At 70.9% G+C, this 56,510-nt stretch carries 50 protein-coding genes (1 of these 50 running past the window's edge); 19 read left to right on the forward strand and 31 right to left on the reverse strand.

Features of this window, described 5'->3' with window-relative positions:
* Positions 1–376: 376 nt before the first annotated feature.
* From ACIGHB_RS29580 to ACIGHB_RS29605, 6 genes are all read right to left on the reverse strand, one after another.
* Positions 377–808: a hypothetical protein gene (locus tag ACIGHB_RS29580; RefSeq protein WP_399917229.1), complete on the reverse strand. Its 432-nt coding sequence runs from the start codon at positions 806–808 to the stop codon at positions 377–379.
* Between the two features lie 126 nt (positions 809–934).
* Positions 935–1,342 carry a DUF3846 domain-containing protein gene (locus ACIGHB_RS29585; protein WP_399917231.1) on the reverse strand — a complete coding sequence of 136 codons (408 nt, stop codon included), beginning with the start codon at positions 1,340–1,342 and terminating at the stop codon, positions 935–937.
* Between the two features lie 906 nt (positions 1,343–2,248).
* Positions 2,249–3,508, reverse strand: a complete 1,260-nt coding sequence (locus ACIGHB_RS29590; protein ID WP_399917233.1) for a hypothetical protein — start codon at positions 3,506–3,508, stop codon at positions 2,249–2,251.
* A 95-nt stretch (positions 3,509–3,603) separates the two neighbouring features.
* Positions 3,604–3,858, reverse strand: coding sequence for a hypothetical protein (locus ACIGHB_RS29595; protein WP_399917235.1), 255 nt, complete (start codon positions 3,856–3,858; stop codon positions 3,604–3,606).
* A 373-nt stretch (positions 3,859–4,231) separates the two neighbouring features.
* Positions 4,232–4,501, reverse strand: a complete 270-nt coding sequence (locus tag ACIGHB_RS29600; protein ID WP_399917237.1) for a hypothetical protein — start codon at positions 4,499–4,501, stop codon at positions 4,232–4,234.
* A gap of 61 nt (positions 4,502–4,562) precedes the next feature.
* Positions 4,563–4,934 carry a DUF3846 domain-containing protein gene (locus ACIGHB_RS29605; protein ID WP_399917239.1) on the reverse strand — a complete coding sequence of 124 codons (372 nt, stop codon included), beginning with the start codon at positions 4,932–4,934 and terminating at the stop codon, positions 4,563–4,565.
* A gap of 453 nt (positions 4,935–5,387) precedes the next feature.
* Between ACIGHB_RS29605 and ACIGHB_RS29610 the strand changes: the two genes are divergently transcribed.
* The 5 genes from ACIGHB_RS29610 to ACIGHB_RS29630 all read left to right on the forward strand — a co-directional run bounded on the left by ACIGHB_RS29610 (position 5,388) and on the right by ACIGHB_RS29630 (position 12,079).
* Positions 5,388–5,780 (forward strand): WYL domain-containing protein, encoded by a 393-nt coding sequence (locus ACIGHB_RS29610; RefSeq protein WP_399917241.1) that lies wholly within the window; start codon positions 5,388–5,390, stop codon positions 5,778–5,780.
* A gap of 140 nt (positions 5,781–5,920) precedes the next feature.
* Positions 5,921–6,472, forward strand: a complete 552-nt coding sequence (locus ACIGHB_RS29615) for a hypothetical protein (protein ID WP_399917243.1) — start codon at positions 5,921–5,923, stop codon at positions 6,470–6,472.
* 307 nt (positions 6,473–6,779) lie between these two features.
* Complete coding sequence (locus tag ACIGHB_RS29620; protein ID WP_399917245.1) at positions 6,780–8,663, forward strand: DUF3560 domain-containing protein; 1,884 nt, start codon at positions 6,780–6,782, stop codon at positions 8,661–8,663.
* Positions 8,664–9,142: 479 nt separating this feature from the next.
* Positions 9,143–10,384 (forward strand): phosphoadenosine phosphosulfate reductase family protein, encoded by a 1,242-nt coding sequence (locus ACIGHB_RS29625; RefSeq protein WP_399917247.1) that lies wholly within the window; start codon positions 9,143–9,145, stop codon positions 10,382–10,384.
* 237 nt (positions 10,385–10,621) lie between these two features.
* Positions 10,622–12,079, forward strand: a complete 1,458-nt coding sequence (locus ACIGHB_RS29630; RefSeq protein WP_399917248.1) for a hypothetical protein — start codon at positions 10,622–10,624, stop codon at positions 12,077–12,079.
* A 358-nt stretch (positions 12,080–12,437) separates the two neighbouring features.
* Here the strand turns inward: ACIGHB_RS29630 and ACIGHB_RS29635 are convergent, their stop codons facing one another.
* A complete protein-coding gene (locus ACIGHB_RS29635) occupies positions 12,438–13,130 on the reverse strand; it encodes an ABATE domain-containing protein (protein WP_399917250.1) in 693 nt (230 codons plus the stop codon).
* Positions 13,131–13,180: 50 nt separating this feature from the next.
* On the opposite strand from ACIGHB_RS29635, the gene ACIGHB_RS29640 reads away from it, so the two are divergent.
* A complete protein-coding gene (locus ACIGHB_RS29640; RefSeq protein ID WP_399917252.1) occupies positions 13,181–13,372 on the forward strand; it encodes a hypothetical protein in 192 nt (63 codons plus the stop codon).
* 144 nt (positions 13,373–13,516) lie between these two features.
* Here ACIGHB_RS29640 and ACIGHB_RS29645 read toward each other — a convergent pair whose 3' ends face one another.
* Complete coding sequence (locus ACIGHB_RS29645; protein ID WP_399917254.1) at positions 13,517–17,110, reverse strand: hypothetical protein; 3,594 nt, start codon at positions 17,108–17,110, stop codon at positions 13,517–13,519.
* A gap of 72 nt (positions 17,111–17,182) precedes the next feature.
* Positions 17,183–17,923 (reverse strand): AbiV family abortive infection protein, encoded by a 741-nt coding sequence (locus ACIGHB_RS29650; RefSeq protein WP_399917256.1) that lies wholly within the window; start codon positions 17,921–17,923, stop codon positions 17,183–17,185.
* 338 nt (positions 17,924–18,261) lie between these two features.
* On the opposite strand from ACIGHB_RS29650, the gene ACIGHB_RS29655 reads away from it, so the two are divergent.
* On the forward strand, positions 18,262–18,465 hold the full coding sequence (locus ACIGHB_RS29655) for a hypothetical protein (RefSeq protein ID WP_399917258.1): 204 nt from the start codon (positions 18,262–18,264) through the stop codon (positions 18,463–18,465).
* A gap of 307 nt (positions 18,466–18,772) precedes the next feature.
* On the opposite strand, the gene ACIGHB_RS29660 is transcribed toward ACIGHB_RS29655, so the two are convergent.
* The 5 genes from ACIGHB_RS29660 to tap all read right to left on the reverse strand — a co-directional run bounded on the left by ACIGHB_RS29660 (position 18,773) and on the right by tap (position 24,124).
* Positions 18,773–19,849, reverse strand: a complete 1,077-nt coding sequence (locus tag ACIGHB_RS29660; RefSeq protein ID WP_399917260.1) for a DUF6292 family protein — start codon at positions 19,847–19,849, stop codon at positions 18,773–18,775.
* 59 nt (positions 19,850–19,908) lie between these two features.
* On the reverse strand, positions 19,909–20,328 hold the full coding sequence (locus tag ACIGHB_RS29665) for a hypothetical protein (protein ID WP_399917262.1): 420 nt from the start codon (positions 20,326–20,328) through the stop codon (positions 19,909–19,911).
* 307 nt (positions 20,329–20,635) lie between these two features.
* Positions 20,636–21,181 carry a hypothetical protein gene (locus ACIGHB_RS29670; RefSeq protein WP_399917263.1) on the reverse strand — a complete coding sequence of 182 codons (546 nt, stop codon included), beginning with the start codon at positions 21,179–21,181 and terminating at the stop codon, positions 20,636–20,638.
* A 219-nt stretch (positions 21,182–21,400) separates the two neighbouring features.
* Positions 21,401–21,955 (reverse strand): telomere-protecting terminal protein Tpg, encoded by a 555-nt coding sequence (gene tpg / locus ACIGHB_RS29675; RefSeq protein WP_399917265.1) that lies wholly within the window; start codon positions 21,953–21,955, stop codon positions 21,401–21,403.
* Positions 21,956–21,958: 3 nt separating this feature from the next.
* Positions 21,959–24,124, reverse strand: a complete 2,166-nt coding sequence (gene tap / locus ACIGHB_RS29680; protein ID WP_399917267.1) for a telomere-associated protein Tap — start codon at positions 24,122–24,124, stop codon at positions 21,959–21,961.
* Positions 24,125–25,138: 1,014 nt separating this feature from the next.
* On the opposite strand from tap, the gene ACIGHB_RS29685 reads away from it, so the two are divergent.
* Together ACIGHB_RS29685 and ACIGHB_RS29690 are read left to right on the forward strand one after the other, a co-directional pair.
* Entirely contained in the window at positions 25,139–25,660 is a 522-nt protein-coding gene (locus ACIGHB_RS29685; protein WP_399917269.1) for a hypothetical protein, read from the forward strand.
* Positions 25,661–25,995: 335 nt separating this feature from the next.
* Positions 25,996–26,130, forward strand: coding sequence for a hypothetical protein (locus ACIGHB_RS29690; protein ID WP_399917271.1), 135 nt, complete (start codon positions 25,996–25,998; stop codon positions 26,128–26,130).
* 69 nt (positions 26,131–26,199) lie between these two features.
* Here ACIGHB_RS29690 and ACIGHB_RS29695 read toward each other — a convergent pair whose 3' ends face one another.
* The 6 genes from ACIGHB_RS29695 to ACIGHB_RS29720 form a co-directional block, all read right to left on the reverse strand.
* Complete coding sequence (locus ACIGHB_RS29695; protein WP_399917272.1) at positions 26,200–27,753, reverse strand: hypothetical protein; 1,554 nt, start codon at positions 27,751–27,753, stop codon at positions 26,200–26,202.
* 233 nt (positions 27,754–27,986) lie between these two features.
* Positions 27,987–28,385 (reverse strand): hypothetical protein, encoded by a 399-nt coding sequence (locus ACIGHB_RS29700; RefSeq protein ID WP_399917274.1) that lies wholly within the window; start codon positions 28,383–28,385, stop codon positions 27,987–27,989.
* 576 nt (positions 28,386–28,961) lie between these two features.
* Positions 28,962–30,191 (reverse strand): DUF6884 domain-containing protein, encoded by a 1,230-nt coding sequence (locus ACIGHB_RS29705; RefSeq protein ID WP_399917275.1) that lies wholly within the window; start codon positions 30,189–30,191, stop codon positions 28,962–28,964.
* Positions 30,192–31,061: 870 nt separating this feature from the next.
* Positions 31,062–31,442: a hypothetical protein gene (locus ACIGHB_RS29710; RefSeq protein ID WP_399917277.1), complete on the reverse strand. Its 381-nt coding sequence runs from the start codon at positions 31,440–31,442 to the stop codon at positions 31,062–31,064.
* Between the two features lie 110 nt (positions 31,443–31,552).
* A complete protein-coding gene (locus tag ACIGHB_RS29715; protein ID WP_399917279.1) occupies positions 31,553–31,963 on the reverse strand; it encodes an ATP-binding protein in 411 nt (136 codons plus the stop codon).
* Positions 31,872–32,159, reverse strand: a complete 288-nt coding sequence (locus tag ACIGHB_RS29720; protein ID WP_399917281.1) for an ATP-binding protein — start codon at positions 32,157–32,159, stop codon at positions 31,872–31,874. Before ACIGHB_RS29720 ends, ACIGHB_RS29715 begins: the two co-directional genes overlap by 92 nt.
* Positions 32,160–33,285: 1,126 nt before the next feature.
* Between ACIGHB_RS29720 and ACIGHB_RS29725 the strand changes: the two genes are divergently transcribed.
* From ACIGHB_RS29725 to ACIGHB_RS29735, 3 genes are all read left to right on the forward strand, one after another.
* Entirely contained in the window at positions 33,286–34,593 is a 1,308-nt protein-coding gene (locus ACIGHB_RS29725; RefSeq protein ID WP_399917283.1) for a helix-turn-helix domain-containing protein, read from the forward strand.
* Positions 34,594–34,747: 154 nt separating this feature from the next.
* On the forward strand, positions 34,748–36,610 hold the full coding sequence (locus ACIGHB_RS29730) for a hypothetical protein (protein ID WP_399917284.1): 1,863 nt from the start codon (positions 34,748–34,750) through the stop codon (positions 36,608–36,610).
* Positions 36,611–36,840: 230 nt separating this feature from the next.
* The gene (locus tag ACIGHB_RS29735) at positions 36,841–37,482 is read left to right on the forward strand and encodes a hypothetical protein (protein ID WP_399917286.1); all 642 of its coding nucleotides are present in this window, start codon (positions 36,841–36,843) and stop codon (positions 37,480–37,482) included.
* A 25-nt stretch (positions 37,483–37,507) separates the two neighbouring features.
* On the opposite strand, the gene ACIGHB_RS29740 is transcribed toward ACIGHB_RS29735, so the two are convergent.
* Positions 37,508–37,717 carry a hypothetical protein gene (locus ACIGHB_RS29740; protein ID WP_399917288.1) on the reverse strand — a complete coding sequence of 70 codons (210 nt, stop codon included), beginning with the start codon at positions 37,715–37,717 and terminating at the stop codon, positions 37,508–37,510.
* Between the two features lie 139 nt (positions 37,718–37,856).
* Here ACIGHB_RS29740 and ACIGHB_RS29745 point away from each other — a divergent pair, with 139 nt between their 5' ends.
* The 4 genes from ACIGHB_RS29745 (at position 37,857) to ACIGHB_RS29760 (ending at position 43,133) form a co-directional block, all read left to right on the forward strand.
* Positions 37,857–38,021: a hypothetical protein gene (locus tag ACIGHB_RS29745; protein WP_399917290.1), complete on the forward strand. Its 165-nt coding sequence runs from the start codon at positions 37,857–37,859 to the stop codon at positions 38,019–38,021.
* An 89-nt stretch (positions 38,022–38,110) separates the two neighbouring features.
* Positions 38,111–41,560, forward strand: a complete 3,450-nt coding sequence (locus ACIGHB_RS29750) for a DNA polymerase III subunit alpha (RefSeq protein WP_399917292.1) — start codon at positions 38,111–38,113, stop codon at positions 41,558–41,560.
* A complete protein-coding gene (locus ACIGHB_RS29755) occupies positions 41,557–42,729 on the forward strand; it encodes a helix-hairpin-helix domain-containing protein (RefSeq protein ID WP_399917294.1) in 1,173 nt (390 codons plus the stop codon). The genes ACIGHB_RS29750 and ACIGHB_RS29755 overlap by 4 nt, the downstream gene beginning before the upstream one ends.
* Positions 42,726–43,133, forward strand: coding sequence for a hypothetical protein (locus ACIGHB_RS29760; protein WP_399917296.1), 408 nt, complete (start codon positions 42,726–42,728; stop codon positions 43,131–43,133). The genes ACIGHB_RS29755 and ACIGHB_RS29760 overlap by 4 nt, the downstream gene beginning before the upstream one ends.
* 92 nt (positions 43,134–43,225) lie before the next feature.
* On the opposite strand, the gene ACIGHB_RS29765 is transcribed toward ACIGHB_RS29760, so the two are convergent.
* From ACIGHB_RS29765 to ACIGHB_RS29785, 5 genes are all read right to left on the reverse strand, one after another.
* Positions 43,226–43,627 carry a DUF6009 family protein gene (locus ACIGHB_RS29765; protein ID WP_399917299.1) on the reverse strand — a complete coding sequence of 134 codons (402 nt, stop codon included), beginning with the start codon at positions 43,625–43,627 and terminating at the stop codon, positions 43,226–43,228.
* Positions 43,624–45,129: a phage/plasmid primase, P4 family gene (locus ACIGHB_RS29770; protein WP_399917527.1), complete on the reverse strand. Its 1,506-nt coding sequence runs from the start codon at positions 45,127–45,129 to the stop codon at positions 43,624–43,626. The genes ACIGHB_RS29765 and ACIGHB_RS29770 overlap by 4 nt, the downstream gene beginning before the upstream one ends.
* A 26-nt stretch (positions 45,130–45,155) precedes the next feature.
* Positions 45,156–46,256, reverse strand: a complete 1,101-nt coding sequence (locus ACIGHB_RS29775) for a bifunctional DNA primase/polymerase (RefSeq protein ID WP_399917301.1) — start codon at positions 46,254–46,256, stop codon at positions 45,156–45,158.
* A gap of 578 nt (positions 46,257–46,834) precedes the next feature.
* Positions 46,835–47,215 carry a hypothetical protein gene (locus ACIGHB_RS29780; protein WP_399917303.1) on the reverse strand — a complete coding sequence of 127 codons (381 nt, stop codon included), beginning with the start codon at positions 47,213–47,215 and terminating at the stop codon, positions 46,835–46,837.
* Positions 47,212–47,469, reverse strand: coding sequence for a hypothetical protein (locus ACIGHB_RS29785; RefSeq protein WP_399917305.1), 258 nt, complete (start codon positions 47,467–47,469; stop codon positions 47,212–47,214). The genes ACIGHB_RS29780 and ACIGHB_RS29785 overlap by 4 nt, the downstream gene beginning before the upstream one ends.
* 71 nt (positions 47,470–47,540) lie before the next feature.
* On the opposite strand from ACIGHB_RS29785, the gene ACIGHB_RS29790 reads away from it, so the two are divergent.
* Positions 47,541–49,310 carry a zeta toxin family protein gene (locus tag ACIGHB_RS29790; protein ID WP_399917306.1) on the forward strand — a complete coding sequence of 590 codons (1,770 nt, stop codon included), beginning with the start codon at positions 47,541–47,543 and terminating at the stop codon, positions 49,308–49,310.
* Here ACIGHB_RS29790 and ACIGHB_RS29795 read toward each other — a convergent pair.
* Positions 49,297–49,578 (reverse strand): hypothetical protein, encoded by a 282-nt coding sequence (locus ACIGHB_RS29795; protein WP_399917308.1) that lies wholly within the window; start codon positions 49,576–49,578, stop codon positions 49,297–49,299. The two genes, ACIGHB_RS29790 and ACIGHB_RS29795, sit on opposite strands and share 14 nt — an antisense overlap.
* Positions 49,579–49,696: 118 nt before the next feature.
* Between ACIGHB_RS29795 and ACIGHB_RS29800 the strand changes: the two genes are divergently transcribed.
* The gene (locus tag ACIGHB_RS29800; RefSeq protein WP_399917310.1) at positions 49,697–52,330 is read left to right on the forward strand and encodes a tetratricopeptide repeat protein; all 2,634 of its coding nucleotides are present in this window, start codon (positions 49,697–49,699) and stop codon (positions 52,328–52,330) included.
* Between the two features lie 207 nt (positions 52,331–52,537).
* A complete protein-coding gene (locus ACIGHB_RS29805) occupies positions 52,538–52,948 on the forward strand; it encodes a hypothetical protein (protein ID WP_399917312.1) in 411 nt (136 codons plus the stop codon).
* Between the two features lie 135 nt (positions 52,949–53,083).
* Here ACIGHB_RS29805 and ACIGHB_RS29810 read toward each other — a convergent pair whose 3' ends face one another.
* The 4 genes in view from ACIGHB_RS29810 to ACIGHB_RS29825 are tightly spaced (at most 44 nt apart) and all read right to left on the reverse strand, a layout consistent with a single transcriptional unit that may run on beyond the window.
* A complete protein-coding gene (locus tag ACIGHB_RS29810) occupies positions 53,084–53,461 on the reverse strand; it encodes a PIN domain-containing protein (protein ID WP_399917314.1) in 378 nt (125 codons plus the stop codon).
* On the reverse strand, positions 53,458–53,709 hold the full coding sequence (locus ACIGHB_RS29815) for a hypothetical protein (protein WP_399917316.1): 252 nt from the start codon (positions 53,707–53,709) through the stop codon (positions 53,458–53,460). The genes ACIGHB_RS29810 and ACIGHB_RS29815 overlap by 4 nt, the downstream gene beginning before the upstream one ends.
* 44 nt (positions 53,710–53,753) lie before the next feature.
* Positions 53,754–54,614, reverse strand: a complete 861-nt coding sequence (locus tag ACIGHB_RS29820) for a hypothetical protein (RefSeq protein ID WP_399917318.1) — start codon at positions 54,612–54,614, stop codon at positions 53,754–53,756.
* On the reverse strand, positions 54,611–56,510 hold the end of the coding sequence (locus ACIGHB_RS29825) for a DEAD/DEAH box helicase (protein WP_399917320.1). The gene runs 2,543 nt beyond the window's last position; 1,900 of the gene's 4,443 nt are visible here — the last part of the coding sequence; the start codon falls outside the window, past its right edge; the stop codon is at positions 54,611–54,613. The genes ACIGHB_RS29820 and ACIGHB_RS29825 overlap by 4 nt, the downstream gene beginning before the upstream one ends.

Here is a 56,510-nt window from a genome sequence, read left to right on the forward strand (position 1 = left end):
CCCGCGGAGCGGGTACCACCGCGCTGCGCGCGGTGAAGCGAACCGCCCCGGCTTCGCCGGGGCGGTGAGCGGGCCCGCTTCGCGGGCCCCGTGAACCCCCGGGCTTCGCCCGGGGGTTCACACCCTGCGGGGTCGCTGCGCGACCCCGCAGGGTGTGCCCTTCCGCTGCGCTTCAGGGCAGCGGACTCCGCTGCGCTTCGCCCGCCCTGGACTGACTGACCGTCAGGATTTGTACTGTGGGTGGTGGGTGAAGCCCCGTCCGCTGCGCTTCCGGGGCCTTGCCCGCTTCGCGGGCGGCTGGCTACGGGGAGGGGGTGGCTGCCTCACGTTGATGCAGCATGTTGCTTTGGCAGAATTGGGTGACACCCGATGGTGTTCAGGCGAGGATGTGGAATGCGTCCGTGCATTCGGTTCCTGGCGGGGGCACGATGATTTCTCCGTCGGGCTGGAAACAATAGGCGTCGAACAGTTCGGCGCCGGTCATGGCTTGGGGGATGCCTTCGGTTACCCGCCATCCCCGGACGGTGTCTTCCGGGTGGCTGAGAGTACGCAGGATGATGCCTCCCACCAAGTTGCCCGCGATGGCGCAGGCGAGGAGGTAGGAGAGTTCCCATACCTCCTCCAGGTTGGCGTGGAGGGTCTCGCTCTGATCGGCGATCAGGAAGTCCGTCGTGTGGACAGCGCTGCCGCCGATTCCCGCGATGGACATGATGATGCTGTGCCTGCCGTCTCCCGCCCTGCCGACCAGGCGGGAGAGGTAGTCGGCGGCGCGCTGCTGGTCGTTGTCGCTCGCTTCGGGAAGGAACATGTCTCCTCTTCCAGTGGTGCTTCCGGTGACCCGTGCAAGGGGGTGCCACTCCCCCCGCACGGTGTTGAGGGTCGGGACGTGGGCGCGCCCCGGGGAGGGAGGGGCGGTGGCCCCTCCCTCGCTCGCCTACTCGGCCAGTGCGTTGATGTCGGCTCCGGCCATGGCGAGGATGGTGAGCATGTGTCCGATCAGCTCCGTGACCTGGTCCTCGGTCAGGCCGAGGGTGGCGCCGTGCGGGTCGGCGCCGCCGGTGAAGACGGCGTTGCCGACGTAGCGCTGGGGCGGGGTGCAGTAGCGGAAGAGGATCAGGGAGGCGGGGACGTTCACGTGGGGGTTCTCGGCGTACAGGCCCTCGTCATCCACCCACATGGACAGGGTCTCGGTGACGTCGAAGACGTCGACCGTGCGGCACTCGATCTCGGCTCGGAGGGTCTTCAGGTTGTCGCCGGTTTCGGCCGGCCAGTCGATGATCTTGAAGAAGCCGTCCGGGCGGACGAGCAGGGCGAAGGAACGGGCGTTGCTGATCTTCGACACGGGGTCTCCCGGTGTGAGTGTGGGTGCTTCGGGTGTTGGGCGGGTGCCACCCCCGACCAACACAACAACTATAACACGTACCCATCACTTTCGGGGTTGATTTCGCAGGTCACAACCCATACGAGTGAGCGGCAAGTCGTTCGCGACTCGCCTTTCCCGGTGGCGCGCGGAGTGCCCTCCGTGAGCGGCCCGCAGGGGCGCCGCACGTGGGAGCGCCGCAGGCGCTCCCACAGCGGCCCGCAGGGCCGCTGCGCAGGGGCGTAGCCCCTGGAGTGCCGCAGGCACTCCGCGTCGTGTCTCCGCAGGAGACCGCGCGCCAAGAAGGTGAACGCAGGGAAGGGGATCCGGCAGCGTCCCACTACGCCCGGTCCCCTCAGAGAAGGCGAGGGCGCGCCCCCGCCCGCGTCTCCCCTTTTGCGCCCCGCCTTGGACGGGTGCCCGCCGGCCTCCCCTGCCCGGGTGCCCCTGGCATGCCGGAGGGGCGGCCCCGGGTCTTCCCGGGACCGCCCCTCCGGCTGTCTTCTATGACCAGTCCCACCAATTCTTGATTTCCTCCACGGAAACGCCGAAGGCGTCTTTCGCGATGTCCTGGAAAGTGGATCCGGGTCCTCTGCAAGCTTGGTTGCGGCTGCCATGAAAAGCGTCACGATGTCGCGTTGCGGCTCATCCAGCTTCAACTCTTCCTGGATCATGTCCGCCGCGCTGTCGTGGGCACGCTTAATGTCCTCGGAGGTGAACTGGCTGCGGAGCGGTGTGATGCCGTCGCAGCGGGCCTTGGTGCAGTCCGCAATGGGGCGGGGTGTCCCGCAGGTAGCGCAGCGGATCAGGGTCATATGGTCCTGCTTCCTTGGCTCATCAGCCCGTGCCGGGGACGCGGCGTACGCGCCCCCGGCACGGGAAGGTGGGTCAGAGGTTCCAGGTGCCGTCTTCGAGCCGGACGGACATGAGGAGGTGGCGGTATCCGTCACCACTGATGGCGGGGCCGTCCGTGAAGGTCATCGCGAGGGCGTCGCCTGTCGTGATCTTGGCGGGGATGTGGAGGGTGACGGTGTCGCCGGAGAACGCGGCGAGGGCGTCGGCCAGGTAAGCGGGCTTGAACGATACGTGGCGGCGGGGGAGTACAGCGGGGTCGCCCTGGTCGGCGGTGTGGGGCACCGGGATGCCCTGGAGTCGGGCACGGTCCTGTGCCTCGGGAAGGACGGGAGCGAGAGTGAGACGGCCCTCGCCGTCCCACAGGAGGCTGACGGGTGTGTGCTTGTCGCCCTTGGCCTTGAGGACGGCGGCGCACTTCTTCAGAGCGGCGGCGAGCGTGGTTCGCGGGATGCCGACTGAGACAGGGGCCTCGGCGGGGAACAGCTTCTTGTATCTGGGGAGACGGCCGTCGAGGGTGCGCGTGGTGACGGTGATCTGTCCGGCTGTCAGGGTGAACCACCGGCCGTCCGTGCTGATACCGAGCGAGATGGTTCCGGCGTGTGCCTTGAGAACCGGCACCAGCCGCTTGAGGACGGCGCCCTGGACGACAGCGGACATGGGGCGATCGTCGGCCGTGACACCGTCGGCGAGTGTCGTGGGGACGTCCGCCACGGCGAACCGGTAGCGGTCGGTCGCGGCCAGGGTGAGGGTCTGACCGTGGAAGGTGAAGTCGACCCCGGTCAGGGTCGGCAGGGTGTCGTCGGTGCCGCAGGAGGACAGCGTGCGCAGCAGCTGCCCGAGGAGCTCGCCCGAGTCTGCGGTGGCCAGGGTGGGGGCGGGGAGCGGCGGGTGGATGTAGGCGGCGGGGTCCGGGGTGGCGATGGGAACGGTCATTGCGCCGCCGGTGAGGAGGTCACCGGAGAGGGTGACGGGCATCCGGGCCGCGACGGCCTTTGCCTCACCCGCGACGAGTGCTCCCATGACCTTGGTCCACTGGGCGTGGTCGAGGAGGGATGCGCCGGCCATCGTCGGGGTGGCGCCCGGGAGCGTCACGGAGACGGCTGTTTCGAGGTCGAACGTGCAGAGAGTGACAGCGTTGCTGCTGCTCTGGACACGGACACCGTGCTGAGCGGGGTTCGTAATCTTCGGGTTGATGCCGAGCGCCACGGTCGTGAGCGCGGCGGTGAGGTCGGTGTGCAGGGAGCTGAACGCGGGGGTGGTGGACGTCTGGTCGGCGGAGGGGTTGGTGTTCATGAACGGCCTTTCACGGAGGAGTGCTGTCGGTGGCGGCGGGGTGCCACTCCCCGCCGCCGCAGGCGGGGCGCAGCTCGGCTGCGCCCCGGAGGGGGTCAGGCGTTGGCGGCGGACCGCGTGATGGAGCGGCGGCGGACGCAGCAGAGCGCGGTGGCGTCCGGGTCCTCGGCGAACGGGTCGGTGAGGCGGTAGCGGACGTCGGTGCTGCCGAGGTAGTCGGCGCTGGCGCAGTAGGCGCAGGCGCACGGGTGGGCGATGTGGAGCCCGTGGTGCGCGGGGATGCTGCCGTGGTAGACGACGACGTCGCCGGGCTCGATGAGGTCGAGGGAGGCAAACAGGGTGTCGGACATGGGGAGCTCCTCACAGGTGCACGTGGATTCGGGTTGTGATCGGCTGCCACCACCGACCAACAACATAACTATATCACGCACACGTCACTTCAGGGGGATGTTTCCGCAGGTCAACCCGTACGGGTGAATCCCCGAGGCCCGGCAGTGCCAGTGGCGAGGCCCACGGCACACAGAACGCCGGAAGGGAGATCGGCCGGGCTCCCGGCATCCCCAGCCGCTGAGGCAGCGGCCGGCCGCGCCTTCGTCCCCCTGGGGCGCGTGCGGTCTCAAGCGTTGCCGCGCCCGGGTCTCAAGCCCCGCCGGGCGCAAGCAGAAGCGGTCCCGCCCGGACCATCCCGGGCGAAACCGCTGGTTGCTTCGCCGCTTGGCCGAGTCACGCGATCAGCGTGAAATCCGCCCCCTCGACCACCTGATCGCAGAGGTCCCCGAGGAACGCCGCGACGACGTAGGCGCCGTTGTCGCCGCCCCAGAGGGTCTCGGGGGTCTCGCAGTACGGTTCCTCGGCGCGGTGGGGGAACGCCCCCAGTACCGCACGGGCCGCGTCCCCTTTCGCTTCCTCGTAGTTCTCACCCTCGGCGACGACCGCGAAGGTGTCGGCGAGGTCCGGGACCGAGTACCAGTCTCCGATGATGGTGAACTTCACTGGGGTTCCTCTCGTCGGCTGAAAGGGGCCCCGGAGACGCTCCGGGGCCAGGAGGGGTTGCTTAGCGGCGCGGGCCGGGGATGGCGCGGCGGCGGTTCATATAGCGGTCGAGCAGGGCGAGCGCCTGGTCCTCGGTGAGACCGAGGAGCGTGCCGCCGTGGGTGGACCCGGTGAAGACGGCCGTGCCGCAGACCTGGGCGGGAACGGTCTGGAAGGCGCGAAGGAGGTGGCGTGCCGGGTTGTTCGCGGGGCGACCGAGCAGGACGGCCAGGCCGTCGGTCCACATGATCAGTTGAGTGGTGATGTCGACGGATCGGACCTGGTCGGCGCCCAGGGCGCTCTGCGGGCACATGTCATGGCCCCATTCGATCAGGCTGAACTTTCCGGTCGGTGCGATGCGGAGCGCGTAGGTGTCCTGGGCAAGGGTGGGCATGAGTGTCCCCTTCTTCGGGAGATGCGGCTTTCGGTGCTGATCGGCTGCCACCGCCGACCATCGAGACAACTATATCAATTGCAATTCACTTTCAGGACGCGGAAGCCACCACTCCCCCCCCCGTTCGGCGGCACCACCTTCACGGAGGGCTGCGAAAAACCCCCCGGCCGGGCAGGACATCCCGGCCACTCAACCCGAAGGCGGGACACCACCCATGGCGACTGCTCACCATCGCCGGCGGACTGGAATTCCGCGCGGTCCAGGCCGGCCGGGGTCGAGCACGAGCGGCGCGCCGGAATGCGCCTGGCCCGGCGATCACCGGGCCAGGCTCGACACGCGAAGGTGAGCAAGGGGCCGACGGACATGATGCATGCGTGATATAGTTTTCTTGTTGGTCGGGAGTGGCACCCGGTCAGCACCCCCACCGAAACGCACTGCGCCGAGGAGCACCCGATGTCGAACTCCATGAAGATCACCGCCGGTCAGACCTCCACCCGCACCCTGGCCGACCTGATCCGCGCCATGGACGGACGGCGGGCCGCCACCATCACCTACGTGGACGGCAAGGGTGAGGAGACGGTGCGCACCATCGAGATCCACAACGTGATCACCACCAGCAAGGGCGGGATCGTCGTCCGCGCGATGTGCCGCGCCCGGGGCGAGATGCGGACCTTCTCCGTGGAGCAGATCAAGGCGTACACGGTGCACCGCATCCGCTTCACGCTCGCCGTCCCGGCGGAGAAGGCGGAGTTCCCCCTCGCACACCTCGCCCGTACCGCCCAGGAGCTGGTCGACATGGAGCTGGAGCGCGACTACCCCCAGCCCAAGTGGGTGCTTGTCGCCTAGGCGACCGGGCCCGCCCCGTCGGGGCGGGCCCCGCCCGGCCGTCCGTACCTGGGCACCGGCCCACCTGCCGACGTCCCCGCCTCATGCCGCACCCCCAGCCTCCCGCCGGAGCGAACCCTCCTCCCCGTTCTGGAGACCGCATGCCCGACGAATTCCCCTACGAATGGCGTCCTGCGCCCTGCCCCGTGTGCCAGGATCCGGCCGCTCGGCTCGTAGCCGCCGATCGCGACCGCTCTGCACTGCTGTTGTGCGGCCGCTGCCCCGCCTACGGGAAGTCCCCTTACCGTCACCTCTCCGAGGTCCACGCAATCCTTCCGCTCAACGCAGTGCTCGCCATGGGCGGAGAGGTCCTGCGCATCGGCGTCCCGGCCGCCCCGCCCAGCCTGAACCCCTACACGCAGGCGGTGGTGAAGCTGGCCACGGAACGGGGGTTCATTCCTGTCTGGCACCGCTCCCCCAGGCGCCACCGCGTGATCCTGACTGCGCCCGTCCCTGACGGTGCGTGGGGTTGGTTGGAGGTCGGCGCCTGCTCCGGGAAGATCCTGCGCGCTGGGGCCTACCCGAAGGGGCGTCGGACGCCCGGCGTCGGCGCCGAGGGGCCGCGTGCCGCCCGCCGGGTGATGGATCGTCTTTCCTGCGGCAGGTGGGCCGCCGAGGCTGCCGCAGGGAGCACGACGCCCGACCCGCACTGACCTGCCTGCTGCTGCCGTCCCCGCCGGGGCGGCAGCACAGGCGGCGGCACCCAGCGGCCTACTGCACCCTGACCCCACAACCGCGCCCCAGGGGCGGTGATGCAGGCCGGCCCGGCTCCGGGTGACTTGGGAGACCCACACGGACCGAGTCGGAGCGTTGATCCCGCGCCGCACGCGGGCCGGAGCCGGGCGGGAGAGGCCGCCACCTTGAAATAGTGATGCTTGCATGTTATTGTTTTCCAAGTGTTCGGCGGTGGCAGCCGACCGCGACCCGAATCCACACTCTCGGCTCTCAAGGGAGATCCGCATGACCCGGTACATCGACACCAAGCACGTCTCCGCCGAGCTCCGCCGGCGCCTGAAGGCAGCGTTCCCCGGGGCCAAGTTCTCCGTGCTCACCGGCACCGGCACCGGCTCCGCCTGGATCTCCGTCCACTGGACCGACGGCCCCGACATCAAGGCCGTGGACCAGGTCGCGAACCCCCTTCACGGTGCCCACTGGGACGGATACAGCGAGACGTACGTTCACACGGACAACGAACTCACCGTGACGGTGAAGGGCGAGCAGATCACCGGCAAGCCGCTCGTGGACGGCATCACCACCCACCGGGACTTCTCGGACGACGTCCTCGCCGAGGCGAAGACGCTGTGGTCGGCCGCGTTCGGCGGGGCCGACCCGGACGACGGCGGGATGCGCGGTGCGGCGGTCGTCGAAGGCAAGGTCGTCCCCGACAGCTGGGCCCCGAACCAGGTCCGTTTCATCGCGCAGGAGGTCGTGGCCCCCAAGCGCTGGAAGGCCGCCCAGGCCGCCGCCACGAAGGCCCCGGCCAAGGCTGGGGCCAAGTCCCGACGCACGGCTCCCGCCAAGGCCGGGACGTCCGCCGGGGTCACCGTCTCCTGCACCGCCGAGGCGGGTGTCACCGTCACCGGCACGACGTTCGGGGACGGCGCCGCCCCGATCCTCCGTGCCCACGGTCTCGACTGGAGCCGCAAGGGCGCGTGCTGGTACTCCCGGGGAAACAGTGGCGACGAATCCGGCGCAGCGCTGATCACCGCGTACGCCGCCGCCGAAGCTCTGCGCGCGGCCGGTATCACGGTCACCGCCGACCTTCCGACGCTTCCGGCCGGCGCAATCCTCCCGGCCGCCCCCGTCCCGGCCGAGGCGGAGGAGTCTGCCGAGGACGACGTTCCCGAGGGCTTCAGCGGGATCGTCCTGCGTCACACCCGCGCGGGCGGCACCCTCGCCGAAGGCACCGCCCGCGGCGACGGCTCCGCCGAGATCCTCAAGAGCCGCCGCTTCCGCTGGTCGAGGAACCTCAACGCCTGGTACCTCCCGCACTCCCGCGACAAGGCCGCCGACCGCTTCACCCTCAACGCGGTCTCCGAGGCCCTCCAGGAGTCCGGGCACGCCGTGCACATCACCGTGCGCGAGGACATCGCCCGCAGCTTCGGCGAGGCCGAGGCCGACCGGGAAGGGCGCGCCGCCGAGCGGGCCGAGCGCTTCGGGGAATACGCCGACCGGGCGGCCGGATCCTCCGAGGCCGCGTTCGCCGAGGCCCGCCGTATCGGCTCCGCCATCCCCCTCGGTCAGCCGATCCTGGTCGGTCACCACTCCGAGCGCCGGCACCGCCGGGATCTCGCCCGGATCGACGCGAAGCAGCACAAGGGAATCGAGCAGGGGAACCGCGCCGAGCACTACGCCGGCCGCGCCGAAGCCTCCGCAAACTACGAGCGGCACCGCAAGGACCCGGCCCGCACGCTGCGCCGCCTCAAGGAGCTCGAAGCCACCCTGCGCGGCCTGGAGAAGCTCCTTGCGGGGGAATCCGCTTTCGGTTCCTCGTGGGACATCAGCAAGCCGGAGAACGTCGCCGAACTGACCCGCCGCCACACCGAGACCGCCGACGAGATCGCCCACTGGCGGGAGATCATCGCGCAGGCGGAGGCCGACGGGGTCAAGCTCTGGTCCCGGGCCCAATTCACCAAGGGCGACTACGCCCGCGCGCGAGGCCACTGGTACGAGGTCCTCCGGGTCAACGCCACCTCCCTCACCGTTCCCGGCGGGCCGGACATCCAGCCCGTCATCAACCAGGAAACCCGGGCGTACTCCTGGAACGACCGCATCCCGTACGACGCCATCACCGGTCGCCTGAGCGCCGAGGACATGGCCGTCCGCCTCACCCCCCAGGACTGAACGGGAACACGGTGGCCGGGCCCCGGATTCCCGGGCCCGGCCACCACCGCGCGGCAGACGTCCCCTCCCGTCCAGCGTTGATCGTCGCTGCGCCCCGCCCGGGACACCGGCGGGCGGCGGCCGCGGTTCAAGACGTGGTGACCCGAACTGTTCCTCTCGGAAAGGGCGGCCAGGCATCACCGTGCGACGGCTTCCGGTGCGCTTCGAACACCACCTCATGATGAATGCGTGATATAGTTTTCCCAATGGTCGGCGGTAGCAGCCGACCTCACCGAATCCGCACACTCCGTGCCCCCTGGGTGTCCCTGGCCGAGGACATGGCCAGCCAGCAGTAGCTGGCCCCCTGGCGGGGCGGGTATCCGCCCCGCCCCACCAGGCACGCGTACGACACCGGCGGCTCGGTCCCGCCGTCCCAAACACGCCAAGCGGCAGTGGCAGCCGCCGGCACCGGAACCACCACCCCGCACCCGAGGAGCCCCATGGACTTCCCCACCCGCCGCCGACTGCTGGAAGGCGTCCGCCGCGCCCACCAGGCCGACGCCGCCCGCACCGCCGCCACCCGCGCCCACACCCGCGCCGCCACGGCCCTCGCCGAGGCCCGCTCCCGCCTCACCTCCGCCGCAGCAGAACGGCTCCCCGCCGGCGAGCTGGAGGCGGCGCGGGCGGCCCTCAACGACCTTGCCCGGCGCGAGACGGCAACCCGGGACAAGCTGCGCAGGACGTTCGCCGCGGCACGCACGGCCAACGGCGTGCTCGGCGCCCTCTACGCTCCGCACGCCCGGGGCCGGGGCACCGGCGGCCTCACCCGGTCCGAGGTCGCGGCCGGTCTCCTCGGCGATCTCGCCGCGGCGCCCAGGGAGCTCATCCTGGCCGCAGACGCGATCGTGGTCTCCACAAGCGGCGGCAAGGACTCGCTCGTCTGCGGGGACCGCGTGGTCGCGCTGGCCACCGAGGCCGGCTGCCTGGACAAGGTGGTCATGGTCCATGCCGACCTGGGAGAGGAGTCGGAATGGCCGGGTGTGCGCGAGCTCGCGCAGCGCCAGGCCGAGCGGTGGGGCGTCAGGTTCCTCGTCGTCAAGGCCGAGGGCGGCTTGCTCGGCCTGGTCGAGAGGCGCGGCATGTGGCCGGACGCAGCCCGTCGGCTCTGTACAGCGTCGCTGAAAAGGGACAACATCGCACCGCTGTTCAAGCAGATCACGGACGCCCTCGGCCTTGACGGCCAGGCGCTGATCCTCTCCGCACTCGGCATCCGGGCCGCCGAGTCCCCCGCGCGGGCCCGCAAGACGCCACTCGCCCTCGACATGCGCGCGAGCAACGGACGCCGCATGGTTCTGACCTGGCACCCGGTACTGGAACTCACCGAAGCGGACGTCTGGCACCGGATCGCCGACGCCGGCCTGGAGTACCACCCCGTCTACGACGCGCTCATCCCCCGACTGTCCTGCGTGTTCTGCGTTCTCGCCGGCCGCGACGTCCTGGTGCGCGCCGTACGGCTGTGCTGGGCCCTGGGGCTGGACCTGCCCACCCGGTACGTCGCGCTGGAGGAGCACATCGGCCACCGCTTCAAGCAGCAGTTCGGCATCGCGGAAGTCGTGGCCGAGGCCGCCCGCGCCGAGGCGGAGGAAGGGCCGCTGGCCTGGAGCCGCGGAGACGCGCTGCGGCGCCACGTCGGCGAGGAGGCCGCTGCCGGCTACCTGCGCCGCCTCGCCGCAGCCGCCTGACGGTCCGGTCCGGTCCGGCCCGCCCGCTCCGTCCCGGGCGGTCCGGACCGGCGCCGGTGCGGCCTCCGGGCAGGATCTCCGGCTTGCGGTGAGCCGGCTCTTGGTGCCCGCCCGACCGTACACCCGAAATGGCTTTTGCATGTTATTGTTTTCTCATCGCTTTGGGGGTGGCACCCGGGCGGTACCGGAAGCACAGCACTGCACGGCCGCCGCGGCGGCCGGAGACGGGGACGCCCCATGACGGACACTCAGGCCGCCGAGCGCATCACGGAGCCGATCCGCGTGACCGGGCTCGGTTCGGATCCCACGGGACTGGTCCACCTGCTGCCCGACCACAGCGGCGCCGTCGCCCGCTGCGGGTTCGCCGAGTGGCACAGCTACGTCGTCTGCACCGACTGGCTGGAGGAGCGCACCTGCCCCGTGTGCCTGGCCGACCTCGCGCTCGACGTCGGTGCCGAGATCCCCGCCGACGTCCTCGCCGAACTCGACCAGATTGCCGCTCCCTGGCCCGGCCGCTGGCTCCTGCGCCCCCGCGAGGGCGACCCCGAGCGCATCGTCGGCGTCTTTGACGGCCCCGGGGGCTGGAACGAGGCACTGCGCGCGCTCGGCGCCCGCTACGACGCCGTCGGCCTGGACCTCTCCGGCGACGCCTGTGTCATCGCCGAGCAGGCCGGGCACCGCCGCATCGTCATCGACGTCACCCTGCTCGACCCCGAGCACCCCGCACTGCGCTGGGTCATCGGCGTCATCCTCTCGCCGCCCTGCCCTGCCTGGTCGACCGCGGGGAAGCGCGGTGGCCTCACCGCCCGGTCCCTGGAGATCCTCACCGCCATGTTGCGTGCCGCCGGGAAGGCCGCCGGGCACGGCGGCCGTCGGGAGCGTTCCGGCACGACGTGGGCCCAGGTTCGCGCCATGGCGGCCGCGATGCCGGACCCCGAGGCGGGGCTCGTCGCCGAGGTCCTGATCTGGGCGCTCGGTCTCCAGCTCCACGGCGAGAGCCTGCGGTGGGCCGCCATGGAGCAGTCGGCGAACCTACCCGCCGGGGTGCGCGAGACGATCAGCTCCGAACTCGCCCTCGCCGGCTGGTCCCAGCAGCAGTGGGCCGAGCTGGACGCCGCCGACTACGGGGTCGCGACCCACCGTCGCCGCGTCTTCCTCATGGCCACCCGTCATGACCGCATCCCTGGCTCTGTCCGGCCCGAAGTGCCCTTCGCCGAGCAGACATTCGCCGCTGCCCTGGGCTGGGACGCCGGGGAGCGCGTCAACACCCGCGGCGTACGGGGCCTGGGTCCAGGCGGGCGGCCCAAGGGCGGCAACACCTTCTCCGCCGACCGCGCCGGCTGGTGCCTCACCGGCAAGGCCCGGACGTGGTTCCGTGAGTCGGACGGCCGACGGCTGACCGAGGCCGAGGCCGGGCAACTGGTCGGGTTCCTCCCGTCCTACCCCTGGCGGGCCCAGTCCCCGACGTCCCGGAAGGTGGTCTCCCGGACCTCGGCGTTCCAGCGGATCGGAGACGTGGTCTGTCCGCCGGTCGGCGCGGCCGTCATGGGTGCCCTGACCGGCCGTCCCTGGTGTGAGCGGGTCAGGGCCTACCTCACGAGGGTCTACGGCGGAGCCGACGCTCCGCCCCCGGTTGAGGCGGCAACGCGCCTCCGGCAGTGCACGCCGGCGGACCTCGTGGCACTCGCGGCGTGACCCGGCCCAGCAGCGGGGCAGTCACCCCGCCGCCTGGCCGGGTCCCGGGGGCGCTCGGGGCATCTGGCCCGGTCTGAACATCGTTGAGAGCCCCTGGGGGAAGGGCTGATCGTCTTCCACCCAGCCACGGACAACACCCCCCATCGTCACGCATGCGTGTTATAGTTATCTAGCTGGTCGGCAGTGGCGGCCGGCCATCCATCCGCTTTCGCAAGACCGCCTGCGCGGACTGCGGCGGCGAATGCCCCGCTGACTACAGGCTGGCGACCTGAGGGCAGCCCTCCCGCACCACGCCATTCCGCCTCGCCCCCGGCCGGGGGCGAGGCCGCCCGGGGCCGGATGCCCCGCGTCCGGCCCCTCACCGACTCCAGGAGACCCGATGCACACCACCCCGCAGGAGTGCCGCAGCGCACTCGCCAACGCCCGGACCCAGGCGCGCGGCCTGGCCGCCACTCTCACCGCCACCCTGGCCCACATGTACCCGCACGCCGCCTACCTGGTCCTGCGCCGCTGCCCGGACTACCGCGATCTCGACCTCGACAGCATCCGGACCGTCAGCGGCGCCGTCCTGCACATGTTCGAAGACCTGACGGAACAGCTCCCTGACATCACGGACCCTGCGCTGCGGGCCTCCTGGGAGCAGAGCGACCCCCGTGACCCCCACGTCCTGCTCCACCTCCTCCGCGACCTCGACGCCCTGGGCGTCCGGTTCGACGTCCTCCCCGACTCCGCCCGGCAGAGGAACGATCCGCCCTGGGACGCGCTGTCTCTGCCGTGCCTGGTGGTGAACGCCGAGGCTCCAGAGCCCGAGGACGTCAAACAGGAAGTGACCGTGACGGTCGAACTGACCGTCACCGAGGAGGTCACCTACGAGTTCACCGCCGAGGTCGAGGTGCCCGCGCACCTCACGCGCGCCCCGGACGCCCTTCACGAGTACCTCGCGCACAACGAGGAACTGTGGCTCGACGCGCTGGACCCGCTCGGGGGTTGCGTCTGGGTCAACGAGCGCTCCCTGGACGAGGCGGCGCTCGTCCTCACCGCCTAAGGCCACCGGTCCCCAGATACGGGCGCCGCAAGGCGCCTGGGAAGGACGGCATCCGCATGCCCGAGTACACCGTGAGCTGGACGATCGAAGTCGACGCGGACACCCCCGCCCTCGCCGCCGTCGCGGCGCTGGCCGTCCAGCGCGATCCCGCCTCCTGGGCCACCGTCTTCACCGTCCACACGACCGAAGGCGACGTGACGGTGGACCTCGCATCCCGTCAGCAGGACCAGCGGACCCCGCCCGCATGACCCCCCTGCCCCTCGCGCCCTGGTACGGCCTGCGAGCCGTACCAGGGCGCGAGGGCGTGCTCCCTGGCTCCGTCCGTCCAGGCCCACACCGGTCACCCATGGATCGGACACACGCTCTCGTCCGGTGGGTGAACGGCTTCCGTCCTACTCCTCCAGGGCTCCCTCAAGGAAGTCATGGTGGCGGGCGAGGGCCTGGCCTAGGTCCCTACGGCCCGGCGTGCCACGCTGGGAGGTCTTCCACAGCCTGATGCCCTCGTTCTTGATCGCCACGGTGAGGAACGCTGCCCTGGAGGAGTCGTCGGGGATGTCAGCGGCCACGAGGGCCGCCATGACCTGGTGAGCGGCTTCGAGGTCCGGACGCCGGGCTGCGCGCCGTGCAACGGCGGTGATGTGGGTGATGTCAGTGGTGCGCTCAAGGGTCTGGGCGGTCAGTGCCAGCCACACCGCGTCGTCCAGTGCTGCGCTGTGGGCGAAGTTCCCGGCGGCGTGGAGGTGGCCAGCTGAGCCGGGAAGGTCAAGCGCGAGAACGCCGCGCCACAGCTCGACGCCGTGCTCGATGTCCGCCACGCGCTCTGGAGCTTCGGTACGGGGGAGGAGTCGCTCGGCCTCGCCCAGTAGCCGGGAGATAGCCGCCGGGCCGCCGTCGAGCGTGCTGAGGAGGGTGAGGAACTCGGGACGGCCTCCGAGGTCGCCCGGCCTGGCCAGGAGCAGGGCCGCGCAGTATCCCCAGAGCGCCGTGTGCGTCGTGTCGCCGCTGGTGCGGCCCAGGTAGGCGGCGAGTTTGGCCGGGTCGAGGCGCCGCATGATCCGCAGGCCGGCCGGGTCGATGCTCTGCCGGGCGTTGATCCCGTAGACGGCGGGCACGAACGTGTTGCCGAGGTCGAAGAGGGCAGCCTGGTGACGGTCGGTCCAGCGGGGCGCATGCTGGATCAGAGCGGGGAGGTGGCGGCCGATGATGGCCAGGGCGCGATGGTCGGTTCCCGTGTCGAGGAGGCCGTCGAGGAGGATCTTGACGGCCTCGGTGAGTTCGGCCGGGGCCTCGGCAAACGTAAGCCCGTGGCGGATGAGGGCGTCGAGCGCGAGGCCGCCGGTGTCCTGGTGCCCGCCCGACAGCGGGTCGGCCGCTGGGGTGGCCGGCTCGGTCCAGGCGAGGACGGCCGTTTCGAGCCAGCGGGTGAGTGCGGCCGAGATGTCTCCGAGGTCGGTGTGGTGCGTCCACGCCCTGGTGAGCGCGCGGCACAACGTCTGCTGCGCCTGTGCCGTGACCTGGCCCTCGACGCCGGGTGCGCGGAGCAGCCCCCACAACTGCGTGATGATGGCCTTCGTGGTGGCCTCGGGGTCCGGGAGCGGGCACGGGTCGGCGGTCAGCGGGGTGTGAAGTCCGGCCAGGTAGGCGTGTTGCAGAGCGTGGTCCGCGAGGGCCTCGGTGACCGCGGGGACGTCGGCGGCCCACAGGGCCGGGTCGGTGGTGACAAGGTTGATCAGGACGATCCGGGCGTAGTCCGGGGACAGGGAACCGGTCTGCTGCCGCTGCCGCAGGAGCGCGGCAGCGGTCGGGGCGCCCTGGCTGGTGACCACGGCGGCGAGTTCCTGTCCGGCGGCGGTGAGGGTGTCGAGGTAGGGAACGACCTGGACACGCGGAAGCGGCTTGGCCGGCGCGGGCCCGACGAGGGCGGTCACCGCGTCGATGACGGGCTGCCACGGGGCAAGCACCGGCGCGGGCAGCACCGGAGACAGTGACCACACCACGGACCAGCCGGCCGGAGCCTGAGCTGTCCAGTCGGCCAGAGCGCTGCGGCCCGTGTCGAGGGCGTCCCCGGTTGGGGCCGGGCCGAGCGCGGCGGTGAGTTCCTCTTCCAGCTCCGGCAGGGCGTCGGGCGTGCACTGGTCGAGGGCGGCGGCGATCAGGTCGACGGTGTCGGCGCCGGCCCTCTCAACGTCTCCCAGGCGAGCCAGGAGACTGCGGGCGGCCGCGAGCCAGCTCTGGGACGCCTCAGAATCGTCGCGCTGCTGGGGAAGCGTCTCCAGCAGGTGCGCCGCCAGCACACGGTCCGCCCACCGGGACGGTCCCGGCAGGTTCTGCCATCCGCGCGTGCGCTCGGTCAGGGAAACGCCGTGCTGGAACTCATTCCGGGCGAAGTCGAGGCGAGCCCGGACCGTGATCCGCGTGGCGGAGGGGCCGAAGTCGTCGGCCGAGACGGCCTGGCGCAGGTCGTCCGCCCAGTCGATGTGCGCCTGTTCCGCCTCGTACGCCACGGCCGCGTCGACGACCGCGTTCAGCGCGCCGCGGACGGCACGCACCACAGCCGCCGTCCCGGCGCCGTCGGGACCGTACCCGGCGTGGTGAAGATCCCGCAGCTGCGCCTGGAGCTCCCAGTACTGCCCGGCGGGGTGCTCCACCACGTACAGCAGTACCCGTTTGGCCGTCTCCACCCAGTCGAGGTCCCGCTCGCTGGCCGGGATGCCGGTCAGCCACACCACCAGCTGCCGCCAGAGCGCCTCCACGTTGTCGTCGGGGCCCAGGACGGTGCGCACCATGGGGGCGGAGGCTCCGCCGGTGGCGCGAGCCACTCGCAACAGACCGTCCAGCACGACCGGGTCCGCGCCGGTGAACTTGCTCTGGTGCTGCTGAAGCCAGGCCAGGGCCTTCTGCGGATCCGCCTGCGCGACGCGCTCCACGTACGGCTGGGCCGGCCAGTGCCCGGCGTGGGGCAGCAGCCGCGCCGGGCTGACCAGGCCGAGCCAGGCGGTGCTGACGGCGTTGGCGAAGAACCACCTGGTGGCTCGGGGCTGGTGGAAGGAGGCCACGGAGGCGGCGTCGGCCGCGGTGGGCGTTTCGGTCCGGGCGAGCCGGACCAGCAGTGGGGCCAGGGCGGGCAGGTCGAGCAGGAGCTGCTCGACGTGGGCAAGGAGGTCGGCAAAGAGTCGGCGGGTGCTTGCCTCGTCCGCGCCTTCGCCGCCGTGAAGGGTGGCGGAGGTCTGCCTGTAGAACCTCGACCATGCCCGCAGCGCCTCCTCCACGCCGTCCCCGGGGTCGGTGCCAGTGCGCTGGGTGAGGATGGACGCCACCTGGCGTCGCCGAAATCCGCCGCCGTTCTGTTCTTCGCGCTCCCGGTAGTCCCAGGCTTTCCGCAGGGCGTCGAGACCGTCCGGACGGTCCGCCTCTTCGGCCGCTCCGGACTCCTGGCGGGCCTGCCTCACCCTGCGCAGGGTCTCGACGACCGCGCGCTGGTCGTCCCCGTCGGCGGGCAGCGTCTTCAGTTCCTCGACCAGGTCAAGGAGCCGACGGACCGCCTCATACTCCGGCCGGGGGTCAGGAAGAACCGGCAGGTAGCCCTCGGGGACGCGGATCAGCCGTTCGACGGCCGCTCCCAGGCCGGCCTTCGGCTCAAGGCTGTCTGGCACGTCGCCGGCGTCGAGAGCGATGAGCAACTTGTCCAGCGGGGTCTGCCTCTGCTTCCCAGCCTGCTTGAGGAGGCTCTTGACCTCGCTGTTGACCTTCTCCTGGGCGTCGACAGGACCCTCGAATAGCTCCCCGGCTTCTTTGAGAAGCGCATCCAGAGCGGACCGGCAGGCCGCTTGGGCTGTCTCGAAAGGCCGGGGCCACCGCTCAGACTCCTGAAGCATCATCGCGGCGGTGCGGAGGTGGGCCAGCGCCCGCTCGCCGTTGGCCCCGAGCTCGAGGAGGGCCTCGGCGGTGTGTGAGCCGTCCGCCAGGCGGGACGGGTCAACTGCCATGCCAGTAGCGTCATTCGGGGTCACCGGCCCACGCTAGCACCCTCACTAGCAGCAGAATCAGCCCGAAAGCCCCTATTCGCTGCCGCTCGCCGCAAGGCGTGCCTCGTTCTCCGCGGCGATTTCGGTCACGAGCGCACCCAGGGCGGTGCCCTGGAACGCCTCCTCGATGGCCAGTTCGTCGCGGCCGACCGCCACGGCGACCGGGATGAGTTCGGCGAGTGCTTCCTCGGTCATGCCCTGTTCGGCGAGGGCGCTGCGGATCCGGCGGAGGACGGGCAGGTGAGCCACCATGTTGGCCAGGGCTTCTTCGCTGTCGGCGGAGAGGGCGAGGACTCGCTCCACGGTTCCGATCAGGTCGCTCGCCTGGGGATGCGTGATGTCGCTGGGCTTCAGGAGTTGCCCGGTGTTCTTGTAGTCCACGTAGAGGCCGCGGAACTTGTTCTTGCTGGTGCGCTTCGTGTCCCGGACGGCACGTTTGACGCCTCCCTCCCAGTCGCCGGGGTCGCCCTCAACCAGGTGCAGGATGAGGAAGGCGCAGAACGCCTTTACGTCGTGGTCGGTGAACCTGGCGGGGAAGGCGTCCAGTTCCGTTTGCCGCTGTTCGTCGGGCATGGGCAGGACTGCGGTGCACAGCACTGCCTTGCCGATCTCTTCCAGGGCGAGGGCCGCGTTGGCGTACGCGACGGACCAGATGCCGTCGTCGAGGATCAGGTGGGCGGCGCGGAGCAGTTCCCTAGCGTGCTTGAACGCTTCGCGCCCTATGTCGATGAGGACCCGGTCCGCCGTATCCGGGTCGCTGGGCAGCAGTTTCACTCGGTCACTCTGGCAGGGGCGGCAGTTGAATGCACGGGGTTTCCCTGCCCGTTCCCGAGATGGCTGCGTCCCAGTCCATCGTTCCGGACTGGCTGTCGGTGAGTTCCGCGAGGCCGGAGCCGGGAACGACCTGGGCGCCCAGGTCGCGGAGCTCGCCCGGAAGGGCCATTCCGCAGCCCGCCGAGCCGCGCCGGTCCGGCCTCACACCGGCCAAACCCTCGCGCCCGGCTTGACCGAAATGATGTGTCGCGGTTATAGTTATCTCAGTCGACCGGTGGTGGCAGTCGGTTGGCGACCGAGAAGCACGGATCCCGACAAATCAACAGAGGAGCCCCGAGATGGCGCGTACCTTCCACGACCGCCCCGCCCGCATGCAGTACGAGGAGCGACCCTGGCTGTCCCCGTTCCTGAAGGACAGCAGCCGGACCTGGTTGCAGAGGCGGGCGCACAAGCAGGACCGCGCAGCGGTCGGGCGGGCGCTGCGGACCGGCGCCGAGCCGCCGCTCCCCCAGCGCCGCCGGATCGACTGGGACCAGCACTGATCCGGCCCATGCGAAGCGGCCCCACCGAGACGGTGGGGCCGCTTCGGCATGTCCGGAGAGCTTTCCGGGCCGCGGGCGAGGACGCCGAGGACCGGAAGGCCGGGTGGGGTTATGCGGCGGCCTGTCCGGCCCGCGACACCGGCCTGCTCGGGTGAAACTGCGCCGGCAGACCGGTCAGCCTCCGTAGGACGGTTCGGCTTCTCCGCGCCGGAACGGCATCCATCCGTCTTGTCGGGGACCTCGTCTCCGTGCGCGTTGCGGAGACCAGTAGGGGTGGCTGGGGCGCTTCCCCCTGCGCGGTCCCTGCTCAGTCCTCTCCGCCGGCGCGCCCGCCCGCGTTCACCTTGGGTCGCTTGGTGCCCTTGCGTCCGTCGAGCAGAGCGTCGAGCAGCTCGGCGGGGTCGGGCCGCAGACCGCTGCCCAGGTAGCGGATCCCTTCCCCTTCGGGGGCTGTTTCGGTGTACTTGCCGATCGGATGGCGGCGGTTGTCAGCGGTACGCCACCCGTAGCGTTCGTCCCACACCAGGGCAGGCGCCGGCTGGCCGGCTTCGAGCAGGATGACGGCGGCGAGGTGCCCGTCGTCGATCTGCCGGACCTCGGCCTCGGCCCGCGGGGCTACGCCGGCGCCCGCCAGGACGTCCGCGGCGTGCTGCAGATACGGCTTCACGCTGCGGGCGTGCAGTTCCCCCTCGGCGGCCTTGATCGCGCCGCGGTGGGTGAGGGCGGGGTAGCCCAACTGGAGAGCGGCCTCCTTCAGACCGAGGCCGGGCCGGGCCTCAACAAGGTCGGCGATCCGCCGGCCCCGGAGGGTGACCAGGCCGGCCTGGGCGGTAGGGAACTTGGTGATGCCCAGGGTGTCCGCGACGGCCTCCAGGGTGATGGCGGGGTCGGCGTCCAGGAGCTCGGCGATCCGCGGCAGGATCTGGTCACGAGGCACCATGTCGCCGCTGCCCGGCCGGCGGCCGCCGCCGGCGCCGCGGCCGGGCCGGCTGTCCCTGTAGGCGAGGACCAGGCGGCGGGGCCAGTGTTCCGTCCCCTTGGGCCCTTCGGGCACGAGGACCACACCGTCGGCCAGGTCCGGGTTCTGCTTGTAGGAGTTCCAGCTCATCGGCTTGATCCCGAGGAGCTCGGCGGCCTCGTGGCGGTCCAGCAGGTCCTCGTCATCATCGGCCTGAGGCAGCTCGGGGACGGGCTTGCCGGCGTAGAAGGCCGCGGTCTGCTCCGCATCCCAGAGCTGGGCCCGGGCACCGGGCGAGCTGATCGGCGCCGGATGGCCTTGTGCGGCGTAGGGCTTGGTGTTGCGGACGGTGCCGAGGGACTTGCCCAAGGCATCGGCCAGGTCGGCCATGGTCTGGACGTACTTGAGGCGTCCGGCGCGGATCATCTTCCTCTTCCTCTGTCAGGAGTGGCGGGGTGCGCGTGGCACCCCGCCGGCGGGGTGTGTCAGGTGGTCGAGGGGTCGGGCAGGCAGTGCGGGTTGCACGGCGTTCCGGCCTCGGCGTCGCATCCTTCGCAGGGACGGGCGGCCGCCTCGAGGAGCGGGTGGAGGTCGGCGAAGGCACTGTCCGCGCCCGCGTGGGGGGTGATGCGGCCAGCGGCGATGATGTAGAGGGCGTGCGGGGCGCGGCCGGTGGTACGCACCCGGACGCCGGCGGTGTCGCCCGGGCCGCAGGCGAGGTGGGGGATCGTGAGTGTGTCTGCGGCCGGGACGACGGTGGCGCCGGCCTCGGCCAGGAGCCCGGCGAGGCGGGCGAGTTCGGCCGCGGCTGCGGCGGTGGTTGCCGGCCACACCGATACGCCGGCTCCGGCCGCGGGCTCGGCCGGGGCGGGGCTGCCGATGGGGAGCATGGTGGGGAAGGACATGTGGACTCCGAACGGTGAGTGGGTGTATCCGGTTCTGGACGGGCTGCCACAACCCGTCAGCAAAAAAACATTAACCAGCTTACGTCATTGTCGCAAGTGGCGGGGAACCTCCGCACCATGCTGAGCGGATACACTCGGAAGCGAGATACGCGTCTCGGGTCTCCCGGGTGTGTGTTTTCGGTTGGCCGGCGCCCTTGCCACCCGCCTCGGCGGAAGTGGGCGCCGGCCGCTTTCGTTCGGCGCCGCTGCGACCGGCCAGCAGCTCCCCCCTCCTTGCCTGCAAAGTTTCTCCGTGCCCGAGTGCGGGTCAGGCGCAGTCGTGGCCGGGGACGGACAGGGTCCCGTCGGGAGAGGTCTCGACGTGGGCGGCGAGGTGGGCGAGGACCTGCTCCGGGGTCAGACCGGAGCGGGCGGCGGCGCGGTGCAGTGCGGCGGCCTGGTCGGCGGTCAGCCGGAGCTGGAGGGTGACGGCGGAACGGTCTTGGCGGCGCTGCTCCTGGTGCGCGGCGAAGGCGTCGAGCCGCTGCTGCCGGTATTCCTGCCGCTCGCGGGCCCACTGGGTACCGGTAGCATCGTCGGACGGCTCGTACACCGCGCGACCGGACACCTCCAGGAGGGTGTGGATGCGCTCCCATTCGGTGTGCTTGGCCGCCCAGGTCGCTGCAAGACGGTGAGGGTCGGCAGCCACCAAGCCGTCGACGTCGTGCTGGAGGACGTGTCGGGTGCCGGCTGCGGTCTCCCGCTTCCGGCGGGCCGCCTCGGCGACCTGCTCGGCGACCTGGGTGATGTCCAGGCCGTCCGCCTGCCGGCGGACGAAGTCCCGGGCCACATCCTGCGAACTCCAGATGCTCATCCCTCGGTTCCTTCCTCACCAGCGGACGCGGGCGTGCGACTCGCTGACGAGCCAGACGGCGGGCAGCCGCCGCCTGGCTCTCCTCGCGCCGGACCGGTGTCGGCCTGGAGGCCAGACGACGCAGACGGCAGTAATGGTGTCGGACGTATGCCGCGCTGTGCCCGCCGGACGCTCCGGCAGCCTCCGACCAGCTTTCGGCGCCGCGACCTTGCTAGCCGGTCACAGTCCGAACTCGACGTTGTGAAGGTTGTTCATGCGGATCTCGTCCAGTCCCGCGGCTCGGGTGCCGCCCTGCTGGAAGTAGTCCTGGCGCAGCGACTCGGCGACGGCCTGGCGCATCCTGTCCTCGGTGTCGCCCTGGGCGGCGAAGATCCGCTCGGCGCTGGCCGGGGACAGGGCGATGGTGATGTGACGATCGCGGGCCTGGTCGGTCTTGCGCTCGTCGGCCACGTAGCCGAGGTTGGCCCGGATGTCGATCATCAGGCCGCGAGCGGCGGCCTGCTTCTTCGCCCGTTCCTTCACCTTCGGCTGCCAGCGCTTGCGTACCTCTTCCTTCAGCTGGCCCGCGACCTTGGCCCGGGGGTGCGTGATCTCTCCCTTCAGGTACCGCTGGACGGTACGCGGGGAGACTCCGAGGAGGTCCGCTGCGGCCTTGGTGCTCTTGAGCTTCTCCACCAGGAACCGCGCCTGCGCGCCGACGGACTGCGGCGGCTTGCGGGTGACCGCCTTGTCCAGGACCTGCTCCAGGCCCTCGCCGATCGACTTGACCACCATGGTCTACTCCCCTGTGTCCCCGGTCCGCTGACCGGACTTGATGTTGCGGGCGAGGTTGAGAAGCGGGTTGTCGAACCTGCGGCGGAAGGCGTCCGCCCATTCCACGCTCTGGGTCCCTTCGTGCTTGACCATCCCCGGGGAGACGCCGATCCGGAAGCTGCCCGGGATGGTCTTGCCGCCGGTGTAGGGCAGGACGTCGAGCGGGGACGGGCCGTTCGCGGCGTAGACGGCGCAGTCGGACAGGACAGAGACGGGGTAGCGGCCGGTGGCGGCGGCCAGGGCGACCAGCTTGCGGTGCATGCCGATCCTGGCCCGGGAGATGACCGCGGCGCGGATGTCGGGGCGCCAGGTCGGACGGGAGAGCGCTGACCACGGCTGGCCGGGCATCCAGTTGCCGCCCTGTGCCTTCTGCTGGAGTTTGCCGAGGCCGAACTTCACTGTCCCCTTGATCGCCTCCAGGACGATCGCCGCGTCGGGGTCGCGGTCCTTGCATCCGGTCATCGCCGCCAGGAAATCCTCCGGGGCGAGCCCGTCCGGCACGCCGAGGTCGGCCATCGTCGCCATGTAGGCGTCACGCAGGCGCTGGTACCAGGCGTCCAGGTAGCGGCCCGAGTCGGGGCGCAGCCATGCCTCCAGCGGCTGGACCTGGTATCCGAGCTCTACGGCGTAGGCGACGGTCGGGGTCGCATACCAGGCGGGGCCTTCGGGGCGCTCGCCGTACTGGGTGAACGGGCTGGGCAGCAGGTCTCCGCACAGGTCGACCCACTTCTTGCCGACCATTACGCGGTCGAGGTCGACGTGGGAGAGGTCGACCAGCCAGGATCCGGGGATCTTGGGGTCGAAGGCGGGGTTGACCGTGCGGACAGGCGGGGTTGCGAGTCCGACAATCGCACCGTTGGCGGCGGCGGCGAAGGCCATGTTGACGTCGATGCCCACCAGGTGGGAGTGGCTGCGGTCCTCGTCGGTCAGCGGCCGCGCCCAGTCGTACGCCTCCTCGAAGATCCGTTCCTCGGGGCCGCGCTGGTGGAAGCGTGGCAAATCGGCGAGGACGGGGTGGCCGTTGATCGCTTCGCACGGCGGCGGGTCCATCGGCTTGGCTCCGAGGGAGCCGGGGTTGTGGATGCTGTGCCGGTGGCCGTCGGCATCGGGGGCGGAGGCACGGGTCGGCGGGTGCAGCGCCGTCATCAGCTCCAGGCCGGTTACCGCGGTCGAACCGCGCGGGGTCATCACCCGCGAGGCGTACAGGCTCATCACACGGGCCAGGTCGGCGGCCGCCAGGTCGGCGGCGTTCTTCCAGGAACGGTCATCGAGCGCGTGCCAGGACGGGATGCACAGCTGGACGCACAGGCGGCGGCTGCCCTGCGCGGGACGGTAGATCCGCGCCCAGGGCCCGAATCCGCGCTGGGTGAGCTGCCACTGTGCCTTCTCCAGGTGCTTGATCACCGGGTGCGAGGCGGCGAGGCGTCCCGAGTCCTGCTCATCCTCGGTCAGGGCTTCCGGCAAGCCGAAGCGCTGCAGTGCGGACGGCGTCAGCACCAGCAGCGGGTCGGCGTCGCGGCCCGAACCGTTCAGCTTCGGGGCACCGAGCCGGCCCTTTTCTAGCGTCCACTCCACCAGTGCGGGAAGTGTTGTGGCGGGGACGTCGAGGACGAGGCCGTCGGCGCCGTAACCGACGAGCTCGCCGTCTTCGACGGTCAGAACGGCCAGCGGCCCGTTCATGAACGGGCCGTCACCGGTCGGTGCGGTGGAGCGGGCGGTCGTCTTCCGCACGGCGGGGCGCCGGGGCGCCGATGCCGGACGTGTCGTGCTGGGTCGGGGCGGGACCGGAGCCGGCTTCTCCACCGGTGTCGCCATGGATGCCGGAACGGGCACGGGAGCAGGGTTCTCGGCGGCCGGCTGCTCTTCGCGGGGTGCGGGGTACTTCCTCGCCCAGCCCTCCAGCAAGGCCAGGTAAGGGCCGCGGCGCGGCGGGCGGGGCTCGGAGCGGCCTGCCTCCCAGTTCTTCACTGTCTGCGTCGAGGTCTCCAGGGCGCGGGCGAGAGCGGTCTGGGTGACGCCAGCCGCCTCACGCAGCCGCGCCCGCTCGGCAGGCTCGGGGAACTGCGGCCCTCCGGCCAGCAGCTCCTCCACCGCCCTGAACAGGGCCTCTTCCTTCGAGTCTTTCGTCATGGGTCCACCTCCGAGCAAACCGTATCAGTTTTTACGTTGGATTTTGGGTTGAATTTTGAGAACGCCATCAAAAAGTGCAGGTAGATTGCCTGTAGTCGCAAATCCGTTTGGGTTGGAACTCGAGAGGAGTGCGGCTGGGGCACCTGGACGGTCCCATGCCCCTCTTCGCACCGGGCGGTACGTCCAGCCCGCGCCCCGAAGGTCAACAGCGCCGACGCCGCGAAGGCGCCGCAGCGAGGTCGGGCAGCACGCGGACGATGGAGGTGATGTCGGACGGGCCGGCGCGCAGCGCGCCACGACACTGACGACCATCGCGCAGACGGTCGCGGTTGCCTGTCAGGTTCCGGCCCGCTCACCACGCTCGGCGTCGCTTACCAGCTCCGGCGCGAAACCTCCGGAGCGTACGGCAGGGAGCGCCGGTCACGGACGGTGCGGGCGGGACAGAACCGTCCGCGGTTGAACAGCAGGACCGGAAGGACGAACTCCGAAGGCATGCCGTCGAAGGCACTCAGCCACGCCAGCGAAGGGTCGGGCTGAACGGGCAGGCAGATCGAGAACCGCTGCTGGCTCCGCCCGAGCCGGCCGCCCGTGCGAGCGCCGCCGGCCCGGCAGTCCTTCCGCCGCTGGTAAGTCCGGCTTGCCACTCCCTATCAGCAGGGCTATTCACCTGGGAAAACAGGGGTGTCACCTATCAGGTCCTGGGCCGTACTCACCACGGTGAGCGCCGCTTACCGCGACTCCCCTCGGTACCTGGCTTTGTCCACGAGATCGGGCTCTGGCTCAACTTCCGTGAAGCCGTACCCACCCTCGCTCTCCGGTGTCGGTAGCCCTGGTGAACCGACAGATCAGCAGCTCGTCCGGAGGTCAGCACGAACCCGGGCGGCACGGTTTCACTAAGTTGCGCCAGAACCCGAGTTTCGGCAGCACCGTCAAGGGGGCGGCCGGGGCTGGCCCGAGCCCCTGACGTACGTTCGAACGTATGACGCGCACCCTGAGATCCCAGCTGGTGGCCCAGTGAGCGGCTGGTGGGCCTACTTGGAGGAACGGACCTGCCGAGAGGTCGATGCCGACGTGCTGCGCGACCGCCGTATGCCGGCGGTCAGGTCCGTCTGGGAGGCGCTGCGCCCGCTGGGGGTTGGCCTGCACGAAGCCGAGCGGGTGGTCCACGCGCGATACGAGGCCCTGGGCGACCGCGTGCAGCGCACGCCGCCTGATCCGCTGGACCTCCCCTCGCTCGCAGCCCGCGCCGCGGCGCTCCCAGGTCGTGTGGCGGCGGTGGAGGCGCTCTGGGACGGCGATACGGTGCACGACTGGTTCGTCCTCCTGGTCGCGGTCCTGGACGCCCCAGCTGGGGACGGCCACCTGGCGACCGTGTATCACCGATCTGACGGGCCTCCTCCTGGTGTTGCCGCCGCCGAGGCCGGCCGGGCGCTGGCTGGCCACCTTCGCGTGCCTTTCCACTTCGCGTCTCCGGACGTCCCTGATGACGACGCCCCACGTTGGAGGACGATCCAACGTGTGACGGAAGGGCCGTGACTGGGGGCATGGACGGAGCGAGGCGCCCCCAAGAAGGCGGGATCACCTGGTGCCTCCCGTTCTCCGCGCGGGCGGCCAGACTGCTGGCGCGGGCGCAGGGAGCTACGTGAAGGCTCCACTGCCCAGGTACGGTCAGCCTTACCACAAGGCCCTGATCTGCGGTGGTAAGCCGGGCCTGACGTGGTAAGCGCCACGGTCACTGCGAGCTTCCACGGTCTTAACGCGGGCCGCTAGCCCGCCGGTTCCGGTCCCCGGGATGGTGCGCACCCCGGAGGGCGGCTACGGTCGCCCTACCGGCCGCCGTTCCAGGCGCCGCGCGCCAGGGAGGGGATCGTATGGGCCACGACACCGGATGGGGATGCGACCCCGGCTGGGGAGTCACCACGAACAGGACGGCGGTGCTCCGCGGCGACACCGGCTGGGGCTTCGACCCCGAGTGGGGTCTTGCCCCGGCACGGAACGTGTGCTGAATCCGCCAGGACACGTGTGAGGGCCCGCCCGGTAGATTCGGGCGGGCCCTCGCGCATGTCCTGGCGGGTCTACAAGGTGGTGTCGGCTGCCGCGGCGGCGACGGCCGCGCGGACGGCGTCGGCCCATTGGGCGTCCCGGGCGGCGCGGATGCGGTGTGCCTGGACCTGGCACCGGCCGCACAGGGGCACGAGGGAGCCCGTCTTCAGCACCGGCGTGCCACAACCGGCGCCGTCGTGCCCGGCGCACCGCGCGGTCGGCTCGGCGGCGGTGACAACGGCCGTGTCGGTGCAGTGGCGGCAGGGAGCTCCGTCCGGGGTGCGGTAGAAGTGGCACGAGGGGCACAGCTGCCAGCCGGCGCACTCGGCACACAGATCACTCCCGGCCTCCGGCGGCCGCCCGCACTCCGTGCACTCGGCCATCACCCGCCGCTGCCTCTCCTGCGCAACCCCGCGCCCCGCCCCGTCCGGGTCCGGGACGTACTCAAAGGCGGGGGCGGCGGGAAGGGCGGTGATGCGGGCGGAGACGACGGCGCCGGCACTCGTACGCACCGGTCCCTCGAAGGGGGCTGCGAGCGCTGCGAGGAGGAGCTCGGCCGTCCAGGAGGTGCAGGCGAGGAGAGTGTCGAGGCGACGGGCCTGGTCGGCGAGAGGACGGCCGGCGAGCGCGAGGACGGGCACCTGGGCACCGAGGCGGTAGAGGATGTCGAGGCCGGCCGTCATCTCCGGCCGCTGCATCGGCACCTCATCCTGCCGCTGCCCCTCGCCCGCCCTTCCGGCCTGCGGCCGGTTCCCCTCCTGCACCCGGTCGGGCCCTTCGTCCATCCGTTCATCCGTCCCGCCTTTCGCTCCTTCCCACCCCACTACTACCTGAGGGGACGGACGGACGGAGGAGGTGTCGGTGTCTGAGCGGTAGGACTGAGCGGTAAGACTGAGCGGGAGGTCGCGATCTTGCAGGTCATCCCCCGAATCCGGGTCAGAATTCTGACCCCGCGGGTCAAAATTCTGACCCCGCGGGCCAGAATTCTGACCCGCACCCTGCGGGCCGGAATTCTGACCCGCCCCCGCCGCACCGGTCTGCGCACCCTTCCCGCCCTCTTCCTGGCGGGCCGCGCGGCGAGCCCGGGCCAGGTCCAGCTCCCGCTCCCGGGCCGCGCGCGCCGACCGCTCAGCGGCCGGGCGGATCTCGTCCAGCACGTCGAACGCATTACGCGGACCCGCGTAGCTCCGGCGGGGCATCAGATTGATCCGCATACGCAGCTGCTGCCCGGCGGCCAGAGCCCGCGACGACGACGTCAGCCGGCGCCCCTCCGGAGTGGTGACCAGCCCGACCCTGGTGAGCTGGTCGAGCAAACCGCGGATCCGCGAGACGCTCGACGGCTCCGGCCGCTCCCCCGGCGCCACCGCCTTGCGCGGCAGCAGGTGACACAACTCGGCGATGGAGAGCTTGCGGACCGGGCCGTGCTTGTCGATCACCAGCGAGCGCAGGATCAGGTAGAGACGGACCGCTGGATCGCCGAGCTCCGGGCAGACCGCGACCCAGTCGCGCACCTGCGAGGCGTACCAGCCGTCCTCGTCGGTCGGCGGGTACAGCTCGACGGCGGACGGGGTGTCGTGGGTGGGCACGGCCGGCCTTCCTTCCACCCCGCACAGAAACGGGGGATGCGGTGCAGCCCCGGCAGGGGCGTCGTACGAGGTCACCGCATGCTTCGTCCGTGCTCTCACCACCAGGCTGACCGCCGACATCCGCCCGCAGTCACAAGCCCATAACTCCTGTTGGTAAGCGCGGCCGGCCGGTCACCGGCAGCTCGGCAGCGACTGAAGCGACTCAAACCGCTGCATCCCGCAACAACCGCGTGTCAGGGACGGTTTCCCCGTCCGGACAGCGTGAGGCGGGCGACTTCCTGCTCCAACTCCTCGATGCGGACGGCCGACCGGGCGGCCTCGTCGAGGAGACGCCGGATCTCATCCTCCAGCCGGCGCACCAGCTCGATGACGCTCGCCCCCGCCTCGGCGGTGACGGTCCGGGCGGACTCCAGACGGCCGACAGCAGCGGCCGTCGCCTCCGCCGCAGCCTGCCTCTCCCGGCGTTCCTTCTCCCGGAAGGCGGCGACTCGGTGGTGGGCCGGGTCGTCGCAGTATTTCGCGGGCCGGCCTGGCTGCGCCGGGTCCTTCGGCGCCGGCGGCCGGGTACAGCCGGGAAAGGCACACTGAGGGCCCGGTGCGGTGGGGAAGGTCCCGGCCTGGTGATGGCTCATCGGTGCGGCTCCTGGTGCTGAAGGGGACGTCGGCAGCGCGCTGGACCGGCTCCCGGCAGGTCCGCCACCCGTTCCAGCGTTCCTCGGCGGGCGGGGACTCGTCGAGGAGTTCCCCATCCTCTCAGCGCAGAACGGCCGGGCCGGCCGCGTCCTCGTCCTCGCGGTAGCGGGCCCCTGCGTAGACACGGGTGGGGGCTTCGCTGGCTCACGTCCGTGCGCCCGTGCCGGTGTCCCTGCAGCACGAGCCAGGCTGCGCAGCGCCGGTCATGCTGCGGTCGGATCGTTGTGGCGGGCGGCGTAACCCGGGCGGATGTATGCGCGCGGTTCGGCAGGACACAGTGTGGGAGGCGGGAGGACCGGGGGTCGTACCCTGCTCGCGGTCCTACCCGGCGAGGGCGAGCACGGCGCTGGTGCCCCTCTGGACGGCCTTGTCGCCCTCGGGGGGGTGTGGAGCGCGGCGCAACAGCTGGTCGCACGGTTGCGAATGCGTACCAGGTCCTCGTCCTTCTCCTACAGTGCGGTGGCGCCAGCCCAGGGGGAAGGACATCGAGGACGCCTCGGGAGAGGGGACGGTGGTCAGGCAGCGGCGGCGTATTGCTCGGGGTACTTGCGCAGGGTGGTGAGGCGGCCGCGCTGGGATCCGATGCCGAGGTGGGCGAGCGGGGTCCGGGCGTCGGGCCAGACGGCGAGTCCGCGCTGGGTGTACTTACCTGGGGTGAGCAGGACGACGTCGGCTGCGTCGCTGATGCCGAGGGCGCCGGCCTGGGCGCGCAGTTCGTCCTCAGTGACGCTGCCGGGATCGTTCCAGGTGTGGTCGTAGGGCTCGATCTCCTGGCTGAGGGTCAGCAGGCCGTGAAGCGCGCTGAGAATCAGGACGGTCCCGCCGGTGGCGGTGAGGGCATCTGCGGTCCGGCGGGCGTGGGTGTGGAGGGGGCCGGTGTAGATGCGGCCGGCCTCGGCCCGATGGGGGAGCTTGGATCCCGAGCATGGGATCACCACGACCGGGCCGGTCGTGGCGGCGTCCTCGGCGATGGCGCCGGGCTCGGTGTCGAGGGCGTCCCTCAGGGCTTGGGCCCGCTCGGCCTGACGGATCGCCAGGGCGCGGGCCTCGTCGTGGTGCTGCGTGTGGAGACCGGAGCGGCGAGCGTCGTCGAGGAGGCGGGTGGCCTCGGCCGGGTCGTACGCCTCGGTGATGTCCACCCAGCCGTAGACGGCGATGCCGCCGGCGATGGCGTCGACCTGCTCCCAGGGGGCGAGCGCCTGGTCGACCACGGTGACCTCGTCGGTGTCCTCCGGGCGGGCGAGCACGCGGGCGGCTGCGAGGAAGGCGGCGGCACGGAATGCGCGGGCGGCGGCACGGCGGCCGGCCGCGTCGAGGTTCTCGATGTGGGGCTCGGCGATCGCACGGCGCGACCAGTGGCCGTAGGAACGGGCGGCCTGGGTCGCGAGGGTTTCGGTGTAGTCGATGATCCGGGGCAGGGCTGCGACGTACCGGGCCACGGACTCGGCGTCCCCGTGGACCGTCAGAACCCGGGGCAGCCACGTGATGCGCTCCTCCCCCGTGTAGGTGCCGCGCTTGATCACGCATACCTCGCGGGTCTCGACACCGAACGCGGCGGCGAACTCCCGGGCGGCCTGCGCGCGGACCTTGCCCTTCCCGCCGCCCTCCGCGAACTCCAGCCGGGTCTCGGCGCGGTAGCCGAGGCGCAGGTCGAGCGGGGAGGCGGTGAGGTATCCGGCGAGCCGGCGGTCCCGACGCTCCGCTCGCGCGGCGCCGAATCCCTCGTTCTCCAGCGGCCTGTTCACGATGGTGCCCCTTTGTGCGGTCGGTGTGGCTGAGCCTCATCATGTTTCGTTTCATTTCGTTACGTCAATTTGTTTCACCCTGAGGGGTGACGAAATGGCAGTTGCCGCCCCGCCCCTCCGACCGCCGTCTGCGGTTCAGGGGCGAGCGCCGCCACCCGCGCCCCGCCAACCCGACGGAACGTCCCACGCCCCCTCAAGGATCCAGATCTCCGCCAGGCCCCGGCCTCCGTTCTCCGCCGCGGGCAGGCACGGCAGGCAGCGGTGCTGTCGGGCTCGGTCACCGGAAGCGCCCGTTGCCAGATCGGGAAGCGGCACGCCGGTCCGGCTCATGCCGATGAGGCGTTCCTCGGCCTCCCGCCGCCGGTGATGTCCTCAAGGCTGCCGGGCCGATAGCACAGGAGGGAGAGGGCGGTCTGGGGATCCTGGTCCGTTAGCCTCAGCCCAGTGCGGGTCGACCAGTTCGGGGAACCCGGCGAACAGGTCCGCGGCGTCGGTCCCGTACGCGCGCTCCTCGTACGGGAAGTCAACCGCGGTTTCCCGGTAGACGTACCGGTCGGCCAGGTGCGCCGCAGGGACAGGGCGTGAGTCGCGCTGATTTCATCGGGTCATATGGGGGCCACTGCTCCGGCATGAACGGGAGCCAGGTGTAGGCCGTTCGTGGCGGGATGTACTCAACCGTGGCCGGTGTTCTCCGGCGAGATTGAGAGCCACTGATCGGGTGACCCGGTGGCGCTGGGCGGAGTGCCCCAGGGAGATGGTGCAGGGCTGTGGGTAGCTTGTCGGTGCGGGCCCGGGTCGCCTCCCTGACAAGTCGCGGCCGGGGCCTCACCCTCATCATGGGTCCAGCCGCGATGAGATGAGCCTTCCGGGTCAAGCAGGCTCATTAGGGGTTGCAGGAGGAAGATCAATCCATCCCCCACACAGTCCAGCGTGGCCGCCGCCATATCCGCACCGACCCAACTCGACCCAGCCACCGGGGCCAGCAAGCCAGTCGAGAAATTCGTTGAACGCCATGCCTCGCCTTGCCGTGCACTGGACGTCGGGTGTGCCAGCGCGACGGACTGCTATCGCGTAGCCCCGGCTCGCGAGTCGAACGGCACCGCCGATCGGCGCAAGTATCAGGACGGCGGCCAGGCGTAGCAGGCCCACAACCATCGCGGCGGCGCAGAGGACCACCATGAAACCGATCATCCCCCAGCCGGAGAGAATCGCCCCCACCAGTTCCACGACCCAGTCGATGTACTCAGTCATTCCCCCACCACGTCCTCTCGGCCGGATAGTAGTGGAGTGCCCCAGAGAAGGAGACAGGGCGTGACAAAGGGATGGGCCTGTGGAACCACCCTCGTGCTGGTCGTGGCGTGTCAGTCCGGGGTGGGGAAGAGGGATTCCTGGGTGGTCTGGAGGCGGTAGGACTCGGTGCCGGTCTGGATCAGCGTGCAGCGGAAGGTGATCCGGTCGGCGATGGCCGCGCAGAGGCGGGCGTCGCCGAAGGTCTTGTCCCACTCGGTGAAGGGCGAGTTCGTGGCGACCGCGGTGGCTTTGCGTTCCTCGCGTTCGGTGAAGATCTGGAACAGCAGCTTCGCGCCCTTGCGGTCGAGGTTGAGATATCCGAACTCGTCTAGACACAGCAGGTCGATCTTGCTGTAGCGGGCGATGACCGAGGACAGACGGCGGGCCGCGTCAGCCTCGGCGAGCTCGTTCACCAGCGCGCTGGTGGTGGTGTAGCGGACCGACAGGCCGGCCTCGGCGATCGCGGTGCCGATCCCGATCAAGGTGGGACTTGCCGGTACCGGAGTCGCCAATCAGCACCAGCGGCCGGCCCTCACGGACCCAGGTGGGGGACTTGAGGTCCGCGACGACCTCGGGGGTGACGTTCGGGTTCTTCGCGAAGTCGAAGTCCTCCAGCCGCTTGGGCCTGGGGAAACGGGCCAGCCGCAGCAGCCGCTGCTGACGACCGTCCAGTCCCACCCAGCCCGCCGGCCACCTGCAGCAAACCGTCCACAAGCTCCCCCGACAGCGGCTCCAGCTCCCTCATGACGGCCGCGACTGACTCGGGGCGTTCCGAGATCCGCCGTCGTCGTCAGGTGCAGAGCGCCGATGCACGGCTTCGGCGGGACGTCACCACTCGCCAGTGCGACGCGGTCGACGCTCCTGCCCAGCAGCTCTTCGCACGGGGCACCATCGCGGACGGGGTACGCGGTCAGCTCGCGCTTGTCGGTGTCGAGAACGGGGAGTTCGCCTCACAGCTGGGGCGGCGCATCGACGGGTGCCAAGCCCAGGTGCGGTTCGTCCAGGCCCCACGCCCAGGTGACCTTCCGCAGATCCATACGAGCCTCACCCGCCCACCCACCTTGGCCATGGACCCCCACGGGCGGTGCCTCCGAGGAGGCACCGCCCGCCCTGATGTAGCTGTCGACTGTCACGCCTCCTGTCCGCCCTGCGCGCACACCCTCATGCCCTCCCTATGCGCCCTCGGACCCGCCCCGGGCAACAGGAACTGCTGCTACTTCACCAGCCCCTTTCCCTTCGCCAGTACTACGCCAGCCACTCCATCCGAGGGCAACTGTCCAGTCCGGGCCCCCAGGGCCCGGACGGTCAAGCTCGCAGGCCCTGGAGCTTGCGGAAGGGCCTGCGAGCTTGAGGACAGGCGGCAGCGTGGGCGGTCCAGCGCGCCCTAGGCGCTGGCGGGGGTCTGGGGGCAGGTGCCCCCAGCGGGGGTTCCGGGGGCTGGCCCCCGGCAACGGTCTGCGCGTTCAGGCCGTCCGGCCGTGCCACCGGGGCCGTCTCTGTGGCTGATTGCGTGAAAGCGGTCGCGCGGCGACGGCGCGTCAGGCTTGCCCGAGGCTTGCTACCCGGGTATCACGCGCGCGCGTTCTATAGAGGAGATCGCCACGTTTTCGCAGGTCAGAGCTCCGGGCGCCAGATGATATGTCAGCTCAGGGCTGACATAACTCGTCTTCGTCGTCAGCAGTTCCTGACCGATCACATGGGTTTGGTGGCAGTACTGCCACCAAGAGTGCAGCGGAGTGTCGGGCTCGGGTCGACGCCGAGCAGAAAGTGAATGTCAGAAGGAGCTGACGTTCCGGCGACTTCCGTGCTGCCCCTGCCGTGTTTTGGGCCCCTCGACGGCAGCGCAGCGCCGCAGCTGCCGGGCACGCCGTCGCGTCGTCGGCGACGTCCCAAGCCACCGCCGACCGCGTACGGCAGGACGCCGGGCACCAAGGTCGATCTGCCGCCGGGCCATATCGCCCAGCTGATTCCCATCGGATCCAGCACTGGCTTCATCGGGGACTCGTTCTCGATGGACAGCCTGGAATTCATGCGCTGGGCCGCGAAGCGGTACGACGAGGACCGGTTCGTCTTGGTCGTGCTGCTCACCTTGATGGGCTCGCAGAAGCCCGGCGGCCAGATCGAAGCCACCCACGAGGATGTCGCCAAGGCCCTCGGGTACAGCCGGCCCCACATCAGCCGGGTCTTCAATGTCCTGGAGGCGGACGGAGCTCTGCGGAAGGTCAAGCGGGGGCTGTACCAGCTCAATCCGGCCGCATCACTGCGGGGCGGTTTCCACGAACCGCGCAAGGGCGAGAAGCGGTCCAAGCCGAGTATCGGGGACCGGGTGGAGCAACTGGATCTCCTGCGGGAGATCATGGAGGATCCGAACGCGCCCGAGGCGTTTCGGGCGATGGCTGCTCCCGGTGCGAAGCTTGAAGTGCCCAAGGGGTCGCGGGGAAGGGAAGGCCAGGTCATGACGTCAGCTGCTGAGGAATGGGCGCCGCGCCGTGTGCTGTGGGGCAGCTTCAACGGGCTCGCGTACGTACCGCGGCTGCCTCCCACCGCCTACACCCTGCTGCTGCACATGATGAGCGAACAGGAAGCCGGCGGTCTCGTGGTCGCCACTCACGATGAGCTCGCCACTGGCCTAGCCCTGGAACGCGGCATGATCAGCCGCGCCATGCCCCACCTGGTGGCCGCCCGGCTCGTCACCGTTGTACGCCGTGGACGCTTCCAGCTCCACCCGGCGATCTCGGCCTTCGCCGACCCCCGCGACCAGCAGCGTGCCATGCGGGCCCTGCCCAGAGACTTGCGGCTGGACGTCGGCGACTTCGAAGACGAATACGAGCGCCGCTTCCAGCTCCACCTGGACGAGAAGGCCCGCAAGGCCGCCGCCAGGGGGAAGGGAAACGTACGCCGCTCAAGCCCGCCCCGCTCAAGCCAGTCCGGTAACCACGTCTCCGAACGATTCGGCGCCGCCCCTTCCGGCGGCGCCGAACCTGTATGCCGGACGCCGATACGCCAGAGGCCGTTCGGAGTGAGTGAAGGTCGCGGTGGACCCGACGACCCCGGGTTGCTGGCGCTGCAGAACGCCATTGCTGTGGTACTTTCCGTGATGCCCGGCCCCTGACGCGGCCGGCTCTGGGCGCCACCCCGGTCCATCAGGCGCCGTCAGACAACCTCGTCGTATTGCCCGTTGTTGGACTCATCGCCTGAAACGCCGATGTGCTGTTGTGCGCCTTGCCGCCTGGACCGGGGGCTGCTGTGAAAGGAGCACCGCCGGCATGTTCGACCTTCACCTGCTTAGCGACGCCACCTCCCAGATCACGGGAGAGGACCTGCGCAGGGCTCGCCTCCGCCTGGCCGCCACCGATCGTTACGACCGGCTCGTCCCATCGGCAAGCGCGGCCCAGGCGCTGCTGGAGTCCGTCATCCTTACCGCCCTCGGCGCCGGCACCGGCCCGCAGCGGACCCGCCCCTTCGGAATCCGGGAAGCCCATCCGATCTTGGTCCCGGGCAGGTATCCCGGCAGCCAACTGGAACTCCGTGTCGAGTGCCAGGCCGATGTCCAGGCCCTGCTGGACCACCTGCCATACCAGTCGAAGCGAGGAACCTGGCGCGGCACCCGGGGCCTCATGGTGCAGATCATCGGACGCTCTCTCCACTTCGGCCTGCGGGACTGGGCCTACGACAGGCCATGGGACACTTCGGAGCCCCAGGTAACGGTGACCCTCCCTCGCGAAGAAGATCTTCCGGAGCTGCTTACCGCGCACACGGAGCGGATTCGTACTCAGGCTGGCACCCCTCGCTGGGACGTCGCCGCGCCCGAGCCGGGGCCCAAGCGCGCGGAGCCAGCCAGCCGCAGTCTCCTGCGCCAGCTTTCTCCCGCGTCCGCTCTGGGCAGCGCGCTCCTGCGGCGCCCGCGACTGTGGGACCGACTCGCCGGACACACCAGCATCACGGTCAGCCCACAGACCGACGGGGACGGCGTGGAGTGGACCGTCGACCGGACCGTGAACGGCGACTCCTTCGACGAGGACCGGTTCATCAGCCTGCTCACAGACCGCGTCGTCGGCTGCGGCCTGATCCTCATGGATCACACGTGTACCCCCCAAAGCTGCGTTGTCCGCCTCAGCCCCGCGCCGATCCCTCGCAACAACCACAGCCCGCTCGTCGTCCGCAGCCGTCGAGTTCCGGCCTCGACCGCTCCGTCTGCCCCGAAGACCGTGGTCGCCATCGGGGAGCGGCGTGCGACCGCCCGCCCCGTCCGCCCCGTCCGCTCGGCAGCACCCCGTGTCCGGGACGGCCGGGTGATTCTCCTGATGTCCGCCGACCAGTTCTCCGGCCTGCGAAGGCACCTGGGGAGGGAGGAGCTGGCGCGCGTGGCCGAACAACTCGCGGCAGTGTGGGCGGCCCAGGGCCGACACACCGCTGTGCTCCGGCTCCCGCGGGACGAGCCGTTCTCGCTGGTGGGGTCCAGTCGGTCCTCAGCCGCTCCGTCTACACCGGCCGATCCTCCGGCTTGGCGGACGCTGCGTCTGGCCCCGCCTCCGGGAAGCCTGTGGAGCGGCGAAGCCGATCCCATGGATCTCGGGCAGACTGTCGCGGTTGGCGACGCACGCCGACGTTTCGACTGCACCATCCTGCCCTCAGAGACCTGGGCCGACGTTCACGTCCTCCGCGAACTCGCCGACTTCAGCCTGCTCCTCCACCCCACGTCCCCTTACCCCCGGGAGATCACGATCGGAGGAACCGGGCCCGGTGCGAAGACCATCTCCCTGACGGCCTCGGAGGCCGCCAGTCAGTGGCGCGCCGAGGAACTCGGACGGTGGAGCCTGCCAGTCACAGGGCTGCTGCTCCAAACGGGATGGCGGAAGGAGGAACAGCCCCTCGACGATTTCGACGGGCAGGTCGAGCAGCACCTCAGCCGTTTCGGCACTCCAGTCGTCGGCCGCTTCCCCTACAGCGGATATGCGGTCCGCGGTCCGGGGCACAGCGATCACCCTCCGACGGTCCTCGACCCTGAGACCACGGAGCCACTCCATGCCCAGATGATTCGTGCCGCTGACGAACTCGCGGAGCGGCTGAGCCTCTTCTCCCCCACGCTCCCGCAGAACGAGAGAGGAGCGCCACATGCATCGTCATAGCCGGGGAAGAGACGCGCGCCTGCAGTTGAAATCGCACAGCAGGCTGCGGTCAGGCTCCCCGGCCTGCGGCGCCGAGAGTCTCGGCGCCGCAGCGCCCGGCGATGTGCCACCACTGGCCGTGCTCCCCGGGACGCGGCCCGTCCGCGGCGCACCCGACCTGTCGGGCCGTGCGTTGTGGATGCAGAGGCCCCCGCGCAGCTGCCCGGGGGCCGAGAGGAGATGAGGACGTCATGGCACGTACGAAGGCCCGGCCGCTGGGCCACTGCACCCGCTGCACCCGTGCGTGCTGGAGGAACGCGGACGACGCCTCGCGCTGGAACTTCGAGTTCACGCAGGGGCGCCCGGTCGGATACCTCTGCCCCGAGTGCCAGACGCCTGAGGAGAACGCCGAGGCGGAGGTGAAGGCGGCGACGCTCGACTACGCCAACACGGCACCGGACGCCGACGGCCGGCAGAAGGTCGCACCGGTCGGCGGCTGGCACACCGTGACCGCCCTGGAGCACCCGCTCGTACGCGAGGACAAGTCCGTCCACCTCGCTCTCGCGGTCGAGTCGGCGGAGCTCCGCATCGCCGTCGGTCCGCAGAGCGACGCTCGCCTCCACGAACTCTTCGAGGAGCCGTGCGCGACGGTCGTCCGCACGGCGCTGGAGCGGGAACAGGCCCGGCCGGGACACCGCTCGATCACCTGCAACCCGACGGCCGGCCTCGGGCCGGACACCGTCCTGCTCGTCGAGGACCACGCCCTGTGCGAGGACGGCGAGGACCGCGGCGAGCTGATGCTCTCCTTCTCGCCCTCGCTCAACCCCTACCTCCTGGCCGCCTTCGCCCCGCCAGTCGCGGAGACCATCCGCTCGGTTCTCCAGGCTGCCTGAGCGTCGGACGGATTTCGGGCTCTGACTACGAGGTTCCGCCGATCTCGGCCCGCAGCTGGACGGCGAGGGCGCGGGCCTTCTCCGCCTGGGCGGCAGCTTCGGGACGGCCCTCCTCAACAGCGATCCGGTCCAGCAGGGCCGCTTTGCACTCGGTCAGCCGGAGGCGCGCAACGGGGTCCGGGCCCTTGTACGTGTCCCGGTACAGGTGCTTGAGACCGTCGAGGAGCTGGCTCATCTCGTCCAGCAGGGAGAGCGTCGGCAGGCCGCCGGTGACGGTGCGCTCGCCCTCGCCCCGCTCCTTCGCCCACTCGTCCAGTTGCTGCCCGGCGTCGATCGGCGCGTACGCGGCCTGGTGCAGACGCAGGTACTCGTAGGTGGACCGGGCGCACCTCCTGGGCCTGGTGGACCAGGCCGAGCGCGGCGCCGACCTCGTCGCCGGGCTCAGCGTTCTCGTCGCTTCCGGTCGGCAGACCCCAAGTCGGCTCCACGTCTCCGCGCCGCCCCGTCACATCCCCGAGTCGTCCCGTGGCGTGGAGTGACCAAGTGGCGTGTTCGATTTTTGTTCGACTAGCGTGGAAGGTGCCAAGGTCATTGGTACTGGTTTAGGGGGTTATGGCAGGAGGGTGTGGTGGCTGCGGTTCCGCATCTGCATGTCGCGAGCGGCTTCTCGGCCCGTTTCGGCGCCTCCCACCCTCATGACCTGGTAGCCCGGGCCGCCGAGCGGGGCATCGGCACGCTGGCGCTGACCGACCGCGACACGGTCACCGGGACGGTCCGTTTCGCGAAGGCCGCCGCTGCGGCTGGGATCAGGCCGCTCTTCGGCGTCGACCTCGGCGTCGCCTCCCACTCCCCCGCCGAGCCCGTAGTCCGGCGCCGGACGCCGGTGCGCGGCGGGACTCACGTTCCGGAGGCGCCGTTCAGGGCGACGCTCCTGGCCCGAAACGTGGCGGGGTGGGGGCGGCTGTGCCGGCTCGTGTCCGCATCGCATGCCGCCGCCTTCTCCGCCGGGGTGCCGCCGCAGGCATCGCGGGAAATGCTCGAGGACTTCGCGGGCGTGGACCTGGTGGTCCTGCTTGGCCCCGCGTCCGAGCCGGTGCGCGCTCTCGCCGCCGGCCGCGGGGATGTCGCCGAGCGGTTGCTGCGGCCGTGGATCGCGACGGTTGGTGCGGGGCTGCGGCTGGAGATCGTGTGCTGGGGTCTTCCCGGGACGGGTCCGGGATCGGTCCGTCTTGCCGCGCACACGCTTCTGCTCGCGGACCGGCTCGGGATCCCGGCAGTTCTGACGAACGCGGTCCGCTACGCCGACCCGGCGCAGCACCGGCTCGCCGACGTCCTTGACGCGGCACGGCTGCTGCGGCCCGTGGACCGGCGGCGGGGCCTGGACTGCGGCGAGCGGTGGCTCAAGGACGGCGGCGCCATGCTCGCTGTCGCCGAGCGGGTCGCGGCCGCTGCCGGCGCCGGCTCCTCGCGCGCGCAGCGGCTGGTCGCGGAGACGATCGCTGTGGCGGAGGCGTGCTCGGTGGACCCAGTGCGGGATCTCGGACTGGGCACCCCTCATTTTCCCGAGCCGGCTGTGGTGGGTGCGGGGCCTGGGCCGGAGGGGGCGATGCGGCTGCTGCGGCAGCGGTGTGAGGCGGGCATGACGGCCCGCGGCCTGGACCTGGACCGCAAGGCGATGGAGCAGCTCGATTACGAGCTGGGGGTCATTGGCCGTCTGCGTTTCGAGGCGTACTTCCTTGCCGTGGCCCAGGTCGTCGCCGACGTCCGTGACATGGGTATTCGGGTCGCCGCCCGCGGCTCCGGGGCCGGCTCGATGGTGAACCACTGCCTGTTTGTGGCGACCGCGAATCCGCTGGAGCACAACCTGCTTTTCGAGCGCTTCCTGAGCGAACGGCGCACGTCGCTGCCGGACATCGACATCGACGTCGAGTCCGCGCGCCGCCTTGAGGTGTACGACCGGATCATCGAGCGTTTCGGCAGCGAACGGGTCGCCGTCACGGGTATGCCCGAGACCTACCGGGCCCGGCACGCGCTGCGCGACACCGGCCTCGCCCTGGGGCTTGCCCCGCAGGTCGTCGACCGCATCGCGAAGTCCTTCCCGCACGTGCGGGCCTGCGACATCCGCTCCGCGCTCGCCGAGCTGCCCGAACTGCGCGCCCTCGCCGCGGAAGCTGAGGGGTACGGGCCGCTGTGGGAGCTCGCCGAGGGACTCGACGCTCTGCCGCGCGGGATCGCGATGCACCCCTGCGGCGTCATCCTGTCCAACAGCACGCTGCTGGACCGGCTGCCGGTGCAGCCCACCCCCGGCGGCCAGTACCCGATGGTGCAGGCCGACAAGGAGGACGTCGAGGACCTCGGTCTGCTCAAGCTCGACGTGCTGGGGGTGCGGATGCAGTCGGCGATGGCGCACGCCGTCGGGGAGATCCGGCGAACCACCGGCCGACAGCTCGACCTCGACAGCCCCGACCACGTCCCCCTCGACGACCGGTTCGCCTTCGCCCTCATTCAGGCCAGTGACACCGTGGGCATGTTCCAGCTGGAATCCCCCGGCCAGCAGGACCTGGTCGGCAGGCTGCAGCCCCGCGACCCGCAGGACGTCATCGCCGACATCTCCCTGTTCCGGCCCGGGCCGGTGAAGGGCGGCATGCCGGCGATGTACATCGCCGCCCGTCACGGCGCAGCCCCCTCCTACCCGCACCCCGACCTCGAACCCGTCCTCCGGGACACCTACGGGGTGACGATCTGGCACGAGCAGATCATCGACATCCTCGCGGTCATGACCGGCTGCGACCGCGCCCTGGCGGAAGTCGCCCGGCGGGGGCTGGCCGACGAGCAGCGCCTGCCGAGGATCGAGGCATGGTTCCGGCATCTCGCCGCCGGCCGTGGCTACAGCGACCGAGTGCTGGACGAGGTGTGGGGCATCGTCGCCAGCTTCGGCGCCTACGGCTTCTGCCGCGCCCATGCCGTCGCCTTCGCCGTCCCCGCCCTGCAGTCCGCATGGCTCAAGGCCCATCACCCCGCCGCCCTGTACGCCGGCCTGCTGGAGCACGACCCGGGCATGTGGCCGCTGCGGGTGATCGTCGCCGACGCCCGCCGACACGACGTTGCCGTCCTGCCCGTCGACATCAGCCTCTCCCGCCCCTACTACGCCGTGGAGGAGAACGAGCGCGGGTGGGCGGTGCGTATGTCGCTCGCCTCCGTCCACGGCATCTCCGAGGACGAAGTCGCCCGGATCGCCGCAGGCCAGCCCTACGGCTCCCTGCAGGACTTCTGGTCACGCGCCCGCCCCAAGCTCCCCACCGCCGAGCGCCTGATCCGCATCGGCGCCCTCGACACGCTCAAGGGCGACGCGTCACGACGGGACCTGCTGCTGCAGGCCACCGAACTCCACCGCCACACCCGTACCCGGCCCGGCAACGGACAGCTCCCCCTCGACACCTCTCTCATCGCGGCTGCCCCGGCAGGGCTGAGGAAGATGACAGCGCGCGAGAAGCTGGAGGCCGAGCTCGGCGTGCTCAAGATCGACGTGACACGACATCTGATGGAGGACCACCACCGCCTGCTGAGGGAGATCGGCGCGACCGACGCCGCCCACCTCAAGGCGATGCACCCCGGACAGAAGGTCCTCGTCGCCGGCGTCCGCGCCTCCACCCAGACCCCGCCCATCGCCTCCGGCAAGCGGATCATCTTCGTCACCCTCGAAGACGGCTCCGGCCTCGTCGACATCGCGTTCTTCGAAGACTCCCACGAGGCATGCGCCCACACCGTCTTCCATCACGGGCTCCTCCTGGTCCGCGGGACGGTCGAAGCCCGCGGCCCGCGCCGCACGGTCGTCGGGGAGATGGCCTGGGATCTCGACACCCTCGCCACCACCCGTTCCACCCACGGCCCCCAGGCCGTCCTCGACCTCCTGGGCCAAACCCCGGCCCCCACACCCGCCGCGCCGGCTCCCGCACGGACACTCGCCGACGGCACCGCCGGCGCGCGCCTCCACCCCTACGCCGACCTCCAGCCCGCCGGCACCCGCTCCGCCGACCTCACCCACCTCGCCCACCGCTCCCCCGGCAGCGCCGGATGAACACCCCCACCGCCGCCCCCACCTCGACGCCCGCCCCGCGCCGCCGAGCGATCGCCCGCATCCGCTTCCACATCACCCGCGAGCAGCAGACCGCCGAACTGTACGAGCAACTCCTCGGCGTGATCGAAGGAATCAGCCCGCGAGTCGAGGCCCTCCCGGCCGACTGGTCCGCCTACGTCGACCTGGCCGGCGCCCTGCGCTACTGGGACCGGGACATCGACGGCCTGCTCGCCCTCATCCGCCTGCGCCTCCTCGCCCTGTACGGCGTCACGAGCTCCGCCGGCGCGGGCCCGACCCGGTCGCTCGCGGCGATGGCCGCAGCCCTCACCCCACCCGGTGCCGTGACCACCGTCCACGACACCCCCTACGAGATCGCCGCCTTCCTCCGCCCCCGCAGGGTCGGCGAGCTGCCGGGTATCGGTCCGAAAACAGCCCAGACGCTCACCCGCTACGGGATCAGCACGGTCGGCGACATCGCCGACACCCCGCCCGCCACCCTCCAGCGGATCCTCGGCACCACTGCCGCACGACAGGCCCAGGCCCTCGCCCACGGCACCGACCACCGCCCCGTCGTCCCAGCCGCGCCCGCGAAGTCCCTCAGCGCCGGACACCGCTTCGACCACGACGAGCTCGACACCGACCGGCACCAACGCACCGTCCTCGCCCTCGTCGAGGACCTCGGCACCCGCCTGCGCTCGACCGGGGAGATCACCGAAGCCCTCACGCTGACCGTCACCTACACCGACCGCACCCAGACCACCCGCACCCGCACGCTGCCCGAGGCCACCGCCCACACCCCCACCCTCACCACCACCGCACGCGACCTGCTCCACGCCCTCGGCCTCCAGCGGGCCCGCGTACGGGCACTCTCCCTCCGCGCCGAACGGCTTCGGAGCGACGACAGCGCCGTACACCAGCTGACCTTCGACGACCGCGACGAGAAACTCCACCGCCTCGAAGCCGCTCTCGACCGAGCCCGAGCCCGCTACGGCAGCAGCATCGCCGGAGCTGCCTCCGCACACCGTCACCCCAGCAAGCCGCACTCCGCCGACACTGATGCCGGCCTGCGGGCTCGCGGTACACCCGAGCGGGCGACGGAACGGTCGACACAGGCGAACGTGGGCAGGGTGGCGTGCGGAACAACCCCGAGCGTCAGGAGCACCGCATGACCGAGTCCAACTCCAGCGACCCCATCGCCGATCTGTGGCAGGCAAGGGCAGTGAAGGCTCTGGACCGAGAGGTGTTCAGCGCTTCCGGGGTACCGGACGAGCGCCGGGGCCTGGCCGTTGACGTGGTGACCGTCCTGATGAAGGCGGGGCTGCCGATCGCGGACCCCCAGGCCGACGTCTTCGACGACCGGTGCGGGGTGGCGCTGTCCGTCGTGCCCGGACCAATCGGCCTTGCATTGTCGTGGCGGCAGCACCCGCACATGGAGAACGAGGCCGGTGACGCATGGGAACGCCGGCAGTCCGCCATGCACCAGGCTCTGCGCGCAATCCTGTCGGCCCAGGGTTACCGGTTCAAGGACCAGCCCCTCGGGGAAGCACCAATCGTCATCGCACGGACCACCTAACCACGGCAGCCGTCCACGGACGTGCCGCAGCAGGTCCTTCCCCGAGATTGGGGAAGGACCCGCTGCGGATGCGGATCAGACGGCGTGCGAGGTCAGAGTGGAAGCGTTATGCCCAGTTCCTGCATGGCGGTGGATGGGGGGCCACCTTCAGAGCGCTCGGTCTTACGCCCCTTGACCGTTGGAGCGAGGGTCCGTGGGTCGACGGCCTCAGCGGGGGCTGAACTTGCATAGAGCCCGTCAGGATCCGTGTCCCGGTCGTGTGGGAGCAGCCAGAAGACGCGGCGGCGGAAGGTGCCGGAGGCGCGGGAGGCCTTCGCGGTGGTGCTGAGTACGGCGTAGCCGACCATGCGGCCGTCGCGGTGGTACGCGGGCTTTCCGGAGCGGGTGGGCAGGCGGTCGAGGCTCTGGCGGACGTAGTGGAGGAGCGAGACGTCCTCAAGCCAGACGAGGTCGGTCTCGTGCTTGAGATCGTTCTCGCTGATCAGGGAACTCATGACGTCTCCTCGTGGGCGAGCAGTCCAATGCCAGGGTAGTACTTCCTCGAATTCGACAAGATCATCTCTTTCGGGGAGGACAGCCCGAGGAGCTCGCGGGCCCTGGCTGCGAAGGTGCGGCTGTTCATGGCGAGGCAGCCCTCGCTGGTGCACCAGTTGCGGTAGGCGTCGTAGAGGGTGCGTTGCTCGGTGCGGCAGTCGGCGCTCTGGATGCAGGCTTCGTCGAAGAAGCGGCCGGTGTGGTCTTCGGTGTCTGCGTAGGCGGTGGTGGCGATGCGGACCTTGTCGGGTCCGGTGAGGTCTTTCTGGCCGCCGAGGTAGCGTCGGGCGCCGTCGATGAGCCAGTTGAGGATTCCGGGGCCTTCTTCGGCGACGAGGATGTCGGCGAGGTTGTCGATCTTGCGGTCGTCGGAGACGGTGCGTTCGAAGGGGATCAGGCGCATGCGGCGCCAGAAAGCGAAGCCGCCGGTGCCGACCTCGGGGCGGTGGTTGCCGAGCAGCCAGAGGTGGTGGGTGGGGGCGAAGGAGAAAAAGTCCTGGCGCATGCGGCGTGCCTTGATGCGGTCACCGCCGGTCAGGAGCTTGACGCGGGCTTCGTCGAACTTGTCGCCGGGCTTGACCTCGGAGCAGACCACTACCCGTCGGCCGTGGAGTTCGGCGAGGTCGGTGGGGTGGCCTTCGAAGGGGCGGGCCATGAGGAAGCCGGGCGGGGCCGCGTCGGCGTAGTCGCCGAGGAGCTTCATCAGCACGTCGAGGAGGACGGATTTGCCGTTCTTGCCGGCGCCGAAGAGGAAGGGCATGACTTGGGCGCCGACGTCGCCGGTGATCGAGTAGCCGAGGAGGAGCTGGAGGAAGGCGATCATCTCGGCGCCCTGGTCGTCGTCGCCGAAGGTGTCGTCGAGGAAGCGGCGGAACCGCGGGATCGGTGTCGCGGCCGGGCCGACGGTGGTGGAGCGGGAGTGGAAGTCCTTGTTGGGGTCGGGGACGCGCAGGAGGCCGGTGCGCAGGTCGACGATGCCGCTCGGGGTGCACAGGGCGTAGGGGTCGGCGTCGAGGTGTTCGGCCTTGAGGACCATGCCGGGGGCGGATTTGGCCTGTGCGAGCAGGGCGTTGATGCCGGAGGTGCTCAGGGAGCGGCGCCGGTGCTTGCGCAGGGCCGTCTCGGGGTGTTCGCCGGTGGGGTCGGTGACGGCGAGGTGCTCGCCGATGTCGCCGGCGGCCCACAGGACGGAGTCGTCCTCGTCGACCTGCCAGCGGGTGGTGTCCCAGCGGTACCAGCCCAGGCCTGGGACGTGGCGGTAGTCGGCCTGGTAGAGCCTGACGAAGAGTTTGGCGTTGCCGCGGTCGGTCAGGGAGTCCGGGAGCAGGCCGTGCGGGGTGGCGGGGGCGGTGTCCTGCGGGGCGGGCCTGTGCGTGTCCCCGGCCTGCTGGGGCGGCAGGACAGGGTGGGACTTGGCGATGATCTGGGCGGCCAGGTCGTGGGGGTCGAAGTCGAAGAGCATGTTCGGCTCGCCGCCGGCGGGGGTGGTCACGGGCGGCTCCCGGGGTTGAGGGGGCGCCGGGCGCCGGCGGTCATGCCGCTGCGGATGATGGCCTCGGCCCGGTGTTCCTGGCCGGGGCGGGCGTGGCGGGACGTTTCCAGTAGCGCGGTTCGGGCCTGGTGCTCGTCGAGGTGTCCTGCGGCGACGAGGCCTCCGACCGTGTACGCGGCGCGGTTGAGCTTCTCGGAGAAGCCGGCGCCTTCGGCTGTGCTCGCGCAGTCGGCGACCTCGGCGAGGACCGTGCCGAGGATAGCGACGACGGGGTCGCCTCCGTGCCGTGCGGCGGCGACGGCCTGGCGGGCGCGGCCCGGCACGGGGCGGGGCGCGGGGACGTGGGCGGCGGGCAGGTGGTGGGTGCGCTGGAGTTCCTGGGCGAGCCAGGCCGGGAGCGGGGCGGGGACGCGGGCCGTGTCGAGGGGGGTGTAGACGCCGGCGTCGGTGCGGGTGCCGGGCGCGATGATGTAGCCGCCTTCGGCCCGGATGTCGACCTGCCAGGCGAGTGCGCGGTTCTTCCCGGAGCCGGCGGAGCTCTGCCAGCGGCGGGCGTCGGTGGCGCGGTACCAGATGTGCATGCCTCCGGACGGGGTTCGGACGCGCAGCGTGGTGGTGTCCTCGGCGGGGGTCGGCTGTCCGCGGAGCGCCGCGAGGACGGCGATGGTGTGGAAGCCGGTGGTCATCTGGGACACGTCGATGTCGTCGGCGATGGTGATTCCAGGCAGGAGCCGGTTGCGGTCGGGCTGCGGGGCAGGGTGTGTGTCGAGGTCGATGACGACCAGGTCGGCCGGGCCGCAGGAGACGGCGACGCCCATCTGGGGGCGGGTGCCCCACCATTGCTGGACGCGGTGCATGTCCAGGGTGGCGGCGTGGAAGCCGTGGCACCAGCGGCCTTCCCTGCGGCACAGGCAGGTGCGGTGATCGTGTCCTGGCTGGCGGCAGGCCGCGCAGCTCGCGGCGGGAGTCTTCCTGCCTGGGGCGAGGGGGAGCACGGGCCATCCGTGGCTCACGCACCAGCGGGCCAGGGCCAGCGACTCGGGGGCCTGGGCAGCGATTGTTGAGTCGCTGGAGGAAACCCGCAGGTCAGCAGGCATTTCGTTCCCCCATCAGCGACTGAAGCGACTCAATATCGGAGACAGACTAGCGAAAACGCGCGTTCGGTCCGATCAACGCACCGACACGCGCGTCGCATTTCCGAGAGGGTCCAGCGACCGAGCGACTGTGGGCAGCGACTCTGGGGGCTCGGTCGCTGCCCACAGTCGCTTCATAAAAGTGCAGGTCAGGGCCCTACAGGGACCAAAACAGCGACTGAAGCGACTGAAGACCCGTATATATGACGCGCACACGCGCGACAGGTTCGGCTGATATACCGGACCTCAGTCGCTTCAGTCGCTGTGCGCGTTCACCTATAGCCTCTGACCTGGGGTTTTATGACAGCGACTGGAGGGGGCCTCGGTCGCTGTCTTCAGTCGCTACTCCTGCAGGCCATGGTCTTCCCAGCGACTGAAGCCCCCTCCTCCGCCCTGGAGTACTTCCGGCACCTCGCCCGGCCCCTTCGTCGCCCACAGCGGCCGGGTGCTGCGGCTGACGCCCTCGCCGGGCGTACACGGGGGTCGCACGACGCCTGTCTGCCGGCCGTGGTCCTGAGCTCCGCGCGGCTCGCCCCCGCAGGTCAGGCACTGAGGTCGAGGACTCTGACAGGGGCTGTCTCCCACAGCCGCGGGGTGACCGTGGCGACGATCGCTCCGTCGGGCCGGTCGGTGCACGGCAGGGCGGAGTGCTGGGTGTGTGCGTGGGCCCAGGTGGTGGCGCCGGCGAGGGTGAGGGCGGCGGGGAGATCGAGGTCGAGAACCGTGATGCCGGGCAGGGCAGTCAGATTCCGGATGGAGCCCGGGCAGTTCCGGTCGGCCTCGACAAGGGCGCAGGCCGACACGTAGAGGTGCCATCCGTTTTCGGCGTGGGCTCGGTGAAGGAGGCGGGAGGCAAGCGGGTGGCCTGTGGCGGCCGCGGTGATGACCGAGGCGTCCAGAACGACGTGTAGGGCCGTGGTCACGGTCCCTGCACCTCGGTGAGGCGCCGGTCGAGCTCCTGGTCCAGGGCTGCCTCCGCGGTATCCGTGGGCGCGTACCCGGACCACCCTCGCAGGCTCGCCTGGACCTGCTCCGCCCGCTGCGCGCGCTCGTCCGAGGTGAGCAGGGTCTCGGCGAGGTGGGACAGGTAGGCGCGCAGGGACATGCCCTCTCCCGCGGCCACGGCGGCCAGTCGGTCTCTGGCCTCGATGGGAATCCGGATATTGGCGTCGGCCATGGCGTCCCTCCCGTAAGATCAAAAATGGGTACGGGTACGTACCCGTACCCATCCTAGGGTGTGGAGGAGCGGTGAGTGCCCCAACGGCGTCCGGGCTGAGCGAGGCCGAGCACCAGCGGCTCCTCGCCATGCAACTCCCCCGCTGGATCGGTGGCGCCGTCCCGCAGGACCGGCCGGTCCTCGTTGTCGTCGGAGGCCCCCCGGGGTCGGGGAAGACGCAGATCGGCGACCTGGTGCAGGCGGCCCTCGACCGTCGAGGCGGTGCCGTACGCATCGGCCGCGATCTCTACAAGGCCGCCCACCGCCTCTACCCCTCCTTCCTGGATAGCGACGTCCGCACCGCCGGCGTGCAGGTCCGCCCCGACCTCATCCGCTGGCAGGCCGAGGTGGAGAAGTACGTCCGGGCGCACGGACTGGACGCGGTGGTCGAGTCCGCGCTCGCCTCCGAGGACGAGTTCCGCGCCCTGTCGGCCGCCTACCGCGACTCGGGCCACCGGATCGAGGTCGTAGCGGTCGCGACCGCCGAGGCCATGGCTCAGCTCGGCGTCCTAGACCGCTTCCTCAACGGCGGCCTGCGCTACGTGTCGTGGGAGAACCAGGACACCTGCACGGCAGGGATGCTGCGCACGCTCGCGGTGATCGAGGCAGAACTACTGGCGGACCGGGTCTCAGTGGTACGGCGGGGCATGGAGCCGCTGTACGACAACGCGCTCACCCGCGCGGGCACCTGGTTCCGGCCCGCGGCCGCGGCGACAACGGTCAGGACCGAGCAGTTACGCCCGTGGGACGCGCGACAGAGCCGGGTGTTCCGCCGGGAACTGACGCGAGCCGAGGTGCTCGTCCACGACGAGCGGCTACCGGCCGACGCTCGGCTCGCGGTGTCGCGGGACGCGGAACGCGCAGCCGCGGCCGCCGAACCGGTGCGGCGGATCGCCCACCCGCTGCCGGGCCCGCCCGGAACCGGCTACCACCGCCTTGGCACGGAGGAGCACCGGTGGGCCTTCGACGAGCTCATCGCCCCGACCTACCTGAGGCGTGCCACGTTCCGTCCGGATCCGGTCGTCATCTACCTGGTCGGGGAGTACGGCGCCGGGCAACTCATGGCAGGCCGGATGGTGCGCCGGGCGATGCGCCCCCGCCCCGTTCGTATCGAGCCGGACCGCCTGCGCGGCGCGCACCCGGACCACTTCCAGCTCGTCACCGACACCCCCCGCATCGCCGACGAACTGGTCCGCCCCGACGTGGATGAATGGCAGGCCGAGGCCGAGGCATACGTCCGCGAGCAGCGCAGCGACGCCACCATCGAGGCCGACTACCTCACCGCCCACGACTTCCGTCTCAGCGCGGCCCGGTTCGCGCGCGCCCGCTACCGGATCGAGGTCGTCGCCCTCGTCGGCCGGGCCGCCGACAGCAGGCAGAACACGTTCATCGATCATGCCCGCGCGCTGGAACTCGACGTGATGACCACGCTGCCGACCCCGGCCAGTCACGCCCGCGCCCGCCGGGTAGCCGCCGAGATCGTGGAGGCCGCGGCCGCCGACCCGGACATCGCCTCCGTCACCGTGCTCGACGCCGACCTCCAGACACTCGGCCGCGACCACGCGGCGCCGTGGGCGCTGACCGCCGAGAGCCTGCGCCCCTACACCGAGCGGGAAGCCGCCCGCTTCCACGCCGCCCAGCGAGCCCTGCATGGGGTACTGCCGCGGATGCGCGAGGAGCTGAACGGCATCACGGCGCAGGCCCGACCGCTGATGCCCGCCCGGTGGCAGGCCCGGCCGGTGGAACACCGGCCCGGGCCCGCACGGCCGTTGCTGCTCGCCCCCTCGCTCACGATTCCGTGAGCTCCTTGAGCCGCGCGGCGTACACGAGGGCGATCTGGACTGTCTCGTCCTGGTCGGCGTCCTCCAACTGGTCCAGATCGTCGGCGGCCTGGTCTCGGCCCGTACGCCACGCAGCGACCTGTTCCGGATCGTGGCCGCCGTTTCGGGCTTCGGTGAGGCGGGCCTCGTACCAGCGGAGGACCTGCTTCACGAGCTTCTCGGCCTGTGCGGCATCCCCGCCCGCGCGCTGGAGCGGCTGGGGGTCTTCGGGAGTGAGGGGGCCGGTCATGGCGGGTACCACCTTCGGGTCGTGCTGAGTGTTTGACCGGCCATTGTCCGTGACGCCGCTTCACCTGCCGGCGACCGGACATAGGTTGGGGGACGAGTCGATCACCAGGGGGTATTCCATGGCACGGGACCTGCGCGCGCTGTTCAGCACCAACGACCGGCAGATGGAGGCCGGCGAGGCGTTCACCGACCGGCACGGGCAGTGGCAATTCGTCCAGACCGCGCTCACCGAGCACCTGGCCCACGTCACCGCGCCCGGCTTCGACGTGGAGGACCTGGAGGCCCCCCGTACGAACGTGATCGTCTTCTACGGGGTGGGCGGGATCGGCAAGTCGACGCTGTCGAGGACACTGGAGGCGGCGCTCGCCGGCGCCGACGGACGTCCCGCGAGGTGGGGTGAACCTTCCTGGCCGGCCCGGCCCGCGCTGCTGCCTGTACGCGTCGACCTCGCCCGCGCCGCCGGCACCGACTTCGAGCGCGTCCTGCTCACCATCCGCCTCGTACTCGCCGCACACCTCGGACGGCCGCTGCCCGCGTTCGACATCGCCCTGCGCCGCTACTGGGAGCACCAGCACCCCGGCGAGAGCCTGGAGGAGTACCTCGCCCGCGGAGGCCTCGCCGGCCGCTTCGGCAAGAGTCTGCCGCAGCAGGTGCAGTCCGCGCTCGGCGACGTCGCCCAGGCGCTCATGCTGCCCGGCAGCATCGGCGGCGCCGTCGGCCAGCTCACCGGCGCGCTCACCCAAGCCCTGCGCGAGCGGCGCCAGACCGTACGCGCCCTGGCCGGCTGCGCCCGCCTCGCCGACCTCCTCGAAGCCGAACCCGATGTCGACGCCCTGTCGTACTACCCGCACCTGCTCGCCTGGGAGCTCGCCCAGCTCCCAGCCGACAAGCAGGTGGTACCGGTGATCCTGCTCGACACCTTCGAGGACACCGGCACCCGCACCCACCGCGACCTCGAACGCCTGCTGCAGCGCCTGGTGTGGCTCATGCCCAACAGCTTCTTCATCGTCACCGGCCGCGGCCGCCTGCAGTGGGCCGACCCCGCCCTCGAAGGGCAGCTCGACTTCACCGGCCCCGCCGCCTGGCCCGGACTCGCCGACCAGGCCGTCCCCGCGCCGCGCGCCGCCGGCGGGCGGCAGGTCCTCATCGGCGACTTCAGCGCGGACGACTGCGACGACTACCTCGCCCGCCGGCTCGTCAAGGACGGCCGGCCCCTGATCGGGCCCGAGCTGCGGGCCATCATCACCGCCCGCTCGCACGGCCTGCCCCTCTACCTCGACCTCTCCGTCCTGCGCTTCCTCGAACTGCGCCGCGCCGGGCGCACCCCCGCCCCGGAGGACTTCGACGCCGACTTCCCCGCACTCATCACCCGTACGGTCGCCGACCTGACCCCGGACGAACGGCACATCCTCCGCTCGGTCAGCCTCTTCGACGCCTTCGACCTGGAACTCGCCACCCGCACGGCAGGCCTCCCCCACCAGGCCGCCGCAGCCCGGCTCATCGAACGCCCCTTCATCCGGCACGACCCCTTCGCACTGTGGTCCTACCACCTGCATACCCTCATCCGATCCACACTGCGTACCGCGGACGACGCCACCGACGACCGGTGGACCGATGCCGACTGGCACGCAGCCGCCACCCGGGCCCTGGAAGCGCTCGGCGAACAGTGGCGAGCCGCGGCCGGCCCCAACCGGCGCCTCCTCGTCGGCTGCCTGCGCCAGGGCCTCGCGATCGCCCGCGACCACCGCCTTGACCTCGGCTGGCTCACCGACGCCGCCCACGCCTACACCGACGACTACGTGTGGGAACCCCTCCCTCTCCCCGACACCGAAGGCCCCGTCACCGCCGCAGACGCGCTCGCCGACCTCCTTGCCGCGCTCGCCCGCCGCCAGCACGAGCACCGCTCCCGCACCGTCGCACGTCTCACCGCCGTCCTCGACACCGGCCTGCTGCCCACAGACCTCGCTGAAATGGCCCGCTACTTCCTGGCCAAGGCCCACCGCGACCTCGGCGACACGACGGCCTCCCGTGCCGGCATGCAGCAGGTCGCCGCCGCAGGCGGCCGCTACGCCCCCGACGCCGCACGAGGCCTCGCCCACCTTGCCCGCGCGGCCGGCGACTTCCCCACCGCGCTCACCACCGCCCAGACCCTCGGCTGGCCCGGCCGCGGCCACCGTGTCCTTGGAGACATCGCGTTCGCTCACGGCGACATGACCGAAGCCGCCGCCGCCTACACCGCAGCCCGCGCCGAGGCGGAGGAGCACGGCAGCAGGGGCGAGCAGGCCATCGCCCAGGCCCACCTCGCCCTCGCCCTGGCCTTCACCGACCCCGCGCGCTCCGAGGGCGAGATCGCGTACGCCGAGCAGCTCCTGTCCGGGCTTGACCAGCGCGCCACCGCCCTCACCGCTCAGGTCGCCGAGCTCGTCCGCACTGCCCGCCATGCGGGAGAGGAATTCGCCGGCCGCGCCGACCGCCTGCAGGCTGAGACCGCCGCCAGCGGCATCACCGCGGCCGGGCTACTGCTCGAACTCGCCGTCGTCTACCACCACGCCGTCCGCGGCGACGAAGCCGCAGCCCGCGAGGCGCTCGCCCGCCTCGCCCGCCTCACCACAGGAGGCGACTACGCCTACTTCCTCGACGCCGCCCACCACATGGCCGGCCTGGTCCTTCCCGCGCCGTCCACGGTCCGATGGGCCGGTGACGCGGACGCGGTGCCCGCCCGCTGGCGGGCCCTGGTCGCCGCAAGCCACTGACCTCTGCCATCACTCCTGAGCGAAACGGCGCAGACTGGCAGGAGCCCGAAGGACGGCCTGTGGACGCTCACGTAATTCCCCAGCCAGAAGTTCACGATCTTCCCCAGGGGGATCCCGGAGTCCACCTCGTGGGCCCCCCTGGAGGGGAGCGTGGGTGCTCAGCCCCCTGGGTCCCGCCTCGGTTGAACGCGCTGATAGAACCCCGTCATGACGTACCGATTCACTGCTCGTGTCGCCACAACAGAGATCGACCCTGACGGCTACTTCACCGAAGCTGCTCTCGCCGAGGGGGAGGACGGAAGCGGCTTCATCCTGATGTTCATGGCAGGCGAGGACGACCCAGATGATCAGGAGGTCGCCTTGGGCATGGACACACACTGCCTGGTCACAGCCGGGCAGGGAACCGCGTACGGCTGTGTACGCGAAGCCGTGCTGACGGGCAACGTCCTCCGCGTCTCGCTCAATCCTGATGCACTGGAGGACCTGCGGTTGAGCGACAGCGAGATCGAGGCCGTCATCGAAGCACCGGCCGAGGACGTCGTCCTGTTCCGTGAAGTCCTCGCCCAGGTGCTCGCCTACGGGCGTGCGGACGCTGTGCCCATTCGGGTAGCCGTCTGAGCCGGCCATTGGGCCGGGCCCGGGGGTGGGGAATCACGTGAAGCCGAAGACCGATCCGTGGGGAATTGCGTGACCGTCGACACGGCCCACGTCCCACGGCGGTTCGGCGGCGGATCTCCGCCGGCCGTGGCCGGTCTACTTCGTGGGATCGAGCGGGGCGATACCCGTGGCCTTGTACAGGTCGGGGACGAGCGACAGGACAGTGACCGGCTCGCCCTCGCGCGTCGCCTCCCAGGCGATGGCCGCCGCATGCGAGACCGGCCATTCCACGTCGGGCCAGGCCATGGCGTCGGCCGCGTGCCCTGCGGTGAACGCGACGCTCTCGGAGAAGCGGAGCCGGGCGGCGTGCCGCCCCGCGCCCGGGATCTGGCGTTCGGCAGCGAGCACGGCCATGGAGGGCACCAGGATGCGGCCGGTGCCGCGGGAGGCCTCGATGTACAACCCGGTGAAGAACGGGTCCGCCTGATACAGCGCGCACAGCGCGGAGTGGTCGAGGACGGCGGTCAGGTTCACGCGGCTCGGTCCTGGTGGGCGCGGATCTTCGCCCAGGCGTCCTGGCCGGCCTGCTGGACCTGCTGCGTGAACTCGACACCGAGCTCAGCCGCGGCTTCCGCGGCGCGCTGCTCACGCTCGGCTGCGGTCAGCTCCTTCGCAGCGAGCTCTGCGATCAGGTCGGTGATCGTCGTCTCGCGCTCCTCCGCCAGCATGCGCAACCGGTCTCGCACGGCCTCGGTGGTCTTGATGCTCGTCGGCTTGCTCATACCGGCGATTCTACCGCCGGTAGAACCATGCGCGAGGGGGCCTGCTACGCGCGGAGGCTCTCCGCTGCGATCCTGCGGCGGAGGTCGGCGACATCGAGGCCGAGGCGTTCGGCCAGTTCGGGGACACGCAGGTGAGGCACCCGGGCGGCGAGCCTGACGGCGTCTTCTTCCCAGGCACATTCGAGAGAGGCGTCCCCGGTCAGGAAGTGTCTGGCCTGCGCTGCGGCGTCCTCGATGAGCGCGAGCAGGTACTCGGCGCGAGGGGCGGGAGGCGGCGGAAGCGCCCGGTCCTGGTGGGCGATCGACTCACTGGTGGGCTCAGCGAGGAGGGTGGGGACCGGCGGGAGGTCGTCGGTCTTCCGGTACTGGCTCCAGGCGTGATGCGCCGAGACCAGGGGCTTGGGCCTGGCGCTCTCGTTCGTTCCGGGGACGTCCTGAAGCGGGCGTGAGGGGGCCCGCAGGCCACGGACGGCCGCGAGGTCTTCGGGATGGGTTCTCAGGTGGTCGGCGAAGGCATGGGCCAGTACGGCCGTATGGCGGCAGGTGGCCATGGAGCAGGTGCAGGTGAGGCGGAGTTGTGCTGGGTCGGGCAGCAGGGCTGGGCCGTGGGCGTGTGCGGGGTCGGTGAGGCAATCGGGCAGGGCGTCGCCGGCGGAGTCGTGGTGCTGTGCGCATGCGGGTGCCGGCGGGGGGCTGCTTGTGAGGAGCGGGAGGGTGATGGTGGCGTGGAGTTCGGTGTGGGCGCCGCGGGTGGCCACGAAGCCGGAGATGCGGCCGGGCTCGATCCGAAGTCGCTGGATGCCGTGGCTGTTCAGGTCGTCGCGGCCGGTGCGGAAGAGGTCGGGGTCGGCGAGGGCGGCGCGCGCGGCAGCTTCGAAGGCGTCGGCCCAGGGGTTGGTATTCATCGGCGGGCTCCCAGGGCGATCAGGTCGCAGATCTCGTCGTCGGTGAGCTCGCTGAGGGCGGAGCTGTCCTTGCTGAGGATGGCGTCGGCGAGGGCGCGTTTGTGGCGGAGGAGTTCGTCGATCCGGTCTTCCAGGGTGTTCTCGGTGGTGAGCTGGTGGACGGTGACGGTACGGGTCTGGCCGAGGCGGTGGGCCCGGTCGATGGCCTGGCTTTCCTTGGCCGGGTTCCAGGGCCGGTCGAAGAGGACGACGTGGCTGGCCTGGGTGAGGGTGAGGCCGGTGCCGCCCGCTTTGACAGTGATGACCATGGTCTGTCCGGGCCGGTTCTGGAACGTGTCGATGAGGCGCTGGCGTTCGCGGCCGGCGGAGATGTCGCCGCTGAAGTAGAGCGGGTCGAGGCGGTGGCTGCGGAGGTGGTGGACGAGACGGTGTGCCATCGCCCGGTAGCGGGTGAAGATCAGGCACGCCTCGTCGGGGTCGCTGAGGATGGGCAGGAGGTCGTCGAGTGCGGCCAGTTTGCCGGAACGGGCGGCGGCGCGTTCGGGGTCGTAGGAGGCGTCGAGGGGTTCGTTGAGGTACTGCTCGGGGGTGTTGCAGATCTTCTGCAGCTGGCCGAAGAGCTTGAGCAGCAGGCCCTTGCGCGCGATGCCGTCGGCGGCGCGGATCTCGCGGAAGGTTTCGTCGGCGACGCCCTGGTAGAGCGCGGCCTGTTCGGGGGTCAGGGCCACGATCCGGGGACGGTAGACCTTGGGAGGGAGTTCGGGCAGGACCGCCGGATCGCTCTTGCACCGGCGGAGCATGAACGCTCGGAGGAGGCTGGAGAGGCGTTCGGTCAGCTCGGCGTCGGTGATGTTGTCCTCGATCGGCTTTCCGTACTGGCCCTGGAAGGTCCGCAGGGAGCCGAACAGCCCGGGGTTGAGCCAGTCCATCAGGGACCAGGCGTCGTTGAGGCTGTTCTCGATGGGAGTTGCGGTCAGCGCGATGCGGGTCTGGGCCTGAAGCCGGCGCATGGCGAAGGCTGTGGCGGTGCGGTGATTCTTGATCAGCTGCGCCTCGTCGGCGATGACGAGGTCGAAGGGGTGCGCGGCCAGGACGTCGACGTCCCGGCGGACGGTCTCGTAGGTGGTGATCACGAGGGTGTGGGCCGTGGTTCCGTCCAGGGTCCGGTCGGGCCCGTGGTAGCGCGTGGTGGGCACGCTGGGGGCGAACCGCTGAATCTCGCGCTCCCAGGTGATCACCATGGAGGCGGGGCAGACGAGAAGGGTGGGGCCCGCGGGGCGGTGCTCGGGCCCGCGTCGGTGCAAGTGCAGGGCGAGCGCGGTCAAGGACTTGCCAAGGCCCATGTCGTCGGCGAGGAGCGCCCCGAAGCCGGCGTCGGTGGTGTTCGCGAGCCACGCGAGGCCGAGCTGCTGGTAGTCGCGCAGGGTTGCCGACAGCGCGCCGGGGAGTTCCACCGGGGCGCTGCGTGATCCGGCGCGCAGGAACTGTACGAGCTCGGCGAGGTCGCCGGCCGGTTCGCAGGCGAAAGTGGTGCCCTCGACGCTGATCTGCCCGGTCAGGGAGGCCCGCAGGGCCTGGTCGGCGGCGAGCGGTGGCAGGGCGCGGTTTCCCGCCCGGTGGGCTGTCGCCTCGTCGACGAGGATCCAGTGATCGCGGACCTGCGTCAGTGGCACCGGTGTGTTGGCGAGTTCGTCCATCTCTCCGTCGGACAGGTCCTGGCCGGCCACCGAGAGCTGCCAGCGTCCGTCGAGGACGTCGTCCAGGGCGAAACGGGGACGCAGTACGGACGCCGGTGCGGCGGGGCGGCGTTCCAGGACCGCGCGGGTCCGCAGACGGTTCGTCCAGTCGTGGTGCCATTCCACGCGCAGTCCCGCTCGCTGCAGCTGCTGGGCGGTC

This window comes from Streptomyces sp. NPDC085460, from assembly GCF_044541975.1.
Lineage (GTDB): Bacteria > Actinomycetota > Actinomycetes > Streptomycetales > Streptomycetaceae > Streptomyces.

What these genes read in the sequence shown, in the direction of transcription:
- ACIGHB_RS29580 (WP_399917229.1), bottom strand. Translation starts at nt 808, where the DNA reads ATGTTCCTTCCCGAAGCGAGCGACAACGACCAGCAGCGCGCCGCCGAC.
- ACIGHB_RS29590 (WP_399917233.1), bottom strand. Translation starts at nt 3,508, where the DNA reads ATGAACACCAACCCCTCCGCCGACCAGACGTCCACCACCCCCGCGTTC.
- ACIGHB_RS29595 (WP_399917235.1), bottom strand. Translation starts at nt 3,858, where the DNA reads ATGTCCGACACCCTGTTTGCCTCCCTCGACCTCATCGAGCCCGGCGAC.
- ACIGHB_RS29605 (WP_399917239.1), bottom strand. Translation starts at nt 4,934, where the DNA reads ATGCCCACCCTTGCCCAGGACACCTACGCGCTCCGCATCGCACCGACC.
- ACIGHB_RS29610 (WP_399917241.1), top strand. Translation starts at nt 5,388, where the DNA reads ATGTCGAACTCCATGAAGATCACCGCCGGTCAGACCTCCACCCGCACC.
- ACIGHB_RS29615 (WP_399917243.1), top strand. Translation starts at nt 5,921, where the DNA reads ATGCCCGACGAATTCCCCTACGAATGGCGTCCTGCGCCCTGCCCCGTG.
- ACIGHB_RS29620 (WP_399917245.1), top strand. Translation starts at nt 6,780, where the DNA reads ATGACCCGGTACATCGACACCAAGCACGTCTCCGCCGAGCTCCGCCGG.
- ACIGHB_RS29625 (WP_399917247.1), top strand. Translation starts at nt 9,143, where the DNA reads ATGGACTTCCCCACCCGCCGCCGACTGCTGGAAGGCGTCCGCCGCGCC.
- ACIGHB_RS29630 (WP_399917248.1), top strand. Translation starts at nt 10,622, where the DNA reads ATGACGGACACTCAGGCCGCCGAGCGCATCACGGAGCCGATCCGCGTG.
- ACIGHB_RS29640 (WP_399917252.1), top strand. Translation starts at nt 13,181, where the DNA reads ATGCCCGAGTACACCGTGAGCTGGACGATCGAAGTCGACGCGGACACC.
- ACIGHB_RS29645 (WP_399917254.1), bottom strand. Translation starts at nt 17,110, where the DNA reads ATGGCAGTTGACCCGTCCCGCCTGGCGGACGGCTCACACACCGCCGAG.
- ACIGHB_RS29655 (WP_399917258.1), top strand. Translation starts at nt 18,262, where the DNA reads ATGGCGCGTACCTTCCACGACCGCCCCGCCCGCATGCAGTACGAGGAG.
- ACIGHB_RS29660 (WP_399917260.1), bottom strand. Translation starts at nt 19,849, where the DNA reads ATGATCCGCGCCGGACGCCTCAAGTACGTCCAGACCATGGCCGACCTG.
- ACIGHB_RS29665 (WP_399917262.1), bottom strand. Translation starts at nt 20,328, where the DNA reads ATGTCCTTCCCCACCATGCTCCCCATCGGCAGCCCCGCCCCGGCCGAG.
- ACIGHB_RS29670 (WP_399917263.1), bottom strand. Translation starts at nt 21,181, where the DNA reads ATGAGCATCTGGAGTTCGCAGGATGTGGCCCGGGACTTCGTCCGCCGG.
- tpg (WP_399917265.1), bottom strand. Translation starts at nt 21,955, where the DNA reads ATGGTGGTCAAGTCGATCGGCGAGGGCCTGGAGCAGGTCCTGGACAAG.
- tap (WP_399917267.1), bottom strand. Translation starts at nt 24,124, where the DNA reads ATGACGAAAGACTCGAAGGAAGAGGCCCTGTTCAGGGCGGTGGAGGAG.
- ACIGHB_RS29690 (WP_399917271.1), top strand. Translation starts at nt 25,996, where the DNA reads ATGGGCCACGACACCGGATGGGGATGCGACCCCGGCTGGGGAGTCACC.
- ACIGHB_RS29700 (WP_399917274.1), bottom strand. Translation starts at nt 28,385, where the DNA reads ATGAGCCATCACCAGGCCGGGACCTTCCCCACCGCACCGGGCCCTCAG.
- ACIGHB_RS29710 (WP_399917277.1), bottom strand. Translation starts at nt 31,442, where the DNA reads ATGACTGAGTACATCGACTGGGTCGTGGAACTGGTGGGGGCGATTCTC.
- ACIGHB_RS29730 (WP_399917284.1), top strand. Translation starts at nt 34,748, where the DNA reads ATGTTCGACCTTCACCTGCTTAGCGACGCCACCTCCCAGATCACGGGA.
- ACIGHB_RS29735 (WP_399917286.1), top strand. Translation starts at nt 36,841, where the DNA reads ATGGCACGTACGAAGGCCCGGCCGCTGGGCCACTGCACCCGCTGCACC.
- ACIGHB_RS29740 (WP_399917288.1), bottom strand. Translation starts at nt 37,717, where the DNA reads ATGAGCCAGCTCCTCGACGGTCTCAAGCACCTGTACCGGGACACGTAC.
- ACIGHB_RS29755 (WP_399917294.1), top strand. Translation starts at nt 41,557, where the DNA reads ATGAACACCCCCACCGCCGCCCCCACCTCGACGCCCGCCCCGCGCCGC.
- ACIGHB_RS29760 (WP_399917296.1), top strand. Translation starts at nt 42,726, where the DNA reads ATGACCGAGTCCAACTCCAGCGACCCCATCGCCGATCTGTGGCAGGCA.
- ACIGHB_RS29765 (WP_399917299.1), bottom strand. Translation starts at nt 43,627, where the DNA reads ATGAGTTCCCTGATCAGCGAGAACGATCTCAAGCACGAGACCGACCTC.
- ACIGHB_RS29770 (WP_399917527.1), bottom strand. Translation starts at nt 45,129, where the DNA reads ATGCTCTTCGACTTCGACCCCCACGACCTGGCCGCCCAGATCATCGCC.
- ACIGHB_RS29775 (WP_399917301.1), bottom strand. Translation starts at nt 46,256, where the DNA reads ATGCCTGCTGACCTGCGGGTTTCCTCCAGCGACTCAACAATCGCTGCC.
- ACIGHB_RS29785 (WP_399917305.1), bottom strand. Translation starts at nt 47,469, where the DNA reads ATGGCCGACGCCAATATCCGGATTCCCATCGAGGCCAGAGACCGACTG.
- ACIGHB_RS29795 (WP_399917308.1), bottom strand. Translation starts at nt 49,578, where the DNA reads ATGACCGGCCCCCTCACTCCCGAAGACCCCCAGCCGCTCCAGCGCGCG.
- ACIGHB_RS29800 (WP_399917310.1), top strand. Translation starts at nt 49,697, where the DNA reads ATGGCACGGGACCTGCGCGCGCTGTTCAGCACCAACGACCGGCAGATG.
- ACIGHB_RS29805 (WP_399917312.1), top strand. Translation starts at nt 52,538, where the DNA reads ATGACGTACCGATTCACTGCTCGTGTCGCCACAACAGAGATCGACCCT.
- ACIGHB_RS29815 (WP_399917316.1), bottom strand. Translation starts at nt 53,709, where the DNA reads ATGAGCAAGCCGACGAGCATCAAGACCACCGAGGCCGTGCGAGACCGG.
- ACIGHB_RS29820 (WP_399917318.1), bottom strand. Translation starts at nt 54,614, where the DNA reads ATGAATACCAACCCCTGGGCCGACGCCTTCGAAGCTGCCGCGCGCGCC.